53 protein-coding genes and 4 tRNA genes (2 of these 57 running past the window's edge) are annotated in these 57,428 nt (G+C 62.7%); 42 read left to right on the top strand and 15 right to left on the bottom strand.

Annotated elements, in window-relative coordinates:
- From JSO19_RS00755 to JSO19_RS00640, 24 genes are all read left to right on the top strand, one after another.
- A protein-coding gene (locus JSO19_RS00755; RefSeq protein ID WP_270912077.1) for a replication-associated recombination protein A crosses the window boundary here: on the top strand, window positions 1-289 show its 3' portion. It extends 989 nt beyond the left edge of the window; 289 of the gene's 1,278 nt are visible here — the last part of the coding sequence; its start codon lies beyond the left edge, outside the window; it ends in the stop codon at window positions 287-289.
- Window positions 290-491: 202 nt separating this feature from the next.
- Window positions 492-1,121, top strand: coding sequence for a 30S ribosomal protein S4 (rpsD, locus tag JSO19_RS00750; protein ID WP_270909139.1), 630 nt, complete (start codon window positions 492-494; stop codon window positions 1,119-1,121).
- 129 nt (window positions 1,122-1,250) lie between these two features.
- A complete protein-coding gene (locus JSO19_RS00745) occupies window positions 1,251-1,469 on the top strand; it encodes a hypothetical protein (RefSeq protein WP_270909138.1) in 219 nt (72 codons plus the stop codon).
- Between the two features lie 54 nt (window positions 1,470-1,523).
- Window positions 1,524-4,181, top strand: a complete 2,658-nt coding sequence (alaS, locus tag JSO19_RS00740; RefSeq protein WP_270912076.1) for an alanine--tRNA ligase — start codon at window positions 1,524-1,526, stop codon at window positions 4,179-4,181.
- Between the two features lie 5 nt (window positions 4,182-4,186).
- Entirely contained in the window at window positions 4,187-4,666 is a 480-nt protein-coding gene (ruvX, locus tag JSO19_RS00735; protein ID WP_270909137.1) for a Holliday junction resolvase RuvX, read from the top strand.
- Window positions 4,663-5,751, top strand: coding sequence for an endolytic transglycosylase MltG (gene mltG, locus JSO19_RS00730; RefSeq protein WP_270909136.1), 1,089 nt, complete (start codon window positions 4,663-4,665; stop codon window positions 5,749-5,751). The genes ruvX and mltG overlap by 4 nt, the downstream gene beginning before the upstream one ends.
- Window positions 5,751-6,563, top strand: a complete 813-nt coding sequence (locus JSO19_RS00725) for a shikimate dehydrogenase family protein (RefSeq protein WP_270909135.1) — start codon at window positions 5,751-5,753, stop codon at window positions 6,561-6,563. The genes mltG and JSO19_RS00725 overlap by 1 nt, the downstream gene beginning before the upstream one ends.
- Window positions 6,564-6,568: 5 nt before the next feature.
- Window positions 6,569-7,765, top strand: a complete 1,197-nt coding sequence (gene aroC / locus JSO19_RS00720; RefSeq protein ID WP_270909134.1) for a chorismate synthase — start codon at window positions 6,569-6,571, stop codon at window positions 7,763-7,765.
- Window positions 7,766-7,818: 53 nt separating this feature from the next.
- Window positions 7,819-8,421 carry a shikimate kinase gene (locus JSO19_RS00715; protein ID WP_270909133.1) on the top strand — a complete coding sequence of 201 codons (603 nt, stop codon included), beginning with the start codon at window positions 7,819-7,821 and terminating at the stop codon, window positions 8,419-8,421.
- Window positions 8,421-9,500, top strand: coding sequence for a 3-dehydroquinate synthase (gene aroB, locus JSO19_RS00710; RefSeq protein WP_270909132.1), 1,080 nt, complete (start codon window positions 8,421-8,423; stop codon window positions 9,498-9,500). Before JSO19_RS00715 ends, aroB begins: the two co-directional genes overlap by 1 nt.
- 8 nt (window positions 9,501-9,508) lie before the next feature.
- Window positions 9,509-9,937, top strand: coding sequence for a type II 3-dehydroquinate dehydratase (locus JSO19_RS00705; RefSeq protein WP_270909131.1), 429 nt, complete (start codon window positions 9,509-9,511; stop codon window positions 9,935-9,937).
- Between the two features lie 58 nt (window positions 9,938-9,995).
- On the top strand, window positions 9,996-10,559 hold the full coding sequence (gene efp, locus JSO19_RS00700; protein ID WP_270909130.1) for an elongation factor P: 564 nt from the start codon (window positions 9,996-9,998) through the stop codon (window positions 10,557-10,559).
- 10 nt (window positions 10,560-10,569) lie between these two features.
- Window positions 10,570-10,983, top strand: a complete 414-nt coding sequence (gene nusB / locus JSO19_RS00695; RefSeq protein WP_270909129.1) for a transcription antitermination factor NusB — start codon at window positions 10,570-10,572, stop codon at window positions 10,981-10,983.
- Between the two features lie 79 nt (window positions 10,984-11,062).
- Window positions 11,063-11,620, top strand: coding sequence for a bifunctional pyr operon transcriptional regulator/uracil phosphoribosyltransferase PyrR (gene pyrR / locus JSO19_RS00690; protein WP_270909128.1), 558 nt, complete (start codon window positions 11,063-11,065; stop codon window positions 11,618-11,620).
- Complete coding sequence (locus JSO19_RS00685; RefSeq protein ID WP_270909127.1) at window positions 11,617-12,576, top strand: aspartate carbamoyltransferase catalytic subunit; 960 nt, start codon at window positions 11,617-11,619, stop codon at window positions 12,574-12,576. The genes pyrR and JSO19_RS00685 overlap by 4 nt, the downstream gene beginning before the upstream one ends.
- Window positions 12,569-13,939: a dihydroorotase gene (locus tag JSO19_RS00680; RefSeq protein ID WP_270909126.1), complete on the top strand. Its 1,371-nt coding sequence runs from the start codon at window positions 12,569-12,571 to the stop codon at window positions 13,937-13,939. The genes JSO19_RS00685 and JSO19_RS00680 overlap by 8 nt, the downstream gene beginning before the upstream one ends.
- Window positions 13,936-14,460, top strand: a complete 525-nt coding sequence (locus tag JSO19_RS00675; RefSeq protein WP_270909125.1) for a PH-like domain-containing protein — start codon at window positions 13,936-13,938, stop codon at window positions 14,458-14,460. Before JSO19_RS00680 ends, JSO19_RS00675 begins: the two co-directional genes overlap by 4 nt.
- Window positions 14,461-14,937, top strand: a complete 477-nt coding sequence (locus tag JSO19_RS00670) for a carbamoyl-phosphate synthase domain-containing protein (protein WP_333734763.1) — start codon at window positions 14,461-14,463, stop codon at window positions 14,935-14,937.
- Between the two features lie 24 nt (window positions 14,938-14,961).
- Complete coding sequence (gene carB / locus JSO19_RS00665; RefSeq protein WP_270909124.1) at window positions 14,962-18,252, top strand: carbamoyl-phosphate synthase large subunit; 3,291 nt, start codon at window positions 14,962-14,964, stop codon at window positions 18,250-18,252.
- Window positions 18,252-19,100 (top strand): orotidine-5'-phosphate decarboxylase, encoded by an 849-nt coding sequence (gene pyrF, locus JSO19_RS00660; protein WP_270909123.1) that lies wholly within the window; start codon window positions 18,252-18,254, stop codon window positions 19,098-19,100. Before carB ends, pyrF begins: the two co-directional genes overlap by 1 nt.
- Window positions 19,097-19,999, top strand: coding sequence for a guanylate kinase (gene gmk, locus JSO19_RS00655; protein ID WP_270909122.1), 903 nt, complete (start codon window positions 19,097-19,099; stop codon window positions 19,997-19,999). Before pyrF ends, gmk begins: the two co-directional genes overlap by 4 nt.
- Window positions 20,000-20,002: 3 nt before the next feature.
- Window positions 20,003-21,037 carry a DMT family transporter gene (locus JSO19_RS00650; RefSeq protein ID WP_270909121.1) on the top strand — a complete coding sequence of 345 codons (1,035 nt, stop codon included), beginning with the start codon at window positions 20,003-20,005 and terminating at the stop codon, window positions 21,035-21,037.
- Complete coding sequence (locus JSO19_RS00645; RefSeq protein WP_270909120.1) at window positions 21,034-21,549, top strand: PadR family transcriptional regulator; 516 nt, start codon at window positions 21,034-21,036, stop codon at window positions 21,547-21,549. Before JSO19_RS00650 ends, JSO19_RS00645 begins: the two co-directional genes overlap by 4 nt.
- A 101-nt stretch (window positions 21,550-21,650) precedes the next feature.
- A complete protein-coding gene (locus JSO19_RS00640; protein WP_270909119.1) occupies window positions 21,651-22,544 on the top strand; it encodes an undecaprenyl-diphosphate phosphatase in 894 nt (297 codons plus the stop codon).
- A gap of 209 nt (window positions 22,545-22,753) precedes the next feature.
- On the opposite strand, the gene JSO19_RS00635 is transcribed toward JSO19_RS00640, so the two are convergent.
- The 7 genes from JSO19_RS00635 to aceE form a co-directional block, all read right to left on the bottom strand.
- Window positions 22,754-22,830, bottom strand: a tRNA-Ile gene (locus JSO19_RS00635).
- Between the two features lie 150 nt (window positions 22,831-22,980).
- Entirely contained in the window at window positions 22,981-24,219 is a 1,239-nt protein-coding gene (locus JSO19_RS00630) for a beta-ketoacyl-[acyl-carrier-protein] synthase family protein (RefSeq protein ID WP_270909118.1), read from the bottom strand.
- A gap of 98 nt (window positions 24,220-24,317) precedes the next feature.
- Window positions 24,318-24,566 carry an acyl carrier protein gene (locus tag JSO19_RS00625; RefSeq protein ID WP_217132095.1) on the bottom strand — a complete coding sequence of 83 codons (249 nt, stop codon included), beginning with the start codon at window positions 24,564-24,566 and terminating at the stop codon, window positions 24,318-24,320.
- 33 nt (window positions 24,567-24,599) lie between these two features.
- The gene (locus tag JSO19_RS00620) at window positions 24,600-25,604 is read right to left on the bottom strand and encodes a beta-ketoacyl-ACP synthase III (RefSeq protein ID WP_270909117.1); all 1,005 of its coding nucleotides are present in this window, start codon (window positions 25,602-25,604) and stop codon (window positions 24,600-24,602) included.
- Between the two features lie 8 nt (window positions 25,605-25,612).
- Window positions 25,613-26,533 carry an ACP S-malonyltransferase gene (locus JSO19_RS00615; protein ID WP_270909116.1) on the bottom strand — a complete coding sequence of 307 codons (921 nt, stop codon included), beginning with the start codon at window positions 26,531-26,533 and terminating at the stop codon, window positions 25,613-25,615.
- Window positions 26,534-26,608: 75 nt separating this feature from the next.
- Window positions 26,609-27,814, bottom strand: coding sequence for a PucR family transcriptional regulator (locus JSO19_RS00610; RefSeq protein WP_270909115.1), 1,206 nt, complete (start codon window positions 27,812-27,814; stop codon window positions 26,609-26,611).
- A gap of 13 nt (window positions 27,815-27,827) precedes the next feature.
- Entirely contained in the window at window positions 27,828-30,554 is a 2,727-nt protein-coding gene (aceE, locus tag JSO19_RS00605) for a pyruvate dehydrogenase (acetyl-transferring), homodimeric type (protein ID WP_270909114.1), read from the bottom strand.
- 266 nt (window positions 30,555-30,820) lie between these two features.
- Here aceE and JSO19_RS00600 point away from each other — a divergent pair, with 266 nt between their 5' ends.
- The 3 genes from JSO19_RS00600 (at window position 30,821) to JSO19_RS00590 (ending at window position 32,862) form a co-directional block, all read left to right on the top strand.
- Window positions 30,821-31,279, top strand: coding sequence for a peroxiredoxin (locus JSO19_RS00600; RefSeq protein WP_270909113.1), 459 nt, complete (start codon window positions 30,821-30,823; stop codon window positions 31,277-31,279).
- A gap of 82 nt (window positions 31,280-31,361) precedes the next feature.
- Window positions 31,362-31,435 (top strand) — tRNA-Val (locus tag JSO19_RS00595).
- Between the two features lie 248 nt (window positions 31,436-31,683).
- Window positions 31,684-32,862, top strand: coding sequence for a calcium:proton antiporter (locus JSO19_RS00590; RefSeq protein ID WP_270909112.1), 1,179 nt, complete (start codon window positions 31,684-31,686; stop codon window positions 32,860-32,862).
- On the opposite strand, the gene JSO19_RS00585 is transcribed toward JSO19_RS00590, so the two are convergent.
- Together JSO19_RS00585 and JSO19_RS00580 are read right to left on the bottom strand one after the other, a co-directional pair.
- On the bottom strand, window positions 32,863-33,633 hold the full coding sequence (locus tag JSO19_RS00585; RefSeq protein WP_270909111.1) for a DNA alkylation repair protein: 771 nt from the start codon (window positions 33,631-33,633) through the stop codon (window positions 32,863-32,865).
- Window positions 33,630-34,115 carry a MarR family winged helix-turn-helix transcriptional regulator gene (locus JSO19_RS00580; RefSeq protein ID WP_270909110.1) on the bottom strand — a complete coding sequence of 162 codons (486 nt, stop codon included), beginning with the start codon at window positions 34,113-34,115 and terminating at the stop codon, window positions 33,630-33,632. The genes JSO19_RS00585 and JSO19_RS00580 overlap by 4 nt, the downstream gene beginning before the upstream one ends.
- Window positions 34,116-34,273: 158 nt before the next feature.
- Between JSO19_RS00580 and JSO19_RS00575 the strand changes: the two genes are divergently transcribed.
- Together JSO19_RS00575 and JSO19_RS00570 are read left to right on the top strand one after the other, a co-directional pair.
- Window positions 34,274-35,848 carry an AMP-binding protein gene (locus JSO19_RS00575; protein WP_270909109.1) on the top strand — a complete coding sequence of 525 codons (1,575 nt, stop codon included), beginning with the start codon at window positions 34,274-34,276 and terminating at the stop codon, window positions 35,846-35,848.
- An 80-nt stretch (window positions 35,849-35,928) separates the two neighbouring features.
- Entirely contained in the window at window positions 35,929-36,429 is a 501-nt protein-coding gene (locus JSO19_RS00570) for a nucleoside deaminase (RefSeq protein ID WP_270909108.1), read from the top strand.
- Window positions 36,430-36,468: 39 nt separating this feature from the next.
- Here JSO19_RS00570 and JSO19_RS00565 read toward each other — a convergent pair whose 3' ends face one another.
- The gene (locus JSO19_RS00565; protein WP_270909107.1) at window positions 36,469-38,814 is read right to left on the bottom strand and encodes an excinuclease ABC subunit UvrA; all 2,346 of its coding nucleotides are present in this window, start codon (window positions 38,812-38,814) and stop codon (window positions 36,469-36,471) included.
- A gap of 46 nt (window positions 38,815-38,860) precedes the next feature.
- Between JSO19_RS00565 and gluQRS the strand changes: the two genes are divergently transcribed.
- Window positions 38,861-39,796 carry a tRNA glutamyl-Q(34) synthetase GluQRS gene (gene gluQRS, locus JSO19_RS00560; RefSeq protein ID WP_270909106.1) on the top strand — a complete coding sequence of 312 codons (936 nt, stop codon included), beginning with the start codon at window positions 38,861-38,863 and terminating at the stop codon, window positions 39,794-39,796.
- Here the strand turns inward: gluQRS and JSO19_RS00555 are convergent.
- Complete coding sequence (locus JSO19_RS00555) at window positions 39,783-40,607, bottom strand: GDSL-type esterase/lipase family protein (protein ID WP_270909105.1); 825 nt, start codon at window positions 40,605-40,607, stop codon at window positions 39,783-39,785. The genes gluQRS and JSO19_RS00555 overlap by 14 nt on opposite strands.
- A 45-nt stretch (window positions 40,608-40,652) precedes the next feature.
- Between JSO19_RS00555 and JSO19_RS00550 the strand changes: the two genes are divergently transcribed.
- Entirely contained in the window at window positions 40,653-42,458 is a 1,806-nt protein-coding gene (locus tag JSO19_RS00550; protein ID WP_270909104.1) for a DEAD/DEAH box helicase, read from the top strand.
- A gap of 75 nt (window positions 42,459-42,533) precedes the next feature.
- Here the strand turns inward: JSO19_RS00550 and JSO19_RS00545 are convergent, their stop codons facing one another.
- From JSO19_RS00545 to JSO19_RS00535, 3 genes are all read right to left on the bottom strand, one after another.
- Window positions 42,534-43,001, bottom strand: a complete 468-nt coding sequence (locus JSO19_RS00545) for a hypothetical protein (RefSeq protein ID WP_270909103.1) — start codon at window positions 42,999-43,001, stop codon at window positions 42,534-42,536.
- Between the two features lie 96 nt (window positions 43,002-43,097).
- Window positions 43,098-43,184, bottom strand: a tRNA-Leu gene (locus JSO19_RS00540).
- Between the two features lie 636 nt (window positions 43,185-43,820).
- Window positions 43,821-43,907, bottom strand: a tRNA-Leu gene (locus JSO19_RS00535).
- 105 nt (window positions 43,908-44,012) lie between these two features.
- On the opposite strand from JSO19_RS00535, the gene JSO19_RS00530 reads away from it, so the two are divergent.
- Both JSO19_RS00530 and mshC read left to right on the top strand, forming a co-directional pair.
- On the top strand, window positions 44,013-45,332 hold the full coding sequence (locus tag JSO19_RS00530; RefSeq protein WP_270909102.1) for a M20/M25/M40 family metallo-hydrolase: 1,320 nt from the start codon (window positions 44,013-44,015) through the stop codon (window positions 45,330-45,332).
- 77 nt (window positions 45,333-45,409) lie between these two features.
- A complete protein-coding gene (mshC, locus tag JSO19_RS00525) occupies window positions 45,410-46,678 on the top strand; it encodes a cysteine--1-D-myo-inosityl 2-amino-2-deoxy-alpha-D-glucopyranoside ligase (RefSeq protein WP_270909101.1) in 1,269 nt (422 codons plus the stop codon).
- On the opposite strand, the gene JSO19_RS00520 is transcribed toward mshC, so the two are convergent.
- Window positions 46,675-47,721: a proteasome assembly chaperone family protein gene (locus tag JSO19_RS00520; protein WP_270909100.1), complete on the bottom strand. Its 1,047-nt coding sequence runs from the start codon at window positions 47,719-47,721 to the stop codon at window positions 46,675-46,677. The two genes, mshC and JSO19_RS00520, sit on opposite strands and share 4 nt — an antisense overlap.
- A gap of 41 nt (window positions 47,722-47,762) precedes the next feature.
- On the opposite strand from JSO19_RS00520, the gene JSO19_RS00515 reads away from it, so the two are divergent.
- The 9 genes in view from JSO19_RS00515 to JSO19_RS00475 are tightly spaced (at most 60 nt apart) and all read left to right on the top strand, a layout consistent with a single transcriptional unit that may run on beyond the window.
- Complete coding sequence (locus tag JSO19_RS00515; protein WP_270909099.1) at window positions 47,763-48,434, top strand: HAD family hydrolase; 672 nt, start codon at window positions 47,763-47,765, stop codon at window positions 48,432-48,434.
- A gap of 20 nt (window positions 48,435-48,454) precedes the next feature.
- Window positions 48,455-49,435, top strand: coding sequence for a tRNA (adenine-N1)-methyltransferase (locus tag JSO19_RS00510; protein WP_270912075.1), 981 nt, complete (start codon window positions 48,455-48,457; stop codon window positions 49,433-49,435).
- Between the two features lie 60 nt (window positions 49,436-49,495).
- A complete protein-coding gene (locus tag JSO19_RS00505) occupies window positions 49,496-50,461 on the top strand; it encodes a peptidylprolyl isomerase (protein ID WP_270909098.1) in 966 nt (321 codons plus the stop codon).
- 17 nt (window positions 50,462-50,478) lie between these two features.
- Window positions 50,479-51,468, top strand: a complete 990-nt coding sequence (locus JSO19_RS00500) for a helix-turn-helix transcriptional regulator (RefSeq protein ID WP_270909097.1) — start codon at window positions 50,479-50,481, stop codon at window positions 51,466-51,468.
- Window positions 51,465-52,469: a helix-turn-helix transcriptional regulator gene (locus tag JSO19_RS00495; RefSeq protein ID WP_270909096.1), complete on the top strand. Its 1,005-nt coding sequence runs from the start codon at window positions 51,465-51,467 to the stop codon at window positions 52,467-52,469. Before JSO19_RS00500 ends, JSO19_RS00495 begins: the two co-directional genes overlap by 4 nt.
- 46 nt (window positions 52,470-52,515) lie before the next feature.
- Window positions 52,516-53,268 (top strand): twin-arginine translocase subunit TatC, encoded by a 753-nt coding sequence (tatC, locus tag JSO19_RS00490; protein ID WP_270909095.1) that lies wholly within the window; start codon window positions 52,516-52,518, stop codon window positions 53,266-53,268.
- Window positions 53,265-55,463 carry a DEAD/DEAH box helicase gene (locus tag JSO19_RS00485; protein ID WP_270909094.1) on the top strand — a complete coding sequence of 733 codons (2,199 nt, stop codon included), beginning with the start codon at window positions 53,265-53,267 and terminating at the stop codon, window positions 55,461-55,463. The genes tatC and JSO19_RS00485 overlap by 4 nt, the downstream gene beginning before the upstream one ends.
- On the top strand, window positions 55,460-57,007 hold the full coding sequence (lnt, locus tag JSO19_RS00480; RefSeq protein ID WP_270909093.1) for an apolipoprotein N-acyltransferase: 1,548 nt from the start codon (window positions 55,460-55,462) through the stop codon (window positions 57,005-57,007). Before JSO19_RS00485 ends, lnt begins: the two co-directional genes overlap by 4 nt.
- Window positions 57,008-57,022: 15 nt before the next feature.
- Window positions 57,023-57,428, top strand: partial view of an SDR family oxidoreductase gene (locus tag JSO19_RS00475; RefSeq protein ID WP_270909092.1) — the 5' portion only. It continues 365 nt past the right edge of the window; only the first 406 of its 771 coding nucleotides appear in the window; the start codon lies at window positions 57,023-57,025; the stop codon falls past the right edge of the window.

Below are 57,428 nucleotides of genomic sequence, written 5' to 3'. Positions count from 1 at the left end.
CGCGGCTTGCGTGGCAATTGATGATGCGCTGGCCGATGTGCGAAAAGGAAAGATCGGCACGGTTCCCAAGCATCTTCGCGACGCCCACTATAAAGGGGCAAAAGCTCTGGGGCATGGCAAAGGCTATCGGTACCCGCATGACGACCCCCGCGGTGTGCTCGAGCAGGAGTATCTACCTGAGCCGCTTCGCGGCAAACGTTACTACGACCCACGGGGGTTGGGGAACGAGCGTGAGATCACTGAGCGGCTCGACAAAATACGGCGAATCACCCGTGGAGAGCGTGCGTAACTCGGAATTCTGGTATGCTGATCTGTGGCCATTATTGACAGGCGCCCTTCAGGGTTACTGCGAACGGTCGTTCCCTCACCGAAATGGTTTGTCGTGTCGCGTGCATTTCTCGCAAATGCGGGCACGGCGTGGCCGAGGAGAACACGAAGCTGCAACCGCACGCTCCGTATTTACACAAAGCACTAACCCGAAAGGATGACACGTGTCAACCACTTCACGTACGCGTTCACAGACGCGTCTTTCACGCTCGCTGGGTATCCCCCTTACTCCTAAGGCGGCAAAGTACCTCGAGCGTCGCCCCTACGGTCCCGGCCAGCACGGCCGCACCAAGCGTAAGAGCGACAGTGACTACGCCGTTCGTCTGCGCGAGAAGCAGCGTCTTCGCGCACAGTACGGCATTCGTGAGAAGCAGCTCGTTATTGCCTTCAACGAAGCACGTCGCCAGGACGGCCTGACGGGTGAGAACCTCGTTGAGCTCCTCGAGATGCGCCTTGACGCACTCGTGCTTCGCGCAGGCTTCGCACGCACGACGGCACAGGCTCGTCAGTTCGTGACTCACCGCCACATTCTCGTTGACGGCAAGATCGTTGACCGCCCTTCATTCCGCGTGAAGCCAGGTCAGCTCATCCACGTCAAGGAGCGCTCAGAGGGCACCGAGCCTTTCCAGGTTGCTGCAGCCGGCGGTCACACCGACGTGCTTCCCGCAGTACCCGGCTACCTCGAGGTTGACCTCGACAAGCTCCAGGCACGCCTCGTGAGCCGTCCGAAGCGCGCAGAGGTTCCCGTGACCTGTGAAGTTCAGCTCGTGGTTGAGTTCTACTCAGGCCGCTAAGCATCACGCTTCAGCACAGGGGCATCACCCATTGGGTGGTGCCCCTGTGTGTTTACATACTTCACCTCGGGCATACCGCACCGCGTAGAGTGGGGTATGACCACGCATCGGTAGTGCAAAGGAATGAACATGCGTAAATTGACTTGGCTCATTACTGGGGTCGGTATTGGTTTTGTTGCCGCTCACTTTGTGAATCAGACGCCCGAGGGGCGAAAATTTTTCGACCGTATCGGCCAGGGCGCTCGTGAATTCAACGGCGCCATGCAAGACGGCTACCGCCAGGGCGGCGAAGCCCTGCTCGAAGATGTTGAAGAGGCTTTGAAGAAGCTCAGAGACAAGGCTGAATGAGGCACCCGGCTGTGGGATAATGGTCGAATGACTAAGAACTCTGCAGCAACGGGAATGAGCACCGCCGAAATTCGTCGACGGTGGCTTTCTTTTTTTGAGCAACGTGGGCACACGGTCGTGCCTTCGGCCTCACTTGTGAGTGAAGACCCGACGCTCATGTTTACCGTCGCGGGCATGGTGCCCTTCGTGCCCTACCTCTCGGGCATGGTTCCCTCGCCCTACGTTCGGGCGACAAGCGTGCAGAAGTGCATTCGCACGAACGATATCGAAGAGGTCGGCAAGACCCCTCGGCACGGAACCTTCTTCCAGATGTGCGGCAACTTCTCGTTTGGCGACTACTTCAAAGAGGGCGCGATCACTTTTGCCTGGGACCTGCTCACAACGAGTGAAGCAGAGGGCGGTCTCGGCTTCGACCCGGCCGACCTCTGGGTTACGGTTTACGAAGACGACGACGAGGCGTATCGTCTGTGGAGCGAGATCGCGGGTCTGCCCGACGAGCGCATCCAGCGCCTCGGCAAAGACACCAACTACTGGTCAACTGGCCAGCCTGGTCCGGCCGGTCCCTGCTCTGAGATTTTCTTCGACCTCGGCCCCGAGTACGGCATTGATGGCGGCCCGGCGACCGATGACGACCGCTACGTTGAGATCTGGAACCTCGTGTTCATGCAGTACTCGGTCACCGATGTGAAGTCGAAGACCGAGTTCACGATCGAGGGCGAGCTGCCCAAAAAGAACATCGACACCGGCATGGGCCTCGAACGCATCGCCTTCATTAAACAGGGCGTCGAGAATATGTATGAGATCGACCAGGTGCGCCCGGTGCTCGACCTCACCGCAGAGCTTTCGGGTAAGGCTTACGGCGATAATGACGTCGATGATGTGCGTATGCGCGTGATCGCCGACCACATTCGTTCGGGACTCATGCTTATTGGCGACGGGGTGACACCCTCAAACGAGGGTCGCGGCTACATTCTGCGCAGGCTTCTTCGCCGCGCGATCCTCTCGCTGCGTCTGCTCGGTGTTTCTGACCCCACGTTTAAAAAACTGTTTGCGGCCTCATATGAGGCAATGCGTGAGGCTTACCCAGAGCTCACCGAGAACTATTCGTTCATCGAGCGCGCGGCGCTGAACGAGGAGGCGACGTTCTTGCGTACGCTCTCGTCTGGCATTGCCATTCTCGATGACGCGGTTACCGAGGCGCGTTCAGCGAAAGAGACGCTCCCAGGCAACACCGCCTTCATGCTGCATGACACCCACGGTTTCCCAATCGAACTGACGCTCGAGATTGCCGAAGAGGCCGGCATCGAGGTCGACCAGGCTGGCTTTACGACCCTCATGCAGGTGCAGCGCGACCGTGCGAAGGCCGACGCGCTTGCGAAGAAGGGGCAGCGGGCCGACCTCGGGGTGTACAAGACACTCAGGGCGCTTGGTGAAACGACCTTCCTCGGTTACGACGAGTTTGAACACGAGTCGCGCGTGCTCGGCGTGCTCGTTGACGGGCAATCGGTTGCTGCCGCCTCAGAGGGCGACATCGCTGAGATTGTGCTCGCCGAAACGACGCTGTGGGCCGAATCGGGTGGTCAGGATTCTGATCAGGGCCTGATCGTTGGTGACGGCTTCGAGCTCGAGGTGCTCGACGTACAAAAGCCCGTGCAGGGACTCGTCGTGCACACCGTTCGGGTAAGCGTTGGCACCGTTGCCGTCGACCATCGTGCGGTGACGAAGGTTGACGCGGCTTACCGACGTGGGGCACAGCAGGCGCACTCGGCAACCCACATCATTCACGCCGCGCTACGCGATGTGCTGGGCGATGGCGCGCACCAGGCCGGTAGCTACAACAAGGCGGGGTACATGCGCCTCGACTTTACGCACGGTGAAGCGCTCTCGACGACCGCAAAGAGCGAGATTGAAGAGATCGCAAACCTTGCGATTCGTGCAAACCATGAGGTCGTTGCTCGCGAGATGCCGATCGATGATGCGAAACAGCTCGGGGCGATGGCGCTGTGCACCGAGAAATATGGTGATGTTGTGCGCGTTGTCGACATCGGAGGCCCGTGGTCACGCGAGCTGTGTGCAGGAACGCACGTGTCAAACTCGGCCGAGGTCGGCATGATCAACCTCATCTCAGAGAGCTCGGTTGGCGCGTCAAACCGCCGCGTCGAGTCGCTCGTTGGCTTCGAAGCGTTCCAGAACTTTGCCGCAGAGCGTGCGATCGTGCAAGAGCTCAGCAGCAACTTGAAGACGCCTCGCGCTGACCTCGTGCAACGTGTTGCAGAGCTCGGTGCGCAGCTGAAAACGGCCGAGAAGAAGATTGCGCAACTGCAGGCGGCACAGCTTGGTGAGCGTATTCCTGAGCTCATCGCGCAGGCAGAGCGCGTTGGTGACGTCAAACTCGTGAGCGCTTCGCTCGGTACGGTTGGCTCGGGTGACGATGTGCGTGGCCTTGCGACCGACATTCGTGATCGGGTTCAGGCTGAAGCGGCCGTCGTGGTGCTGGCGGCAGAGGTCGCTGACAAACCGGTGCTCATTGCGGCGACCACTCAGGGCGCGCGCGACGCGGGCGTTCGTGCCGGCGACCTCGTGAAGACGGGCGCACGCATTCTTGGCGGTGGTGGTGGCGGCAAGCCCGACCTCGCTCAAGGTGGTGGCACCGACGTGACGCAGATCGACGACGCACTGCTGGCGCTGCGCGAGCAGTTGCGCGGAGCCTAGCCTCGATGCGAGTGGGGGTTCGTCTCGGCATTGACGTCGGAAAAGCGCGCATTGGCGTTGCAAAATGCGATGCGCACGGCATGCTCGCGACCCCGGTTGAAACGGTGGCTCGCGATCTCGAAGGCTCGACCGATATCGAGCGTATTCGTGCGCTGATCGCCGAGTACGAGGCTATCGAGTGCGTCGTGGGGCTGCCCCTGAACATGCAGGGGCAGCACACCGCTTCAACTGATGATGCGCTCGGCTTTGCGCACCGTATTGCCGCTCTCGGTACCGCCGTCAGGCTTGTCGACGAGCGGCTTACGACCGTGACCGCCTGGGGGCAGTTACACGCGACCGGTAAAAACCATAAGAAAGGCCGCGGCGTCATCGACCAGGCCGCAGCCGTTGTGATCTTGCAACACGCTATTGATGCCGAGCGACTGCGCGGGGAGCCTACCGGCACCGTGCTTCCCGGCACCGAACAGGAGGAAACCACCTCATGACTCATCGTGCTGAAAAACCCCGAAAGGCAAAGCGGGGGTGGATCATTCTGCTCGTCGTTGTCGTCGTGCTCGGTGCCCTCGGCAGCGGTGTGGCCGTGCTCTGGGGAAGCTACGGCGATGCGGTGCTCAAACGCTTTGGCATGGTCGAGAACGATTACCCGGGACCAGGAACCGGCGAGGCCGTCATCACGATTTACGAGGGTGAGCTTGGCGGCGACATCGCCGAGACCCTGGCTGAGGCAGACGTGGTCAAGAGCTCAGAGGCCTTCTACGATCTGTTGATCGAGAAAGCCGACACGGTTTTGGTTCCCGGTAGTTACTCTCTCAAACAGCAGATGAGTGCCGAGGGAGCTCTTGAAGCGCTCCTCGACCCTGAGAACCGAATGCAGCGTTCGGTGGCGTTACGCGAGGGGCTCACGGTTGACCAGACGCTTGAACGCCTCGCAGCCGGCACCGGGGTGCCGCTTGAGGAGTTCGAAGAGGCGGCCAAGAACGTCGCTCCGTACGGGCTTCCGGCTGGCGTCACCTCGCTCGAAGGGTGGCTGTTTCCCGCCAACTATGAGTTTGGTCCAGACGATGACGCTTTTGTCATGATCAACACGCTCGTGCAAAAGCAGCGGTCGGTTCTTGCATCGTTTGATGTGAGCGATGAAGACGCTCAGCGGGTGCTCACGACCGCGTCGATTGTTGAGAAGGAAGCGGGAACGCCGAGCGACTTCGGCAAGGTCGCACGGGTCATCGCGAACCGCCTCGACACCGACATGCTCCTGCAAATGGATTCGACCGCGCAGTACGGTTACGGCGAGCACGCCGACGGCAACGTGTGGTCATCGAAAGAAGCCCTGAAAGACGATAACGACTGGAACACCTACGTGCACAAGGGGCTGCCGGTCGGGCCTATCGCCAACCCAGGCGCCAACGCGATCGAGGCAACCCTGAACCCAGAAGAGGGCGATTGGCTGTACTTTGTCGTGTCACCGGGCGGTACGGGAGAGTCGACTTTCACCTCAAACGTGAAAGACCACGAGGCGGCCGTCGACAAGTATCGCAAGTGGTGCAGCGAAACCCCCGATAGCGGGTGCTGATGCGCAGGCTCGCGGTGCTGGGTTCGCCCATTGCTCACTCAAAGTCGCCGCTCATTCACGCTGCTGCATACGCAGAGATGGGCCTCGAATGGCAGTACGAGCGCATTGAATGCACTGAATCCGAGCTCGCACCACTCTTGACTGGACTCAGCAACGATTGGCTTGGGTTTTCGTGCACGATGCCGCTCAAGACGCGCGCGCGCGAACTCGCCGATGTGCTTGACCCCGTGGCCCAGGCGAGCGGAGTCGTCAACACGCTCGCGAGGCACGAAGCGGGGTGGATCGGCGCCAACACCGACGTGGGAGGCCTGCGTATGGCGCTCGAGTCGCACGGGCTTGACCTCACACGCACGCTCGTCCTGGGCGCAGGAGCGACCGCGGTTTCTGCCGTGCTCGCTGCTCGCGCCGGTGGTGCCGCGGAGGTGCAGGTTATGGCGCGGCGGCCTGAGGCGGCAGAGGCTTTGGGTAGGGCCTATGCAGCGGTTCCCGGCACGCTGGGACACGAACCGGTGTGGCTACCGACGGCGGTCGTCAGCACGCTTCCGGGCCCCGCAGGCGCTGATCTCGTGCTACCAGAGACGGTAACTCAGGCGCCGCTCTTCGACGTCGCGTACGACCCGTGGCCGTCGCCGCTGAGCAAGGTGTGGGATGACCGGGGGAGCGACCGCTACCCGGGCATTGACATGCTCATTTTTCAGGCGGTGTTGCAGATTCGGCTCTTCGTCAGCGGTTCGACAGGCGCCAAGCTCGAGGGTGAAGAACGCGTGATTGCCACTATGCGCGAAGCGGTGGCAAGTTCTGTGGAAGAATAGAGAGCATGCTGCGTTGGCTTACTGCTGGAGAATCACACGGACCCGAACTGATTGCTGTTCTTGAGGGCATGCCCGCTGGGCTGCCCATCACGATGCAAGAGCTCAGAGATGACCTTGCGCGTCGCAAGCTCGGTTATGGCCGTGGCTCACGAATGAAATTTGAACAGGACGAACTCTCGCTCTCGGGCGGTGTTGTGCAGGGCCGAAGCATTGGCGGCCCGATCGCGATTCGCGTTGGCAACACCGAATGGGCGAAATGGGTCGAGGTGATGAGCGCCGAACCGACCGAGCTCTCTGAGAAGTCACGTGGCCGTGGTGCTGCGCTGACGCGCCCGCGCCCCGGCCACGCCGACCTCGTCGGTATGCAAAAGTACGGCTTTGACGAGGCTCGGCCGGTGCTTGAGCGCGCCAGCGCTCGAGAGACTGCCGCGAGGGTTGCCCTCGGCGCGGTAGCCAAAGCTTTCCTGCGAGAGCTCGGGATCGAGCTCGTGAGCCACACCGTTGCGATTGGGCCCGTGCAGGTTCCCACAGGCACACCGCTTCCTGTCCCGGGCGATGTTGATCGACTCGATGCCGATCCGCTTCGCTGCTTCGACGAAGCGACAAGCGCGTTGATGGTTACCGAAGTCGACGAGACGAAGAAGTCGGGCGACACCGTTGGCGGCATCGTCGAGGTGATCGCTTACGGCTTGCCGGCTGGGCTCGGCTCGTACGTGCACTGGGATCGCCGTATCGACAGCAAACTCGCCGCCGCGATCATGGGCATCCAGGCGATTAAGGGCGTTGAGTTTGGCGACGGCTTTGAGACGACGCGTCGCCGCGGTTCAGTCGCACACGATGAGCTGCACATGCGTGACGGCAAGATCGTTCGTGAGACCGATCGCGCCGGTGGTATCGAGGGTGGCATGACCACGGGTCAGCCCCTTCGGGTGCGCGCCGGCATGAAGCCTATCGCAACGGTTCCTCACGCGTTGCCGACCATCGATATCGCGACGGGTGAGCAGGCGAAGGCCCACCACCAGCGCAGCGACGTGTGTGCGGTTCCGGCCGCGGGCGTTGTGGCCGAGGCGATGGTTGCCCTGACGCTTGCCGACGCGATGGTCGAGAAGTTCGGCGGCGACAGCGTTGCCGAGACGAAGCGCAATCTCGACGCGTACCTCGCGAACATTCCCGAGACACTCAGCACGGCAGGGGAACAGTGAGCCCTTCCCGCAGACGTGCTTCACGCCCCGCGGGGCCCCCTCAGCAACGTCCGGTGCCGTCGCCGCCACCACTCGTGCAGGGCAACCCCGATGTGCTCGGGCTTGACCGCGCGGTCGTGCTCGTCGGCCCGATGGCTGCGGGTAAGACGAGTCTCGGCAAGAGACTCGCACGTGCGCTCAACATTCCTTTTGTTGACTCTGACGCTCGCATCGTGCAGCAGCACGGTGTGATCACCCAGATCTTCGAGCAGCAGGGTGAGAGTGCGTTTCGCGAGATGGAGGCAACCGTCATCGCGGCGGAGCTGGCGCGCAAGGGCCCGCGGGTGCTTGCGCTCGGCGGTGGAGCGGTGCTTACCGAGCGCACCAGGCAGCTGCTTCGCAACCACCCGGTGCTGCTGCTCATGACGACCGAGAAGGCCGTGCTCAAAACGGCGAACCTTTCGCGCAGGCCCCTGCTCAAAAACGACCCCGGGGCGTGGCAGCGCATTCTCGACCAGCGCAGGCCCCTCTACGAAGAGGTTGCCGACGTGACCTTTCGTACTGACCGCTTCTCGCAGAGTGCACTCACCGAGGTTGCGGCAAACTGGATTACGACGTGGGCGAGCGAGCACCTCGTCGACACCCTCCCGATGAACGACGAAGATAAAGAGGCATAGTGACTGACGCAACCCGTATTCAAGTGACCGGAGAAACCCGCTACGACGTGGTCGTCGGGCACGGGCTGCAGGACGAGGTCGTGAGCGCTCTCGGGCAGCAGGTTGCGAAGGTGCTCATCGTGCACACGGGCTCGGTGGGGCGCATCGCCGAAGAGCTGCGCGTCGCGCTCTCTGAGACATACCATCAGGTGCTTATTGCCGAGATTCCCGACGCCGAGAACTCGAAGCGTGTCGAAGTAGCAGCCTTCTGCTGGACGTTGCTCGGCCAGGCTGACTTCACGCGCAGCGACGCGATCATTGGTATTGGCGGGGGAGCGGCCACCGACCTTGCGGGCTTTGTTGCTGCGACCTGGCTTCGCGGCGTCAAGCTCGTGCAGATTCCCACGACCGTCATTGGCGCGGTTGATGCAGCGCTCGGCGGCAAGACCGGCATCAATACCTCTGAGGGCAAGAACCTCGTCGGTGTCTTCTACCCGCCGGCAAGAGTTATCTGTGACCTCGATCACCTGCAGACCCTGCCCGATAACGAGATTCGCGCGGGTTTCGCCGAGGTCGTGAAGTGCGGGTTCATCGAAGATCCACGTATCCTCGAGATCATCGAGGCCGACGTCGACGTTGCGACCAACCCCTCGAGTCCCGAGTTTCGCGAGCTCATCGAGCGCACCATCGCGGTCAAGGCCGCGGTCGTGAGTGAAGACTTCACCGAGACCGGAGTGCGCGAGAACCTCAACTACGGGCACACGCTCGGCCACGCGATTGAGCACGCCGAACGGTACCAGTGGCGCCACGGTGTTGCTGTCTCGATCGGTATGATGTTTGCCGCAGAGCTCGGCCGTCTCGCGGGTTCGCTCTCAGACGAGGTCGTCGACCGTCACAAGGCGATTCTCACCTCGCTCGGCCTACCGGTGACCTACGGTGCTGGCCGCTGGGAGGGCCTGCTCGCGACGATGCAGCGCGACAAGAAGGCGCGCGCAGGCATGCTGCGTTTCATCGTGCTCGATGACATCGGCAAGCCTCGCGTGCTCGCGGGCGTCGACCCCTCAATGCTGCAGTTCGCATACCAGGCAATCGGGAGCTAGGGGCGACCATGCAAGAGATTCTCGTTCTCAACGGCCCAAACCTGGGCATGCTCGGCGCACGCGAACCCGAGGTGTACGGCCACGCGACCCTCGACGATCTGCGTGAGTTGCTTGAAGCACGCAAGACCGCAGAGCAACGCATTGAGGTGCGCCAAACTGGTGACGAGGCAGAGCTCATCGGGTGGATCCACGAGGCTTTTCACCGTGGTTGCGACGTGATTCTCAACCCGGCGGCATTTACCCACTACTCGTACGGCCTGCGCGACGCAGCCGCGATGCTGCAGGGCACCTCGCGGCTCATCGAGGTGCATATCTCGAACCCGCATACTCGCGAGGCTTTTCGGCATATGAGCACCATTAGCGGCGTGGCAACCGGCGTGATCGCTGGCTTTGGGTTTCAATCGTATGTGCTCGCTCTCAGCGCGCTCACCGACTGAGCCGCTACGATAGGGTGTCGCATTTTTTCAATCGAACACATGATCTTGGAGACGAAACATGGCAACCTCGAACGATATTAAGAACGGTACCGTCATTAAAGACAGCGGCCAGCTCTGGAGCGTTGTTGAGTTTCAACACGTAAAGCCGGGCAAGGGCGGCGCGTTCGTGCGCACCAAGCAGAAGAACATCGTCTCGGGCAAGATCATCGATAAGACCTACAACGCCGGTGCAAAGATCGAGACGGCCACCGTTGACCGCCGCGATTTCCAGTACCTGTACAAAGATGGCGCTGACTTCGTGTTCATGGACCTCTCTGACTACGATCAGCTCACGGTTCCCGCCGTTGTCGTCGGCGACGGCGAGAACTACATGCTCGAAAACCTCAACGTGCAGATCGGCATGCACGAGGGCGAGCCCCTCTACATCGAGCTGCCAGCATCGGTCATTCTTGAGGTCACCTACACCGAGCCAGGCCTGCAGGGCGACCGCTCGACCGGTGGCACGAAGCCCGCAAAGGTCGAGACCGGCTACGAGATTCAGGTTCCCCTCTTCCTCGAGACCGGTACCAAGGTCAAGATCGATACGCGCACGGGCGACTACCTCGGTCGCGTCAACGATTAATCGCTAACCGTTGAGCGCACGAACGAAAGCGCGCAAGCGCGCACTAGATATGTTGTTTCAGGCCGACCTGCGAGAAATCGAGATTCCACAGGTCATTGAGGCTGAAGCCCAACGTGCAGCGCAGGAGCCCGATCGCATGGGCTCCTGGCTGTACGCCCGAGAGATCACCGACGGTGTTCACGACCACGGCGAAGAGATCGACGCCCTCATCGTGAAGTACGCCGAGGGCTGGTCACTCGAACGAATGCCTCACGTTGACCGGGCGCTCTTGCGGCTCGCCAGCTGGGAGATCTTACATAACGACGAGGTTCCCGCCGCAGTGGCCATCACCGAGGCGGTTCTTCTCGCACAGGAGTACTCGACCGACGATTCAAGCCGTTTTATTAACGGTGTGCTGGGAAATATCGCGACACACGCTGAATGATCGGCGCGCTTCGGCTATAGTTTTTACGGTAAGCACTTCTTTAAACCCGTCCTGTGAGGCGGAGAAGGGGGCTCTGGTTGTGTATACGCGAACGGTGCTCGAAGGTGCCGAGATTACTCGCGCACTTCGCAGAATCTCACACGAGATCATAGAAGCAAACAAGGGCCCTCATGGGCTCCTGTTGGTTGGCATACCCACGCGCGGGGTCGCTCTCGCGCATCGTATTGCCCAGCACATCGAACAGATCGAGGGAGTGACGGTGCCCGTCGGGTCGCTCGACGTCACGATGTACCGTGACGACCTCGACCGCCACCCCACGAGGGTCACGGGCCCGACCGACATGCCGGCCGAGGGCGTTGATGGCATCACCGTCGTGCTCGTCGACGATGTCCTCTTCTCAGGCCGCACGGTGCGTGCTGCGCTCGACGCACTCGGCGATCACGGTCGCCCCGTTGCGGTGCGGCTCGCCTCGCTCATCGACCGGGGTCACCGGGAGCTCCCGATTCGGGCCGACTACATCGGCAAGAATCTTCCGAGTGCTAAGAGTGAGCGCATTCAGGTGCATCTCGTCGAGCACGACGGCATTGACCAGGTCACGATTTCATCGACCGAGGCAGCGGGGGAGGCCGGGGCATGAAGCACCTACTCGACACAAGAACGCTTGGTCGCGATGCCGCCCTGCGCATTCTCGACACCGCCGAAGACATGGCTGCGACCCAGCACCGCGAGGTCAAGAAGCTGCCCACGCTTCGTGGCAAGTCGGTCGTGAACCTCTTCTTCGAAGACTCGACGCGCACCCGCATCTCATTCGAGGCCGCCGCGAAGCGCCTGAGCGCCGACGTGATCAACTTCAGCGCCAAGGGTTCGTCGGTGTCTAAGGGCGAGTCGCTCAAAGACACCGCGCAAACGTTGCAGGCCATTGGCGCCGACGGCGTCGTCATTCGTCACCACGCCTCGGGCGCTCCGCAGCGCCTCGCAGAGTCGGGGTGGATCGAGGCCGGCGTCCTGAACGCCGGCGACGGAACGCACGAACACCCGACCCAGGCACTGCTTGACGCTTTCACGCTGCGCAAACGCCTCTTTGGTGCTGAGAGCCGCGGGCGTGATCTCGACGGCATCTCTGTCGCGATCGTTGGCGACATTGCCCACTCGCGGGTCGCGAGGTCGAACCTCTGGCTCCTCACGACGCTTGGCGCCCATGTGACGCTCGTCGCTCCAGAAACGCTGCAACCCTACGGCGTTCGAGCCTGGCCTGCGACGATTCGGCACTCGCTCGATGAGGCAATTCGCGAAGATACCCCAGACGTCGTCATGATGCTGCGCATTCAGGGCGAGCGCATGCACCACGCGTTCTTCCCGAACGAGCGCGAATACGCCCGCAACTGGGGCCTCGATGACCGCAGATTCGCGGCGCTCCCAGAGCACTCACTCATCATGCACCCGGGGCCCATGAACCGTGGCCTTGAAATTTCATCTGCCGCAGCCGACTCTGATCGATCGACCGTGCTCGATCAGGTGTCGAGTGGCGTATCGGTTCGTATGGCGGCACTGTACCTGCTGCTTTCAGGAGACAAGGAGCAAACGCATGCCTAACGCGGGCCAGATACTGATTACCAACGTCACGAGGGCGCAAGACCTCACCGAGGCTGGCAAGGGCGTCGGCGAAGCCAAGACCGTCGACATCCTGGTCGATGGGGGCCGCATCGTTCGCGTGGGTCAGGGCATCGAGAACACCGAGGCGCGAGTCATCGACGCAACGGGACTCATCGCGATGACGGGGCTCGTTGACCTGCACACGCACCTTCGCGAGCCGGGCTTCGAGCAGTCTGAGACCGTGTTGACGGGCACCAGGGCAGCCGCCGCCGGCGGCTTCACGACCGTCTACGCCATGGCCAACACCATGCCCGTCTCTGACACCGCGGGCGTCGTTGAGCAGGTACAAGCACTCGGCCAGGCCGCAGGGTATGCCACGGTTCGCCCGATCGGCGCGGTCACGGCGGGGCTTGAAGGCGAGCGCCTCAGCGAAATCGGCGCGATGGCGCAGTCACGCGCGGGCGTGACCGTCTTCTCTGACGACGGAAAGTGCGTTCACGACTCACTGCTCATGCGACGCGCCCTTGAGTACGTGAAAACGTTCGACGGGGTCATCGCGCAACACGCGCAGGATCCGCGTCTCACCGAGAATGCCCAGATGAACGAGGGCGAGCTCTCGAGTCAGCTCGGACTCGCCGGCTGGCCCGCGGTTGCCGAGGAATGGATTATCGCGCGCGACGTGCTGCTCGCAGAGCACATCGGGGCGCGACTGCACATCTGCCACCTCTCAACCGCAGGCTCGGTCGAGGTCGTGCGCTGGGCCAAGGAGCGCGGCGTGAACGTCACCGCTGAGGTAACGCCTCACCACCTCATTCTTACCGAAGACAAGGCCGTGAGCTACGACCCGATCTTCAAGGTCAACCCACCGCTTCGTCGCGATGCCGACGTGAAAGCGCTGAGGCAAGCGGTTGCCGATGGCATCATCGACATCATTGCCACTGACCACGCACCGCACCCCAGTGAAACCAAGGAGTGCGAGTGGGACTCGGCGGCGTTTGGCATGGTTGGCCTCGAATCGGCTCTGCCCATCGCGATGCTCACGCTGATTGAAGAAGGCACCGTGAGTTGGCAGCGGCTCGAGCACCTGCTCTCACACACCCCGGCCTCCATCGGCAAACTCGAGGGGCACCCAGCGTCGCTCGACGAGGGAGAGGTCGCTGACCTCGTGCTCGTCGACCCGAGCGCCTCGAGCACCTTTAGTGTTGCTGACCTCAAGGGGCTCAGCCTGAACTCGCCGTTTCTCGGCATGCAACTTCCCGGGCGGGTGCACACCACCATTCGCCACGGGTACCTCACCCTCGATCAAGGTGTGCTCGTTGACGAAGCAACGGTCGCCCAGGCAGCAAAGGAGAACCTCTCATGAATTTTCTCACCTCGACGCTCGTACTGGTGGCTCTGACCGCGCTGCTCTTCTGGCTCATGTGGCGAAGCTGGCGACGACGTGGCAAACGCGACGCCGATCTCGCCCCGATCGAGACCGCGCTCACGGGCGACACCATCGCCTCGTTTGATCGCGTCTTCTACGTAGCAACCACCCCGCAAGGTGCGCCGCTCGAACGCGTCGCTGTTCCCGGTCTCGCCTTTCGCGGCTGGGCTCAGGTCACCGTTCGTACCGACGGACTCGAAGTGCAGGTCACGGGCGAAGCCCCCGTGGTCATCGCACGCGAGGCGATCACGGGCGAGACGCTCGCGCAACTCACCATCGACAAAGTCGTAGAGCACGACGGGCTCTCAAACCTCGAGTGGGTCTCACCACGAGGCACCCTCGCGACGAGCTTTCGTTTCAGCACGCCGAACCAACAACACGAATTTGCTGAGAGCATCGCACGGATGCTTAACCAGCACCCCAACTCAACAACCGCTCGCTCACTAGAGGAGGCTTAAATGACCGCCACGACCACATCAAGCGCCGTACTCGTACTCGCCGATGGCACCCGTTTCGAGGGCCGAGCATACGGCTCAGTCGGACGAAGCGTTGGCACCCTGCGGCTCGATGTAGCCCCCACCGGATACCTCGAGACGCTCACTGACCCGAAGGTTGCCGGAGAGATTGTTGTCTTCGCGACGCCGCACATCGGCGCGACCGGTGTGAATGACGAAGACGCCGGTTCGTCACGCATCGAGGCCGCTGGGCTCGTTGTGCGTGACCCAGCTCGCCGCGTTTCGAACTTCCGCGCAACGCGCAGCCTCGACGATGACCTTGCTCGCGACGAAATCGTCGGGATCTCAGGCATCGACACCCGCGCGCTGACGCGCCGCATCGCGGCAGCAGACAGCCCGCTTCGCGCAGGCATCTTCTCGGGAGCTGACGCACAGCTCTCAGGCGCCGAGCTCGCAACCATCGTCAACACCGCCGCGTAGAACCAGCAGCACAGGAGCACTTTTATGCCAAAACGTACAGACATTCACTCAGTACTCGTCATTGGTTCTGGCCCGATCGTTATCGGCCAGGCGTGCGAGTTCGACTACTCAGGTACCCAGGCCTGCCGCGTGCTGCGCCAGGAGGGCGTGCGAGTCATTCTCGTGAACTCGAACCCCGCGACGATCATGACCGACCCCGATTTCGCCGATGCGACCTACGTTGAGCCGATCACGGCCGAGGTCATCGAGCAGATCATCGCGAAAGAGAAGCCAGACGCGCTCCTGCCAACCCTCGGTGGGCAGACCGCGCTGAACGCCGCCATCGAGCTCGACGAGCTCGGCATTCTCGACAAGTACAACGTTGAGCTCATCGGCGCGAACATCGCCGCTATCCAGCGAGGCGAAGACCGCCAGCTCTTCAAAGACATCGTGCTTGAAGCAGGCGCCGATGTGGCGAAGTCATACATCGCCACGACGGTCGAGCAGGCCAAGGAACAGGCGAAAGACCTCGGTTACCCGCTCGTCGTGCGTCCCTCGTTCACCATGGGTGGCCTCGGCTCAGGCTTCGCGTACACCGAAGCAGAGCTCGTGCGCATCGTTACCGACGGCATTCACTCGAGCCCCACGGGCGAGGTTCTGCTCGAAGAATCAATTCTCGGGTGGAAAGAATATGAGCTTGAGCTCATGCAAGACCCCACCGGCGCCTCGGTGATCGTGTGCTCGATTGAAAACGTTGACCCCGTCGGCGTGCACACGGGTGACGCGATCACGATCGCCCCGGCGATCACGCTGACCGATCCCGAGTACCAGAACATGTGCCGCATCGGTGAAGAGATCATTCGCCGCGTCGGCGTGAACACCGGCGGCTGCAACATTCAGTTTGCCATCGATCCCGCAGACGGCCGCGTCATCGTCATCGAGATGAACCCCCGTGTTTCGCGCTCATCGGCTCTCGCCTCGAAGGCGACCGGTTACCCGATCGCCAAGATTGCGGCCAAGCTCGCACTCGGTTACACGCTCGCAGAGCTCACGAACGACATGACGGGCATTCAAGACGTTGCCGCCGACCCCACGATCGACTACGTCGCCGTGAAGGTTCCGCGCTTCGCCTTTGAGAAGTTCCCAGCAGCCGACGACACGCTCACGACGACCATGAAGTCGGTCGGCGAGGCCATGGCCATTGGCCGTAACTTCGCGACCGGCCTCCAGAAGGCGCTGCGCTCGCTCGAGAAGAAGGGCTCGTCGTTCCACTGGGGCGAAGACGAGCGCTCGGTCGACGATCTGCTCACGACCATGGTGCGCCCGACCGACGGCCGCCTCGTCGACATTCAGCAGGCACTGCGCAAGGGCGCCACGATCGAGCAGGTTTTCGAAGCCACGAAGATCGACCCCTGGTTCCTCGACCAGATCGTGCTCATCAACGAGATCGCCCACGAGGTGCGCGAGGCTGCAGAGCTCACGAGCGAGCTGCTGAAGCACGCCAAGAACCACGGCTTCTCAGACGCCCAGATTGGCGAGCTGCGCGGTATGCGCGAGTCAGAGGTGCGCGGCTGGCGCCACGCCCACGGCCTGCGCCCCGTGTTCAAGAAGGTTGACACCTGCTCGGCCGAGCACGAGGGGCTGCAGCAGTACCTCTACTCATCGTACGACCAGGAGACCGAGGCGATCGCGACCGATCGCAAGAAGATCATCATCCTGGGTGCTGGCCCCAACCGTATTGGTCAGGGTATCGAGTTTGACTACTCGTGCGTGCACGCCTCATTCTCGCTCTCAGAGGCGGGCTACGAGACGATCATGATCAACTGCAACCCTGAAACGGTCTCGACCGACTACGACACCTCAGACCGTCTGTACTTCGAGCCGCTCACGCTCGAAGACGTGCTCGAGGTGATTCACGCAGAGCAAGCCTCGGGTGAGCTCGTCGGCGTCATCGTGCAGCTCGGCGGCCAGACGGCCCTCGGCCTTGCGCAGCTGCTCAAAGACAACGGTGTGCCGATTCTCGGCACGACCCCCGAGGCAATCGACCTCGCTGAAGAGCGCGGCGCATTCTCGCAGATTCTTGACCGGGCAGGCCTGCACGCGCCGCGCAACGGCACGGCCATCGATGAGGCTGGCGCGATCCGCGTCGCCGAAGAGATCGGGTACCCCGTACTCGTGCGCCCGTCGTTCGTTCTCGGCGGCCGCGGTATGGAGATCGTGTACGACACCGACTCGCTGCGCGACTACTTCGTGCGCATCGAGGGCTCGGCGCTCGTTGGTCCCGGCAACCCGCTGCTCGTCGATCGCTTTCTCGACGATGCAATCGAGATTGACATCGACGCGCTCTACGACGGCGAGCAGCTGTACGTTGGCGGCGTCATGGAACACATCGAAGAGGCTGGCGTGCACTCGGGCGACTCAAGCTGCACCCTGCCTCCCATCACGCTCGGCTTCGAGCAGATCGGCGAGATTCGCGAGGCAACCCGCGCGATCGCCGAGGGCGTTGGCGTGCGCGGCCTCTTGAACGTTCAGTTTGCCATCGGCCAGGGCGTGCTCTACGTGCTCGAGGCAAACCCTCGCGCATCGCGTACCGTGCCGTTTGTCTCGAAGGCACTCGGGATTCCACTGGCAAAGGCCGCGGCACGTGTCATGGCTGGCGAGAAGATTCAAGACCTCATCGACGCCGGTGTGCTCGATGAGCGTGACGGTTCACGCGCGCCCATCGATTCGCCCATCGCGGTGAAAGAGGCGGTTCTGCCGTTCAAGCGGTTCCGCACCACCGAGGGCCTCGTGGTCGACTCACTGCTCGGCCCCGAGATGCGTTCGACGGGTGAGGTCATGGGCATGGACCGCGACTTCCCGACGGCGTTTGCCAAGAGCCAGTCGGCCGCTGGCAGCGAGCTGCCAAAGCCCGGCGACACCGTGTTTATCTCGGTCTCAGACCGTGACAAGCGTGGCATCGTGCTCCCGGCCCTGCGCCTCAAAGAGCTTGGTTACCGCCTCATTGCGACGAAGGGCACGCAGGTCGTGCTCGGCCGCAACGGTATCGAGGCAGAGGTGGTGAAGAAGCACTCAGAGATGAACGGGGGAGAGAGCGTGGTTGACCTCATCGATCGCGGTGAGGTCGGCATGATCGTCAACACCCCGAGTGGCGGCACGACGCGCGCCGACGGCTACCGCATTCGTGCGGCGGCCATCGCCGCTGGCATGCCCATCTTCACGACCGTCTCTGAGCTCGACGCGGCCGTCGCCGCGATCTCGCGCCTTTCAGAGGGCGTGACGGTGAAACCGCTTCAGGAGTACGAGGCCGACCGCCTCGCTCGAAAGACGAAGTAATGACAGACACCTTTGGTGGGCGGCTCGCAGCACAGTTTGTTGCGGGCCGCCGCTTATGCGTCGGCATTGATCCGCACGCGAGTACGCTCGCTGCATGGCAACTCGACGATACCGCCGCGAACGCCGAGCGCCTAGGGCGCGAAGTGGTTGCCGCGGCGGCTGGCGAGGTCGCCTGCATCAAGCCTCAAATCGCGTTTTTTGAGCGCTTCGGATCGGCCGGCTACGTCGCCCTCGAGCGTGTCTTTGCCGATGCGCGCGAGGCGGGGCTCATCGTGATCGCCGATGTGAAGCGCGGCGATATCGGTTCAACGTTTGCGGCCTACGCCGACGCGTGGCTGAAGCCAGGAAGCCCGCTCGAGGCCGACGCGATGACGGTGCACGCATACCAGGGCCTCGGCACGCTCGCTGGTGCCAGTGAATACACGAGCGAACACGGCAAGGGGCTCTTCGTGCTGTCGGCGACCTCGAACCCCGAGGCCAAGGCCGTGCAGCTTGCCCACGTTGAAACTGGCGAGACGCTTGCGCAATATGTGCTCTCTGGTGCGCGCGACATGAATACTGCCAAGGGTGGGGAAGTCGGCTCGGTCGGCGTCGTGTTGGGTGCAACCGTGAACCTCGATGACTTCGCGATTGATCGCACTGCGACGCACGGTGGGCCCGTGGTGCCCGTGCTCGCACCGGGCTTCGGCTTTCAGGGGGCAAGCGTTGGCGAGGTGCGCGAACTCTTCGGGTCGCTGGCTGCCGGTGTGCTCGTGAGCGAATCACGCAGCATCGTCAACGGGGGAGCCGCTCAGCTCGGCAACAACATTGCGCTGAGCAACGAACGCATCATGGAGGCATACGCGTGAAACACCCGGTTCCAGACACCGATAGGGTCGCTGCAAGTCGCGCGGCGGTGGAAGCTCGCAGGGCAAGGGCTGAGCTTAAGCAACGGGTGCGTGACGGCGAACTGTCGCCGGTCACGGTGCTCGAACTCTCGAAGAAACCCGACACTCCAGCGGCAACATTACGGATAACCGACTTTTTATTACTGATGCCCGCCATTGGCGCGGTCAAGATGCCCGGTATCCTGGAGACACTGGATATTTCTGAGCGGAAGCGCCTCGGCGGGCTCGGAATTCGACAACGAACACGACTGGAGGCCTTTGTGCGGCAGCGACTCGGCTTAGATGAGGCGACGACAGTGCCACCCCTGACCGTTCTTGCGGGCCCCACCGCGGTGGGCAAGGGCACCGTTGCGGCATACATTCGCGAGCACTACCCAGAGGTGAGCCTCTCAGTCTCGGCTACGACCCGTGCCCCGCGCCCAGGAGAGATCGACGGGGTGCACTACTTCTTCGTGACCGACGAGGAGTTCGATCGCATGCTCGCCGAGTCTGAGTTTCTTGAGTGGGCGACCGTGCACAACGCCTACCGCTATGGCACACCCCGCACGCCTGTGCTCGAGGCATCTGCACAGGGGCAACTCGTGTTGCTCGAAATTGATCTGCAGGGCGCACGCCAGGTGAGCGTCGCAATGCCCGACGCGAGACTCGTGTTTCTCGCACCACCGACATGGGATGAGCTCGTGCGCCGACTCATCGGCCGCGGCACTGAATCGGCTGAAGAGCAGGAGCGCAGGCTGACGACGGCGAAGGGTGAACTCGCCGCTGCTGAAGAGTTCGACGAGACCATCGTGAACGACGAGGTAGCCCTCGCGGCCGAACGCCTCGTAGCGATTATGCGCGGCGAGAAGCCGGAGGCCTAAGCGATGTTGCCAGCTGGTGATGCGGTACACATTGTTGTGCTCGGGAACGAGATCATGCTCGACTCGCATGCGTTTTGGGGCATACCGCTCGCGCTGCTCGGCGCCGCGTTTCTCTCGTTCGGTGCGCAGTACCAGTCGCGCGGCCTCAATAAGGTCGAGCGCATCACCGGCAGCAGTGCCTCGCAGGGCATCTCAGCGAAGCACACGCTCAACCTCTTAAAGCGGCCCTCGTGGCTCGTCGGAACGATTCTGCTCGGCCTCGCGACCGTGTTGCAAATCGGTTCGCTGAGCTTCTCGCCGTTGATTCTCGTGCAACCGATTGGCGTTGTTGCCCTCGTCATCACCGCCTTTCTCAACATGCACTATTCGAAGGTGAGGCTCGGTGCGAAAGCCTTCACCGCCGTCGCGATGTGCGTCGTCGGCGTTGGCATCTTCGTGACCGTTGCGGCGTTTAACGCGGTCGATGCGAAGGTTTCAGACACGAAGCTTCGCATCATTCTCATCATCTTCGCCATCGTTTTCGTGCTCGCTCTCGTGCTCTTCGCCCTCATGCGGCACCGGGCGATCGCGCTCGCCTACATTATTGGGGCCGGCGTGCTGTACGGCTTCGTGGCGACACTCGCGAAGACGGTCATCAGCAGACTGCAGCAGCAAGAGTTCGACGCGTATCTGTGGCTCAGCCTCGCCGCGCTTATTCTCGGGGCCGTACTCGGCATGTTCTTCGTACAGAACGCCTACTCATCGGGCCCACCCGACCTGGTCGTTGCAGGACTCACCGTCGTCGATCCGCTCATTGCAGTGCTCATCGGCATCGTCGTTCTCGGCGAGGCAGAACATGCCAGCGCCGCGGCGGTCATCATCTTCGCGCTCTCGGGGCTCGTCGCGATTCTCGGAGTATTCGGCCTCGCACGCTACCACCCGCAGGCAGGCATGAAACAGATGATGCAGACGAGCACGGGCAACATCAAGATTCCCGAGGGAACGCTCGAAGAGCCTCCCGCGAGCGATGAGGCGGGGCACCGAGGCCAGCGGCCGTGAAGCACGCCATCCTTGCCATCTTGACCGAGGGGCCGGCCTACGGGCTGCAGCTGCGTGGCGAACTCATGCGCCGGCTCCCACGGGAGCGCCCCATCAACGTCGGCCAAGTCTATTCAACCCTCGACCGTCTCGTGCGTGACGGCTTTGCCGAGCAGCGCGCCCAGACCGACGACGGGCTGCCGCTCTACGCGGTGACCGATGTCGGTCGCGAGCTCGCAGATTCCTGGCTGACAACCCCCATGCCAGACGAGCAGCACCCCTGGGAGACCATGCTCGCCCAGATCGCGATGGCCGTGAGCTTGCCCGGACGAGACGCCGATGCCTTGCTCAGCGCATACGAGACGCTCTGGCGGGACCGTCTCGACGATGTGCGCGATGACAGCCCCGGCCAACTCGCGCAGAGGCACCTTGCCCGAGCAGCACTCGCCTGGCTCGCCGAGCTGCGCGAAGTCGCGCCAAAGCCATTCGCCGTCTCTCACAAACGCCCACCCCGGGGTAGGCCGCGGCAGTAGAGGCGGCCGACGCGTTTTCTCTGCAAACGCACACGGGTGAGTGCCGCAGGGCAATTAAACTATTGCAGGTCGGAGCGACCGACACCCAACGAAAGGAACTCATGGGTATTTTCGAGGCGATCATACTCGGGCTCGTGCAGGGACTCACTGAGTTTCTCCCGGTCTCATCGAGCGCTCACCTGCGCGTCACGAGCGAACTGCTCGGCATCGGCGACGCCGGCGCAGCCTTTACCGCAATCACCCAGTTGGGCACCGAGCTCGCCGTCATCGTCTTCTTCTGGAAAGACATCGTGCGCATCATCGGCAACTGGTTCCGCTCGCTCACGGGCAAGATCGCGCGCAACGACCCTGACGCCCTCATGGGCTGGTGGATCATCGTCGGCACCATTCCCATTGTCGTGCTCGGCCTCGTCTTCCAAGACCAGATCGAGACGACCCTTCGCTCACTGTGGTTCGTTGCCTTCACCCTTATCTTCTTCGGGCTCTTGCTCGGCGTCGCCGACTGGGCCGGGAAGAAAACCCGCCCCCTCGAGAAGCTGACCTGGAAGCACGGCCTCATCTACGGCTTCGCCCAGGCGCTTGCCCTCATTCCCGGCGTTTCACGCTCTGGCGGCACGATCACCGCTGGCCTCTTCATGGGCTACAAGCGCGAGGCGGCGGCCCGCTATTCGTTCCTGCTCGCGATTCCTGCCGTATTCGGTTCGGGCTTCTACCAGCTCTATAAAGCGATCAAGGCGCCCGACTCGACGCCCATGGGCATGACCGCGCTCGCGACCGTCATCGCATTTGTCGTGGCGCTCTTCGTTATTGGCTTCTTCATGAACTACATCTCGAAGCGTAGCTTCACCCCGTTCGTGATCTACCGCGTCGTGATTGGCTTCGTCATCATCGCGCTGCTCATGACCGGCGTGCTGACGCCGAACGGTGGCGCGAACGTGGCGCTCGGCGTAGGCGCGACCGAGGCGCTTGGCGCGCTGGCGGGTGTGACGGCGTAACGCCGACCGGCTAGAGCCGCGGCGTGCGCGGCGTGTGCGGCGCGGTCTCGTCGCTGCACGCCCCCGCGCGGTTCACTTGACGAAAAGCAGGGTGTTTCTCGAAATACACCCTGCTTTTCGTCAAGCAGACGCGAAATTGGCGTGCAACGAGGATCCCGCCGCATTTGGGCGCTCACGGAGCAGCCCAAGCGACATGAGTACCGATGTATTGGTGGGGCATGCGGGGCTTGAACCCGCGACCGACGGATTATGAGTCCGGTGCTCTAACCAGCTGAGCTAATGCCCCGTGAGTGGGTGGTCTTTGTTCGCGACGCTTTATTCTATCCTGACGCACGACGGGCCGAAGACCGGATGCTCGTTAGGGAAGAGAATGACCGCTTCTTCGTGACAGTGCGGCGGCATCCCAGAAAGGAGTACCGCCGCACTGGCGCAGAAGTTAGTCGACCGAGCGGATCACGACGACGGCGTTGTGTCCGCCAAAGCCGAACGAGTTCGAGATCGCGACCTGCGGCCCGTCGCCGAGAGGCTGCGCCTCTGACGAAACCGAGAGCGGAATCTCGGGGTCTTGTTCGACGAGGTTGATCGTCGGGGGAGCGAGACGATTCTGCACCGCGAGCGTGGTGAAGACTGCCTCGAGCGCTCCCGTGCCTCCGAGGAGGTGGCCGGTCGCAGCCTTCGTGGCCGAAACAGCAATCTCGTCGACGCGATCGCCGAACACGAGCCTGAGTGCTGCGTACTCGGCCGGGTCGCCGACCGGGGTAGAGGTTGCGTGAGCGTTGATGTGGGTGACATCGGCCGCGGTAACGCCGGCCTGTTCGAGCGCCATCTCGACGGCACGGCTTGCGCCACGGCCCTCTGGGTCGTTTGCCGTGATGTGGTACGAGTCGGCGGTCACGCCGCCGCCTGCGAGCTCAGCGTAAATCTTCGCGCCGCGGGCGAGCGCGTGCTCTTCAGTCTCGAGCACGAGCGCGGCAGCGCCCTCGCCCATGACGAAGCCGTCGCGGTCGGTGTTGTACGGGCGCGATGCGGTCTCGGGCGAATCGTTGCGCGTCGAGAGGGCCTGCATCGCAGCGAAGGAGGCAATGGTGACCGGGTGAATGGCTGCTTCCGATCCGCCGGCAATGACGACGTCGGCGAGACCAGCCTGCAGGTGCTCGTAAGCGTTTGCGAGCGACTCGGTGCTTGAGGCGCAGGCCGAGGCGACGGTGCGAGCGTAGGCGCGGGCCTCGAAGTGCATTGAAACGGCGGCCGATGGTGCGTTGGGCATGAGCATGGGCACCGTGAGGGGCATGACGCGGCGGGGGCCCTTTTCGCGCAGGGTGTCCCACGCGTTGAGGAGCGACCACACGCCACCAATGCCGGTAGCCCAGTCAACGCCGAGACGCTCTGAGGCGACCTCTGGCGCGCCTGCGTCGGCGAACGCTTCTTTTGCTGCGATCAGTGCGAACTGGCTTGAGGGGTCGAGACGCTTCCAGACGGGTCGCTCGAGCACCTCTTCAGGGTTCACCTTTGCTTTGCCAGCGAACGTGACGGGAATGTCGTATTGCTCGACCCAGTCAAATTCGAGGCTATGAATGCCCGACTCTCCAGCGAGTAGGGCGTCCCAAGATTCTTGCGCGGTGCCACCGATGGGTGACGAGGCGCCAATGCCGGTAATGACGATTTTCTTAGTCAATGGTGTTCTCCCGAGGGGTGATGATTTCGCATCATTGATCGTAAAGATGAGGGGGAGGGGCGAGGAGGTTCTCCTCAGCCCCTCTCAGGTGGCGTAGGTTACGCCTGAGCTGCAACGATGAAGTTGACCGCGTCGCCCACGGTAACGAGGTTCTTGACTTCCTCGTTCGGGATCTTGACGTCGAACTGCTCTTCAGCGTTCACGACGATGGTCATCATCGAGATCGAGTCAATGTCGAGGTCATCGGTGAATGACTTCTCAAGGGTGACAACGTCGGCCGCAATGCCGGTCTCGTCTGCAACGAGCTCTGCAAGACCTGCAAGTACCTCTTCTTGAGTAGCTGCCATGGTTTTTCTCCTTATGTGTTTTGGTTGGAAGTATTAGGGCAGAGTGACGATCTGCGCGCCGTATACCAGGCCGGCCCCAAAGCCGATCTGCAGCGCGAGGCCGCCTGAGAGTTCTGGCTGTTCTTCGAGAAGCTGGTGCATCGCGAGCGGAATCGAGGCGGCAGAGGTGTTGCCCTGCATCTCGATATCGCGCGCAACGGCAACGGTTTCGGGAAGTTTCAGCTGTTTAGCGAACTCGTCAATGATACGCATATTTGCCTGGTGGGGGATAAACGCGGCGAGGTCAGAAACCTCAATTCCCGAGGCAGCGATCGTCTTTTTCGCGACCTTCGCCATCTCCCAGACTGCCCAGCGGAAGACGGTTTGGCCGTCTTGACGGAGCGTCGGCCAGGCGACCTCGCCCGGGTTTGCGCGGTAGTCGCTGAAGGTCGTGGTCATGTGGATCGTGTCCCAGTGACCGCCGTCAGAACCCCAGATGGTGGGCCCGATGCCCGGCGTGTCGCTCGCGCCAACGATAACGGCGCCTGCGCCATCACCGAGCAAGAACGAGATCGATCGGTCGGTCGGGTCGACAAGGTCAGAGAGTTTCTCTGAGCCGATGACGAGAACGTTCTTGCACACGCCAGAGCGTACGAGCGCGTCGGCCTGGCCAACGCCGTAGACGTAGCCAGCACACGCCGCCGAAATGTCGAAAGCAGCTGCGGGGGTGAGCCCGAGTCGGTGCGCGGCGAGAGCCGCCATCGACGGGGTGACTGCGACGTTCGAAATCGTTGAGATGATCACGCCATCGATTTCTGAGCGGTCGAGGCCTGAGCGTACGATCGCTTCCTCGCCAGCCTCAACCGAAAGGTCAACCGCGAGAACGTCTTCGCTCGCGCGGCGACGCTGAATGATGCCGGTACGTTGGCGGATCCACTCGTCAGAAGAGTCGATCGCCTCGACGAGATCATCGTTGGGCACGTCAATATTGCCGCGGGAAGCGCCCACCGAAAGGATGCGGGTGTGCGCGGGGCCAGTAATTTGTGTGAGCACTGCCATGATTGTTCCTACTCGTTCGCTGACGTAATGAGTTCGACGGCGGCGTCGAGATCTGCCGGGGTTTTGATCGCGACACTGGGTACGCCGCGCATGCCGCGCTTCGCGATACCCGAGAGCGCGCCACCAGGAAGAAGTTCGATGAAGGCCGTGATGCCTGCTTCGGTGAACGACTGCATGCACGAATCCCATCGCACAGGGTTTGAAACCTGGGTGATGAGCAGGTCACGAAACTCGGTGCCGCGCTCAACACGCGAACCGTCGGCGTTGGTCCAGAGCACCCGAGAGGGATCGTTGACCGTCACGCTTGAAGCGGCTTCCTGGAGCGTGGGAATCGCTGACGCCATGTACTCGGTGTGGAAAGCGCCGGCGACCTGAAGCTGAATGACGCGGGCCCCGCGAGGCGGTTCGGCGACGAGCTTCGCGATGGCCTCTTCAGCGCCGGCTGCGACGATCTGGCCACCGCCGTTGCGGTTCGCGGGGGTGAGGCCAAACGACTCGATCGCTTCGAGCACCTGATCTTCAACGCCGCCAATCACCGCGGCCATTGATGTAGCCGCCTCGGTTGCGGCCTGAGCCATCGCGGCGCCGCGTGTTGCCACGAGCGAGAGGGCGTCGTGCTCTGAGAAGACACCCGCGATCGCCGCGGCGCCAAACTCGCCGACCGAGTGGCCAGCGACGGCAGCAGCCGAGAGGTCGGTGCGACGCTCGAGCGCGCGCCAGGCGAGCAGGCTCGCAGCGACGATGAGGGGCTGAGCGATTGCGGTGTCACGAATCGTCTCAGCGTCGCTGACGGTACCGTGCTCGATGAGGTCGACGCCAATGTTTTGCGACACCTCTTCGAGGAAGGCACGGTCAGCTGGGTCGCTGAGCCATTCGGTCAGAAAACCGGGGGTTTGAGAGCCCTGGCCTGGGCAAGCTATAACAATCACGCTTCTAGTCTTCCAGATTGAGGGGGTTCAGAGTGCATATAAACTATCGAGATTCGCCAAAAACGTTGTAGGTTGTCACGCTTTTGGGCGACGCAACGGGCGTTTCGCGGGCACAGGAGCAATCGATCCGATAATGAGGGCCGACTGCAAGATGAGTGCCTCGCGGGCACCGGTTGCGTTCCAGCCAATAACCTCAGAGACCTTCTTCAGGCGATACCGTACGGTGTTCGGGTGCACGAAGAGCTCACGTGCCGTTGCTTCCAGTGAACGGCCATTGTCGAGGTAGCACCACAGCGTTTCGAGCAACTCGGGTGAGTGGCTCTTCAGTGGCTGGTAGATCTGCTCGATCAGGGTCGCCCGTGCGAGTGAGTCGCCAGCGAGTGCCCGCTCTGGCAAGAGATCGTCGGCTGCGACAGGGCGGGGGGCCGCCCTCCACGCTCTCGCGACCGCAACGCCAGCGAGGGCCGCGTGGGCCGACTTTGACGCCTCGACGAGGTTTGGCACCGTCGGGCCAACAACAATCGGGCCGTCGACGAAGAACTCCGAGAGCCGCTCGGCGATCTCGTGGAATGACGGAGTGTTGTCGTCTGCTGGGTGCTCGCCGTCTTGCGAGCCGGCCTCGGCGCGACCGATCACGAGTACGAGACGCTTGCCCTGCAACCCGATGAGCACGTCGGCTCCGCGGTGACGCGTGGTACGACGAATCTGATCGATATCGACGTTGCGGTCGGCGGTGCCAACAATGACCGCGGCTTCGCCGTGGCCGTGCCAGCCGAGGGCCGCAATGCGGCTCGGAAGCTCTTCGTCGGCCTCGCCAGTCAAAATGGCGTCGACGACGAGGGCCTCGAGGCGCGCGTCCCACAGGCCACGTGCCTCGGCAGCTCTCGCATAGACGTCGGCCGAAGCGAACGCGACGTCACGCGAGTAGTGCATGACGGCTTCGCGCAACTGCTCGCTCTTTGGGGCAACCCTCGCCTCGACGACGGTCACCACCACACGAATGAGCTGCAACGTTTCTTGCAGGCTGATCGAACGGAGCAACTCCCGGGGTGCCGCGTCAAAGACGTCGGCGGCAACCCACGGGGTGCTCGTCGGGTCTTCGTACCACGCAATGAACGAGCTAATGCCCGACTGCGCGACGAGCCCGATCGAAGAGCGCCGGCTTGGCGGCATTGCGCCGTACCAGGGCAGGGTCTCTTCGAGCGTTGCGATCGTTTGGGTAGCGAGCTCGCCTGAAATCTTTCGAAGCCAGGCGAGCTCCTGTTGTTTAGATTGTTGCATTGAATGCTCTCGCTTACGCGTCGCCGCCCGCACCGCCGGTTGAACCGGCGTTGACGTCATCGAGGCGGTAGCGCTCGGCTGCTTGTACTGGAATCGATGAGTCAATCTTGCCCTGGAGCGCCAGCTGCTGCAGCACCTTCACGACGACCGACTCGCGGTCGATCTTGAAGTCGCGTCGTGCAGCCGCACGGGTGTCTGAGTAACCGAAACCATCGGCACCGAGAACCGTGTAGGTCGCGGGCACGTACGGGCGAATCTGCTCGGGAATCTGGGTTGCCCAGTCGCTTACCGCGACAACGGGGCCAGTGATGCCCTGGAGCTTCGAGGTGAGGTAGGGAACCCGTGGCGTTGCCGAGAAGTTCGCAAAGTTCTGCTTCTCAGCCGCGAGGCCATCGCGCTGCAGCTCGCCCCAGCTCGTGACGCTCCAGACGCTCGCGTCGACGCCCCACTCTGATTTGAGTACCTCTGCGGCCTCGATGGCCCATGGCACAGCAACACCCGAGGCAAGAATCTCGGCGTTCAGGTCGCTCTTCGCGGCCTCGTGCACGCGGTGAATACCGCGCACGATGCCTTCGACATCAACGTTCTCTGGCTCGGCAGGCTGAACGTACGGCTCGTTGTATACCGTGAGGTAGTACATGACGTTCGGGTCTTCGTGCTGACCGCCATACATGCGTTCGATGCCTGAGCGGAAGATGTGCCCGATCTCGTAGCCGTAAGCCGCGTCATACGAGATGACGGCAGGGTTCGTGGCTGCGAGGAGCAACGAGTGGCCGTCAGCGTGCTGCAGGCCCTCGCCGGTGAGCGTGGTGCGGCCGGCGGTTGCGCCGATGATAAAGCCCCTGGCCATCTGGTCGCCAGCAGCCCAGAACGCATCGCCCGTGCGCTGGAACCCAAACATCGAGTAGAAGATGTAGACGGGCACAAGCAGCTCGCCCTGCGTCGAGTACGAGGTGCCGACTGCGGTAAACGCGGCTGCGGCGCCTGCTTCGTTAATACCGACGTGGAGCAGTACGCCCTGCGGGCTCTCCTTGTATGCCAGCAGCAGCTCGCGGTCGACCGAGAGATAGTTCTGGCCGTGCGGGTTGTAAATCTTTGAGGTCGGGAAGTACGAATCCATACCGAAGGTACGGGCCTCATCGGGAATGATCGGCACAATACGTGAACCGAACTCCTTGTCGCGCATGACGTCGCGCAGCATGCGCACGAATGCCATCGTTGTCGCGGCTTCCTGCGTGCCCGATCCCTTAGCCGCTACCGAGTAGACCTTGTTGTCTGGCAGTGCCAGCTCGGTGTGCTTCGTGCGACGCTCGGGTACGTAACCGCCGAGGCGCGAGCGCTGATCCTTCATATAGCGGATCGTCGGGTGGTGTGAACCCGGGTTGTAGTACGGCGGCAAATCTGGATTCGCCTCGAGCTCCTCGTCGGTGATCGGGATGCGCATCGTGTCGCGGAAACGCTTGAGATCTTCGAGGCGCATCGTCTTCATCTGGTGGGTCGCGTTGCGGCCCTCGAAGTACGAGCCGAGCCCGTAGCCCTTAATCGTCTTCGCAAGAATAACGGTGGGGCGACCCTTGTGCTCGGTTGCAGCCTTGTATGCGGCGTACACCTTGCGGTAGTCGTGACCGCCGCGGCGCAGGCCCCAAACCTCGTCGTCGGTGTAGTCCTTGACCATCTCAAGCGTGCGCTCATCACGGCCAAAGAAGTACTCACGCACGAAGGCGCCGTTCTCAGCCTTGTAGGTCTGGTAGTCACCGTCGGGCGTCGTGTTCATGAGGTTGAGCAGGGCACCCTCATCGTCTTTGTCGAGCAGAGCATCCCACTCGCGACCCCAGACAACCTTGATGACGTTCCAGCCGGCACCGCGGAAGAAGCTTTCGAGCTCCTGAATGATCTTGCCATTGCCGCGAACGGGGCCGTCGAGGCGCTGCAGGTTGCAGTTCACGACGAAGGTGAGGTTATCGAGCCCCTCGTTCGCTGCGACCTGGAGCTGGCCGCGGCTTTCGACCTCGTCAAGCTCGCCGTCACCGAGGAACGCCCAGACGTGCTGGTCTGAAGCGTCTTTGATGCCACGGTTGGTGAGGTACTTGTTGACCTGCGCCTGGTAGATCGCGTTGATGGGGCCGAGGCCCATCGAAACGGTGGGGAACTGCCAGAAGTCGGGCTGGCTGCGTGGATGAGGGTAGCTCGGGATAGCGTGGGGAGCCTGCGACTTCTCTTGACGGAAGCCGTTCAGCTGCTCCTCGGTGAGGCGGCCCTCAAGGAATGCGCGCGCGTAGATGCCGGGTGAGGCGTGGCCCTGCACGAAGATCTGGTCGCCGCCGCCCGGGTGGTCTTGCCCGCGGAAGAAGTGGTTGAACCCGACCTCGTACAGCGATGCTGCTGAAGCGTAGGTTGAAATGTGGCCGCCAACGCCCACTCCGGGGCGCTGTGCACGGTGAACCGTGACGGCGGCATTCCAGCGAAGCCACCGGCGGTACTCACGCTCAAGCTCTTCATCGCCCGGAAACTCGGGCTCGTTCTGTGAGGCAATCGTGTTGACGTAGTCAGTCGTTGGCACCTGGGGAACACTGAGGTGCAGTTCGCGTGAGCGCTGCAAAAGGCTCGTCATGATTTCACGACCACGGCCGGGGCCGGAAGTATCGACGACACCGTCGAGGGACTCTACCCACTCGGCCGTTTCTTGAGGGTCTTGATCATCGAGGTCGGGTGCGTACGGATCTTGACTGTTCACTGCCACTGGGGTACTCCTTTGAGTTTCAAAAGAATGAAGTTGGCGCTGTTTTGTCAACAACGCACAATCGTTTCACGCAGATATGCGTTCAGTCTCCACATTACTACCAAATTGGCGAAGAATGCCAAGGGGCGTCACTCGTCGCTTTGACGGGGCTTATCAGGCGCAAGTGCGGCGTGTCGCAGCACCCGTTTGACCCTCGCGCGCTGTCAGTGGCGCCACGTAGACTGAGGGTGCGAACGACGCGTAGAAATGATTCAGAAGGAGTACCGATGGTTCTTGAAGCTGGCACACTTGCCCCCGACTTCACCCTTGTTGACCACCTCGGCGAAGAGGTGACCCTGTCAGAAACGCTCGAAGATCAGCCGGTTGTGCTCGTGTTCTTCCCGCTCGCATTCTCGGGCATTTGCACCGGAGAGCTTTGCGAGCTGCGTGACAACCTCGCAATGTTTAACAACCAGAAGGTTCGTCTCTTCGGTGTTTCGGTTGACTCGAAGTTCACGCTTGCCGCCTGGGCTAAGGAAGAGGGCTACGAATTCTCGCTGCTCTCTGACTTCTGGCCGCACGGTGGTGTCGCGAAAGACTACGGTGTTTTCGCCGAAGACGGTGGCATTGCAACCCGCGCCACGGTCGTCATCGGCCAGGACCGTAAGATCGTTGCGTCGTTCGAGACCTCACCGTCAGAGCCACGCAATTTCGCCGATTACGAGGCGGCTCTCGCGAAGCTCTAGAGCATGCGACACGCGGTTGGCACCCCGTTTTGCGGTGGGGTGCCAACTGTGTATATGCTTACAGAGTTGCAAATGCGCATTCGGGCGATTAGCTCAGTTGGTTAGAGCATCTCGTTTACACCGAGAGGGTCGGGGGTTCGAGTCCCTCATCGCCCACCGAATCACCAAACGGGAACACGTTACACACTCATGTGGCGGGTTCCCGTTTGGTGTTTATGTCGTCATTTCCGCTTGGTGCTCAGGTGGACACCGAGTGGGCATCGAAACCAGGCGGTCGACAAAGCCCACTCCCGCCCAGAGACATCGGCTACGATTGTCGTAGCCGCGCGAGATGCCGGCCAGGCGGGACGACCCGACTGATGACGCTCTTCTTCGAGGACGACCTCGAGGGAAAGATTTCGATCATGCAACACACTCTTCGAAATTCGTGGGTTCGCCCCATTGACCTGGTCCGTATTGGCGTTGGCTGGGGTTCATTCGTCGTGCTCACGCTCTGCGCATCGGCTCTTGGAAGTTCGGTTTCGAGCCCGGTGCTTTGGGTCACCCTGGCCGCAATCGTGGCCGTGATTCTCCTGTGTTCGTTCGGCGTTGTCGAGCAGGCCGAGGCGCTTGCGCACCGGCTCGGCGACCCCTACGGCTCGCTCGTGCTCACCCTCTCGATCGTCATGATCGAGGTGATCCTTATTACCGCGGTCATGCTCGGCCCTGGCGAGCACGAGACGATCGCGCGTGACTCGGTCATGGCGGTCTCGATGATCATCACCAACCTCGTGGTTGGGCTCTCGCTGCTTGTCGGTGGGCTGAAGCGAGGGGCGATGCGGGTCAATCACACCGGTGTCTCCGCCTACCTCGCAATGCTCGTCGTGCTCATCGGGCTCGCCTTCGCGCTGCCCGCGGTTATCGGCGTCGACGGGGCGTACACGACGGGGCAAGAGATTCCCATCATCGTGCTCACGATTGGCCTGTACGCATTCTTTCTGGTGCGCCAGATGGGTGCGCAGGCAGATGATTTCCGTGACCCAGCCGACCTCGTGACGCTCTCGAGCCAAGCGGAGACTGATCGGCCCGCGGTGTCGCAAGCCACGGGTGAAGCCGGGCGCGATCCGCTGCGGGTCGTCTTTGCGCAGCACCGAGGTGAGATCATCACGCGATTCGTGCTTCTAGTCGTAACCGTGTTGCCGATCGTGTTACTTTCGCACGACATGGCCTCGCTGCTCGATGACGGGCTCGACCGCATCGGGGCGCCGATTGCGCTCGCGGGAGTGATCATCGCGATGATCGTGTTTCTGCCGGAGTCGCTCACCTCGGTGCGGGCGGCACTCGGCGGCGAGGCGCAACGGGTGAGCAACCTGTGCCACGGGGCGCTCGTCTCGACGGTGGGGCTGACGATTCCTGCGGTGCTCGTGGTCGGCATGCTCACCGGGCAGCGAGTGGTGCTTGCCGAGTCGCCAGCCAACCTCGTGATGCTTGGGCTGACGCTTCTGCTGACGCTCTCGACGTTCTCGGCGCGCAAGATGACCGCGATGCACGGCGCGACACACCTCGTACTGTTTGCCGTCTACGGCATCGTCTTGCTGAGCTGATTAGGCCTGGGGGAGTGACCTGAGACCCCGTTTCGCGATTCGCTCTGTCGCGGGCGTGGGGCTCTCGGTCAGCCAGCGTGCGCAGAGTTCGCGGGCCCAATCGGGCTGAGTTTTGGCGGCATCGTTGATCCAGTTACTCACCGAATCTTGCACGTACTTCTCGGGGTCTGAGCGTAACGGCTCAAGGAGCGGCAGGCCCAGATCTGGTTCGCGCTTGAGGGCAGCAATGTGCGACGCCCACACCCCGCGGGGGCGAAGTGCCTCGCTCGCAAAACGGCGCATGCGAGGTGAGGGGTGCGAGGTGTACCGGGCGAGCAGGGCGATGCTCGCCTCGAGCTCCTCAACGAAGGTGGGGCGCGCCGCCATCCACACCCACTCGCGCACGGTGAAGTGCTCGTCGTCGGCGAACGGCTCGAGTGCGCGCAAGAGGGTGTCCGGGGTCGCCTCATCGTTCGCGGCGAGCGCGAAGCAGACCCACCCGCGCACCGTGTCAGACGGGTGCCGAGAGAAGGAACCGAGCTGATCGGGGGTAGCGAATGCCGCGAGTGCGGTTCCAATGTGTCGCATGCGCTGCAGAATCCCGAGCGGATCGGCCTCGGTGACCGCCCGGTGCAGCGCGTCTGGCGCGTCGGGCCAGACCGTGCGCATGAGAAGAGGCTGATCGATCACGAGTGCTTCGCTGAGGGTGCGCGCCTGCGCGGCGCCCGTGTTGAGTAGGGACCGGTGGTCATTGGTGACCTTCGCCAGTGATGATGCGCCTGCGGCGTTCATGAGCGCTCTCCGCTCTTGAACGCGTCGTGCAACTCGCCGAGGGCCCCGGTGGCAACGTCGCGAGTTTCGGCGTTCACGTTCGCGGCGAGTGCTTCGAACCAGGTCTTGTACACCGGCATGAGTTCATCGAGCAGGGCTGCGCCCTTACTGCTGAGCGTGAGCTGCGAGCGACGACGATCGCTTCCTGGTGTGTGCCGAACTACGTATCCTGCCCGGTCAAGCCCGTCAACGAGCCCCGTCACGGTTGCGCGGGTCACGTCGAGATGATCGGCGAGCTCAGCAGCGGTGATGAGCGGGCGGCGCTCGATCGCGAGCATTGCCGCGAGCCGTGACTCTGAGAGCCCGTATGGGGCGAGCATATCGGCGCAGGCGCGGTCGATGTCTCTGGCAAGGGAGAGGAGCGAGAGCACGAGCTCGGCATTGGGCGGCGTGCCAAGTCGTTCGTTGAGTAATGCGTGTTTCGTTGAGATGCGTGAAGTCATTAGGTGCCATACTATCAGGCACCAAACTGGATTCGTGCTGAAAAGAACATTCGGTAACGAAACGCGAACAGCTGTGCCCAAAGCCGAAAGATGTATGACACACTGGGCAATGTCGACGACTTGTTGTACGAATACGCCAAATGATCAAAGGAGATCACATGGTCCACAGCCAATACGCTGACATTACTATTCCCGAGGTTTCGATCTTTGAATACCTCTTTGCCGACATAGACGCGGCCGATCTTGATAGGGCGGCCATCATCGATGGCATGAGCGGGGCAGAGACCAGCTACCGCTCCCTCGTCGCCCAGATCGAGGGCTTCGCGGGCGCCCTTGCGGTGCGCGGTGTCGAGGTGGGCACGGTGATGGGGCTCCTGTGCCCGAACGTTCCAGCCTTCGCGACGGTCTTTCACGGAATGCTGAGGGCGGGCGCAACGGCTACGACTCTGAACTCGCTCTACACCCCCGCCGAGATCGCGAATCAGCTCCGTGATGCCGGCGCAACCTGGCTCGTCACGGTGTCACCGCTCCTCGAGGGGGCAAAGGTTGCCGCTGCTGAGGTCGGTATTCCCGACGAACGGCTCATCGTGCTTGACGGGGCCGAAGGGCATCCGAACCTCATGCAGCTGCTGCAAGAGGGTAACCCTGCGCCGCACGTCGAGTTCGATCCGCTCACTCATCTCGCTGTGCTGCCGTATTCGTCTGGCACGACCGGCAAGCCGAAGGGCGTGCAGCTTACCCATCACAATCTCGTGGCCAACGTTCACCAGACGAGCCTGTTGATCGGGCTTTCCTCAAGCGACCGCGTGCTCGCCGTGTTGCCCTTCTTCCACATCTACGGCATGACCGTACTACTCAACCTCGCGGTCAAGCAGCGCGCAGGCCTCGTGACGATGCCGAAGTTCGATCTGCCAGAATTTTTGCGGATCATCGCCGAGCACCGCACCTCGTGGGTATTCATCGCGCCTCCCATTGCCGTCGCGCTCGCGAAGCACCCGCTCGTCGACCAGTTCGATATGTCGCCCGTTAAGGTCATCTTCTCTGGCGCGGCTCCGCTCGACGGCCACCTCGCCGAGGCTGTGGCGAAACGCCTCGATTGCGTCGTCGCTCAGGGCTTTGGCATGACCGAGACGAGCCCCGTGGTCTGCGCCATTCCTGAGGAACGGACCGATATCGATCGCTCGAGCATCGGCTTACTCGTGCCGAACACCGAGGGGCGTGTCGTCGACAGCGAGACGGGCAAGGACGTCGAAATTCCCGAGAGCGGTCAGAGCGAACCGGGCGAGTTCTGGGTGCGGGGGCCCCAGGTCATGAAGGGATACCTGAACCGGCCAGAAGACACCGCTGAGATGCTCGACTCCGATGGCTGGCTGCGCACCGGCGACATCGCGACGATGACCGCGGAGGGAGAGTTCTATATCGTCGATCGGCTCAAAGAACTCATCAAGTACAAGGGGTATCAGGTTGCTCCTGCGGTGCTCGAGGCGGTTCTGCTTGAGAATCCTGTGGTCGCCGACGCGGCAGTGGTCGGTTCGCTCGACGCCGACGGGCAAGAGGTGCCAAAGGCCTTCGTCGTGTTGCAGCCGGGGGCTGAAGCCGACGAGCAGACGATTATCGATCACGTCGCCGAGCGAGTTGCTCCGCACGAGAAGGTGCGCGTCGTTGAGTTCATCGAAGCAATTCCAAAATCAAGTTCGGGCAAGATTCTGCGCAAGGATCTTCGCGCCCTCTAAGGAAGGGCAGGCAGGGGAGCCTCGACGCTTGGCGTGAGGCTCCCCTGGAAACTTTCACGCGGGTGTGATGGAGTGAGGGTATGACTGCTTCACGAACACTGACCGAAGAAGACACCCGTTTCTTGACCCGCTGCGTCGATCTCGCTGAAGAGGCACTCGACCTGGGCGATGAGCCATTCGGCTCGATTCTCGTTGACGCCGAGGGCGTCGTACGCTTCGAAGATCGCAACCGCGTGGCGGGCGGCGACCATACGAGGCACCCAGAGTTTGAGATCGCGCGCTGGGCGGCCGAGAACATGAGCCCTGAGGAGCGTGCCACCGCCACGGTCTATACCTCCGGTGAGCACTGCCCGATGTGCTCTGCTGCGCACGCGTGGGTTGGGCTCGGCCCGATCGTTTACGCGACGAGCACCGACCAGCTGAGCGGTTGGTATCTCGAGTGGGGCATTGCGGCGGGACCGGTGTTGCCGCTGCCGGTGCAGTCGGTTGCCCCAGGCATTCCTGTGGCGGGCCCCTCGCCCGAGCTCAGCGACCGGGTGCGTGCGCTGCACGCCCGCCTCCGCGGGGTTGCTGAGGCGTAGGCCGAGCGAAGGCTCTGAGGCTCTTCGACGAGGCGAGCCTTACGCGACGTAGCGAGCCAGGTGCTCTCCTGTAAGGGTCGAGCGCGCCTTCACGAGCTGTTCGGGGCTTCCCTCGAACACGATGCGGCCACCCTCGTGGCCTGCGCCAGGCCCGAGGTCGATGATCCAGTCGGCGTGCGCCATGACCGCCTGGTGGTGCTCGACAACGATGACTGACTTGCCGCTCTCGACGAGCCGGTCGAGCAGCTCGAGCAGGCGTTCGACGTCGGCAAGGTGCAGCCCCGTTGTTGGCTCGTCGAGCACGTAGATCGAGGCATCTTCGGCCATGGTCATTGCGAGCTTGAGGCGTTGACGTTCACCTCCCGAGAGCGTTGAGAGCGGCTGACCGAGGGTCAGGTAGCCGAGGCCGACATCGACGAGCCTCGCGAGCACGGCCTTTGCCTTGGGAACGCTGACCCCGGGCTGCTGCACGAAGGCGAGCGCGTCGTTCATGCTCATGGCGAGCACCTCGACGATGTTGCGCCCCTCGAGGTGGTACTGCAGCACCTCATCTGAGTAACGCCGCCCCTCGCACACGGGGCAGGGAACCGAGGCCTCGGCGAGTACGCCGAGGTCGAGAGATACTTCACCAACGCCCTTGCACTCGGGGCAGGCGCCCGCAGAGTTCGAACTGAAGAGTGCTGGCTTCACCCCGTTTGCCTTCGCGAACGCGCTCCGAATGCCGTCGAACATGCCCGTGTACGTTGCCGGGTTGCTTCGGCGAGAACCACGAATGGGGGTCTGGTCAATCACCGCGACACCGGGCTGAGTCGAGATCGAACCGTGCACGAGAGAACTCTTGCCCGAGCCCGCGACACCCGTGACGACGGTGAGCACCCCGAGGGGAACATCGACGTCGACGTTTTCAAGGTTGTGCATCGCCGCGCCGCGAATGGGCAGCGACCCTGTGCGCTCACGCACGGTTTGCTTCGTGCTTGAGCGGTCATCGAGGTGTTTGCCGGTCAACGTGCCGCTCGCTCTGAGCCCAGCAACGTCACCCTCGTAGCAGAGCTCGCCGCCGAGCGCCCCCGCTGCCGGGCCGAGGTCAATGACGTGATCGGCGATCGCGATGGTCTCTGGCTTGTGCTCGACAACGAGCACCGTGTTGCCCTTATCGCGCAGGTCAAGCAGGAGCCGGTTCATGCGCTCAATGTCGTGCGGGTGCAGGCCGATTGTCGGCTCGTCAAACACATAGGTCACGTCGGTGAGACTGGACCCGAGGTGGCGAATCATCTTTGTGCGCTGTGCCTCGCCTCCCGAGAGGGAACCTGCAGGCCGGTCGAGCGAGAGGTACCCGAGACCGATGTCGACGAACGACTGCAGGGTTGCCGTGAGCGAGGCGAGCAGCGGCTCGACGCGCTCGTCGCTGACCGTCGGGAGCCACTCGAGCAGGTCGCTGATTTGCATACGGCAGAGGTCGGCGATGTTCTTGCCCTCGATGCGCGACGATCGGGTGAGCTCGCTGAGGCGCGTGCCCTCGCACTCCGGGCACTCGGTAAAGGTGATGGCCCGGTCGACAAACGCCCGCACGTGCGCCTGCATGGCCTCGCGATCTTTTTGCAACATTGACTTTTCGATACGTGGAATGAGGCCCTCGTAGGTGACATTGATGCCCTCAACGCTGAGCTTCGTCGGCTCAGCGTTGAGCAGAAGGTCGAGCTCGTCGGTGGTAAAGTCGCGAAGTGGCTTATCGAGCGCGAAGAGCGCGCCGAAGATGCGGCCCCACCACCCACTCATCGAGTAACCGGGAACGAGAATCGCGCCCTCTTCGAGCGTTTTCGACGCGTCAAACAGTGCCTCGTGGTTATAGCCAGAGACGAGGCCCCGGCCCTCGCAACGGGGGCACATGCCGCCCGTGACTGAGAACGAGCGGCGCTCTTTGATCGTTTTGCCATCTTTCTCAAAGCTGACAGCGCCCGCCCCCGAAACCGAAGCAACGTTAAACGAGTAGGCCTGCGGGTTGCCGATGTGCGGGCTCGCGATGCGGCTGAAGAGAATGCGCAACAGTGCGTTCACGTCGCTCGCGGTGCCCACTGTCGAACGCGGGTCTTGGCCGAGTGGCTTCTGGTCGACGATGATGGCGGTTGTCACGCCTTCGAGCACATCGACGTTGGGGCGGGGCAGCGTCGGCATGAACCCCTGTACAAAGGCACTGTAGGTCTCGTTGATGAGCCTTTGCGACTCGGCAGCGATGGTGTGAAATACGAGTGAGCTCTTGCCTGAACCTGAAACCCCCGTAAAGACGGTGAGTCGGCGCTTCGGAATCGTGACAGAGACACCCTTGAGGTTGTGCTCGCGGGCACCGAGAACCGTGATGTTGGTGTGCTGATCAGCTGCGTGGGTCATGAGCAAAAGAATACGGCGTACCACCGACATTCGGTACTCTAAGAAGGTGCATCACGAGAAACATTCAGGGGCGGGCCGTTACGCACCGAGCCCCTCTGGCGACCTGCACCTGGGCAACCTGCGCACCGCCCTTCTCGCTTGGCTCTTCGCTCGCTCGACGGGGCGCTCCTTTGTCATGCGCGTTGAAGATCTCGACAGGGCACGCGATCAGGGTTCGGCGGCGACACAGCTTGAGCACCTAGCGTCGCTCGGGCTCGACTGGGACGGCCCGGTCGTGTGGCAAACCGAGCGCCTCGACGCCTATGCCGACATCGTTCGCGAACTCGACGAAGCGGGACGGCTCTACGAGTGCTACTGCACGCGCCGTGAAATTCTCGAGGCACCCGTTGCCCCTCACCAGCCACCCGGCAATTACCCGGGCACCTGCCGCGATCTCAGCGAGAGCGAGCGACGGGAGGCGAGGCGGCGTATTGCGCCGCGATCCGCCGCCCTTCGCCTGCGCTTCGACGAACCGCACCGCGAGATCAGCTTCACCGACGGTGTGCGCGGTGAAACGACGGGCGCGATTGACGACTTTGTGATCATGCGGGGCGACGGGGCCTACGCCTATAACTTCGTCGCGGTCGTCGACGACGCGTGGCAGGGGGTCGACCAGGTGGTGCGCGGTGACGACCTGCTCGCATCGACTCCGCGGCACATCGCACTGCAGCGGCTGCTCGGGTACGCGCAGCCTGAGTACCATCACGTTCCGCTCGTGTTGGGGCCGGACCAGAAGCGGCTCGCGAAGCGCGACGGGGCCGTGACGCTGCCCGAACTCATCGAGCAGGGCGAGACGGCACAATCGGTGCTGTCGTTGCTCGGCTCATCGCTCGGCCTCAACGAACAGGGAGCCCGGGTGACGACCCAGCAACTCCTCGAACGATTCGACGAGGCTCGACTACCGCGCGAGCCCTGGGTGTGGCACCCCGCTAGCCGCCGATAAGATCGTCGGGAAGCGGCTTCGCCTCGGGCCACTTCGGCGCGACGTGATCGCCCGATGACTCGCGCTTCAGCCGGCGAATCACCCACGGCACGAGGTGCGTGCGGGCCCACACCACGTCTTCGGCGCGCGCCTCACGCCAGCTGTGCGGTGCGACGGGAGGCGGATCGAGCGGGGTGAGGTTGTGCGGAACCCCGAGCGCGTCGAGCACCCGAAGCGCGACCGTGTGGTGGCCGAGCGCGTTCATGTGCAGTCGATCATCAGCCCAGTAGCGCGGATCCTTGAGTTCGGTGAGTCCCCACTGATCGGCGACAATGCAGTCGTGCCGGGCAGCGATCGCGCGAACGTTCTCGTTATAGATCGCGGCTTTTCCGCGAATGCTCTTAAACACGGGCGTGAAGCTCACGTCGACCGCCGTGAAGATGACGATCGTCGCGCCGCCAGAGGCGAGTCTCGTGACGATTCGCTCGAGTTTCGCGGTGATCTCGTCGGGGTCAGAACCCGGGCGCAAGACGTCGTTGCCGCCCGCGCAAATCGTGATGAGGTCTGGCTGCAGCGCGAGAGCCGCGTCGACCTGCTCACTCGCGATCTGATCGACGAGCTTGCCGCGCACCGCGAGGTTCGCGTACGAGAAATCGCCGTCGGGGTGCATAGCGCTCAGCACCTCAGCGACACGGTCTGCCCAGCCGCGCAGGCCGTTCGGGCGTGTCGGAGCGGGATCGCCCACTCCCTCAGTGAAGGAGTCACCGACCGCGACGTACCGCGACCAGGGTAATTCAAGCGAGGCATTCATGTCAGGATTCAGCGGTGTCATATCTCTACGATAATGTAGATCGTCGTGGACGAACGGGATGATGAGATGACAGGGCAGCTGGATGACGGCTCGCCGACCCCCGGCACCCACGCTGCTGAGCATCTTTCGCCCGCGTTTCCGGGCCGTGCTCCGTGGGGAACGGCAGGGTCGCTGCGTGCCTGGCAGCAGGAGGCGCTCGAGCGCTACTTCGAGACCGAACCCCGCGACTTTCTAGCCTCGGCAACGCCCGGAGCAGGTAAGACGACCTTCGCGCTGAGGCTCGCCGCCGAGCTTCGCGGGCGCCGAACCGTCAGCCAGATCATCGTTGTCGCCCCGACCGAGCACCTTAAAGAGCAGTGGGCCGCTGCCGCTGCCCGCGTTGGCATCAGGCTCAACCCGCAGTACTCGAACGCCGACGGCCAGAGTTACGGCCGCCACTTTCACGGCGTCGTCGTGACCTACGCGCAGGTCGCGATGAAGCCAATTCAGCACCGCCTGCTCACCGACCGCGAACCGACGCTCGTGATCATGGACGAGGTGCACCACGGCGGTGACGCCCTGAGCTGGGGTGACGCGATTCGCGAGGCGTACAGCACCGCGACGAGGCGCCTGTCGCTCACGGGAACCCCCTTTCGGAGTGACGACGCCGAAATTCCCTTTACCCTGTATCAGCCCCAGTCAGACGGCACGAGGGTGTCGATCACCGACTATGACTACGGCTACGGCAGAGCCCTCGCCGACGGCGTCGTGCGCCCGGTCGTGTTCATGGTCTACGCGGGCAAGATGCAGTGGCGCACCTCAGCTGGCGAGGTCATGGAGGCCCGGCTCGGCGAGGGCAACACGAAAGACATCACCTCGCAGGCATGGCGCACCGCGCTCGACCCCGCTGGCGAGTGGGTCTCGCAGGTGCTACGCGCCGCCGATGTGCGTCTCACCGAGACCCGACTACAGGTTCCCGACGCGGGGGGCCTCGTTATTGCGACCGACCACGCCTCGGCGAGGGCCTACGCGCAAATCCTCAAGAGCATCACGGGCGAAGACGTCGCGCTCATTCTCTCTGACGACGACACCGCGAGCGCGAAGATCGACGAGTTCTCAGAAGGCGAGTCACGCTGGATGGTCGCGGTGCGCATGGTGTCTGAGGGCGTCGACGTGCCGAGGCTCATGGTCGGCGTCTACGCCACGAGCTCGGCGACCCCGCTTTTCTTCGCGCAGGCCATCGGCCGTTTCGTGCGTTCACGCCGCCGCGGCGAGGTTGCCTCGGTGTTTGTGCCAAACGTTCCCACGCTCATGCAGCTCTCGGCCGAGCTCGAGAAAGAGCGCAGCCACGTGCTCGACATGGTCGCGAAGGGCGACACCTGGGATCTTGAGGCGTCAATGCTCGACGCCGCCAACCAAGAGGATCGCGCGTCAGACGAACTCACGAACGAGTTCGTCTACGAAGCGCTCTCGTCAGACGCCCACTTCGACCGCGCCCTGTTCGACGGAGCCGAGTTTGGCGGCTACGCCGAGGTCGGAAGCGAAGAAGAGCTCGACTTCCTGGGGCTACCCGGCCTGCTCGACGTGCACGAGGTGCAGGCACTCCTGCAACAGCGCCAGGCGCGCCAGGCGAAGCGCAGCGCAAACCGGCAGGGCATCGTCGAGCACGCCCCCGAAAAGGCCGAGGCCCCGCAAGCCCTGCACCGCACGCTCGGCGAGCAGCGCAAACTGCTCAACAGCCTCGTCGGCCTCTACGCCAAGACCACGGGCGAGCAGCACGGTCAGATCCACAACGAGCTGCGCCGCATCTGTGGCGGGCCGCTCGTCGCGAGCGCCTCGGTGACGCAGCTGCAGGCACGTATCGACGTACTGCGCAAGCGCTTGCGCCGGTAGCGGGCCTCGCTTCGTCGCCGGCAGAATCTCGCGGCGGATCGTGCCGCGTGATCCGCTGCGCAAGTGATCGCCGGGCTATGCTCGGTCGTTGGCGTCGTTGGCGTCGTTGGCGTCGTTGGCGTCGTTGGTCGCGTTTGCCTCGCGCTCGGCGAGCGAGACGAGGAAGATGGTCACAACGAGTGCGGCGACCGAACTGCCGACGCCGAACGCGATTGCGAGGATGGCCGCCCAGCCTGAAACGAGCGCCAGGGCAAGCCACGGAGCGAACACTCCGAGGGCTGCTCCAAGCGAGGCGATGCGCACCCGGTCATCGGAGGAGAGGGCGAGGTGTCTGTCGCGTGAGTACAGCGCGATGAAGGCTCCCGCCGTTGCGCATGCCCACAGGACGACAGATATGAAGAAAGCGGTCGTTACGAGCGGAACCCAGCCGTTGCTCTCGAGGACCACTAGGTCGGCGAAACAGAGTTGGATGATGAGGCCGAGGGTAAGGGCAATGGTGAAGCCTGCGATGACGGTGTTCCAGTATCTCGCCCAGAGCTTCATGGTTGTGACCCTAGCAGCGGTGTGTGGAGCTGCGGGAGCAGTGCCAATAGAAACAGAACAGCCCCTGATCCGAAGACCAGGGGCTGTTCACTCGCGTGCGCGAAGGGGGACTTGAACCCCCACGCCCTATATATGGGCACTAGCACCTCAAGCTAGCGCGTCTACCAATTCCGCCACCCGCGCGAGTAATGTGTGTTGCCAGATCATCCGGGCAACAGGTATTTATCTTACACGCAAATCGCCCGCGAAAAAACAACACACCGTGTCGCGCGAAAAGAAAGTGTGCTCGTTGCGCGTGGGAGTGCGTGGTTTTCGGCCGGTCAGAGTGTTTCGGTGGGGCGCTGACCTGGGCGTTTCGTCGTTTCGCCGTGCTGAGTGTTCGCGCGCGTCGGGGCGTGTGGTGTGGTGTCGCTTTCGTCATCTGCGGAACCGGCGTCGTGCATGTGGCTTGTGGCTTGTGCAGGCACCTTCGCCATCCGTGTCACCACTGTCGCCTCTGTTGCACCGCGTTATCGCCGCGATTCCGGTTCGATGTGACGCGATTCCGGTTCGACGACGCCCTACACGTCGCTGTGTGGTCAAAAAGTGTCGATTTGGGGTGGTGGTTTCGACACTTTTTGACCACACGATGACGGAAAGTGACCACACGGTGGGTGCGCGGGGTGCGCGGGGGCCGGAAAGCGCGAGAAATGCGTCGGGGCACGCGAAACGAGGGCAGCCGCGCGTTTCAGAGGGGCAGGGACTGGGCACGGAGCGCAAAGCGCGCGGCCACACAATAAAATAACCCCCGGTCCGAAGACCGAGGGTTATTGACTCACGTGCGCGAAGGGGGACTTGAACCCCCACGCCCTATATATGGGCACTAGCACCTCAAGCTAGCGCGTCTACCAATTCCGCCACCCGCGCGAGTAATGTTCGCTGCCTGGCCGTTCAGGCAACAGAGAATAAGTTAACACAGATTTGAGCGCCGCGCTAATCGAGAAGCACATCGATTTCAGCTAGCCTGGTTTTATGACTGAAACGCTCACCGATGTGCCGCTTGATTCTCTCTCAGAAACGGTGCGTATCGCCCGTGATCTCATCATGATAGACACCTCGAATAGGGGTGGGGGAGACGCCGAGCCCGAGGCCCCGGCAGCCGAATACGTCAGTGCCTACCTGCGCGATCTGGGGCTCGACCCCGTAACGATCGAGTCGGCGCCAGGGCGTGCGAGCGTCGTGGCGCGAGTCGAGGGCGAGAACCCCGAGCTGCCGGCGCTCGTGTTGCACGGTCACCTCGACGTGGTTCCGGCCGACGCGGCGAACTGGAGCGTTGATCCTTTTGCCGGGGTTATTCGTGACGGCATGCTGTGGGGGCGCGGTGCGGTCGACATGAAGAACATGGATGCGATGATCATGACCGCGATCGCCGAGCTCTTGCGGGCTGGCGAGCGGCCACACCGCACCATCATCTTGGCGTTCTTCGCCGACGAAGAGAACGGTGGCATTTTTGGCGCGCACTACCTCGTCTCAAAGCACCCCGAGCTCTTTGAGGGAGCGGGCACCGCGATTAGCGAGGTCGGAGGTTACTCGGTTCACTTCGGCGACACGCGCGCGTACCTCGTGCAAACGGGTGAGAAGTCACTCGACTGGATCAAGTTGCGCGCCCGTGGGCTGGCACAGCACGGCTCAAGCATTCCAGCCGATAACCCTCTCACCAAGCTTGCCGAGGGGCTCGTTCGCCTCGGCCGACACGAGTGGCCGATCGCGCTCTGCGATACGACGAGCGATCTGCTCGAGCGCATCGCCGACCTCGTGGGCGCGCCAGCCGACACCGATCCGCGCGAGCTCGTGGCCCGGGCGGGGCTCGGCTCGGGCTTCTTGCGTTCGAGCATCACGACGACCGCGAACGCGACGGTGCTCGACGCCGGCTACAAGCACAACGTCATTCCCGACACGGCTGAGGCGCTCGTTGATGTGCGCTCACTGCCGAAGGATCAGCCGACGATTCTCGCGAAGATTCAAGAGATTGTCGGGCCCGACATCGAGATTGAGACGGTGCACAGCGATGTTGGCCTCGAGGTTCCGTTCGAGGGCGAGCTCGTTGACGCGATGATCGCGAGCCTGAAAAAGTATGACCCCGAAGCGAGGGTGCTCCCGTACCTGCTCTCTGGCGGCACCGATAATAAGGCGCTCAGCAGGCTCGGCATTCGCGGCTTTGGGTTTGCCCCGTTGAAGCTCCCCGCTGACCTCGATTTTCCCGGTATGTTCCACGGTGTTGACGAGCGAGTGCCGCTCGAGGCCATCGACTTTGGGCACAGCGTGCTCGTCGACTTGCTCAAGACTTATTAAGCAGCGCCTGCGGTAGGGTAAAGGTTTGCCGCCCGCGCCTCCGCGGGCTTACGTGTGTGAAGGGAAGCTAGGACGAAATGAGAACGTGGACGCCCCCCGAGATTCCAGAGGTTCTGGGCAACGCCCCAACCCTGAAACTGTTCAACACGGCCACGAATAAACAACAGTTCGTCTCGGTCGAAGAGGGAGTCGCGACGCTGTACGTATGCGGCATCACCCCGTACGACGCGACGCACATTGGTCATGCTTTCACCTACCTCGCGTTCGACCTCATGCAGCGAGCATGGCTCGACGGCGGCGTGCGTACCGAGTACGCGCAAAACATTACTGACGTCGACGATCCGCTGCTTGAGCGCGCAAACGCGACCGGGGTCGACTGGCGCGACCTCGCGGCAAACCAGATTGCGCTGTACCGCTCTGACATGCACCGTCTCGGCATGATTCCGCCCGAGCACTTCGTCGCGGTCACCGAGCGCATCGACGAGATCGCCGAAGCCGTGCACAAGCTGCACCAGCTGGGCTTCGCGTACAAGGTGCCCTCGCCCGACGGCGCGGCCGACATCTACTTCGACACGCAAAAGGCCTCTGGCTCGTCTGAGTGGCAGCTCGGCGACATCTCGCAGTACGACCGCGACCTTATGCTTTTGCTCTCGAAGGAGCGAGGCGGCGATCCAGAGCGCGCGGGCAAGCGCGATCCGCTCGATCCGCTGCTCTGGCGCGGCAAGCGCGAGGGCGAGCCGAGCTGGGAGACCGTCGTGGGCGAGGGGCGACCCGGTTGGCACGTCGAATGCTCTGAGATCGCGGTTTCGGCGCTCGGTTCGGCGTTCACCGTGCAGGGCGGTGGCGAAGACCTGAGGTTCCCGCACCACGAGTTCAGCGCAGCGCACGCGACCGCGCTCACGAACATGCCCATGGCGCACCACTACTGTCACGTCGCCCTCGTCTCATACCAGGGCCACAAGATGTCGAAGTCGCGTGGCAACCTCGTCTTCGTTTCTGAGTTGCTCGACTCGGGAGTCGCCCCCGGTGTGCTGCGCCTCGCCTTGCTTGCCCATCACTACCGCACCGAGTGGGAGTGGTTTGACGCCGATCTCGATCTCGCGAAGCGCCGCATCGCTGCATGGCAGACGGGCTTTAGCAGGCAGAGCGACGATCCGGTTTCGGCGAAGACCGTCGTCAACCAGCTGCGCCAGGAGATCGCGAACGACCTCAACACGCCCGTCATGCTCGCGACGCTCGACGCTGCGTGGGATCGCGGTGTCGATGAGCCGCAGTTGCTCGCCGACGCGACCGAAGCGTTGCTCGGGGTCACGGTGCGCCCGCTCGAAGCGAGCCAGGGCCGCTAGCGGTCTGAGTCGTCGCCTTCGCTGCCCTCGTCGGGCTTGTCGCGGTGATCGGCTGAACGCTGGTCATCGCCTGGCTCGTCGTGGGGCAGCTGCAAAAACTTTTCGAACTCGTGCGCGATCGCTTCACCGGTCGATCCGGGGCCTTCGACACTGTCGCGTGCCTCTTCGAGCCGCTCAATGTACCGGGTCATCTCGTCGTCTTGGCTCGCGAGATGGTTAATGCTGTCTTCCCAGGTGCTGGCCTCGTCGAGCAGTTCGCCGCGAGGCACGACGATGTCGAGGAGCTCTTCGCAACGGTCGATAATTGCGAGCGTCGCCTTGGGTGAAGGCGCGCTGTGCACGTAATGCGGCACCTGGGCCCAGAGCGAAACGCTCGGAATGTCTGCCGCCGTGAGGTGGTGATTGAGCACCCCGGTAATGCCGATGGGCCCCTCGTAGTTGTTGTCTTCGGCTTCGAATTCTGAGCGGATCTCGGGATCTTCGCTGGTCACGCGAACCTGAATCGGGCGCGTGTGCGGCGCATCAGAGAACATCGAGCCGAGGAAGACAACGAGGTCGATTTGCCACACATCGATGAGCTCAAGCACTTCGTCAGCGTAGCTGAGCCAGTGGTGCGCGGGTTCGGTCGCGTCGAGCAAGAAAATGTTGTTGACGGGAACACCCTGCAGATTCGTGACTGTCGCTGGGACGGAGTTCGCGTCGTCGGCCTCGGTGGGCGAGACAGGCTCGGTCGCGGGATCCGCCAAGGGTTGCTCGGTTTCTGGCAGCTGCGGGTTCTTCTCGGGCTGTACGAGCGGAGCAAAAAGCTGCGCATCGGGCCACTCAATCATGCGCTCTCCCGTGGGGAGCTTCGTGACGGTGGGGCGGTACATTTGCAGGTCAATATAGCCCTCGGCACTAATGGTGTGCACGGGCTCAAGCTTGAGATAGGACTGGAGATGCTTCAGCGCGTGGGTCGCGGCATTACCAGCATCGCTCCACCCATTGAACGCGACGACGAGAATGCGAGGGTCGTCGCTTGCCGAGTTCTCAGAAATGTCCATCATTCAAGACTACCCCCTCGGTTGGCGGTATCATCTGAGCAATGACTCTTGACGCACCCGCCGCGATTCTTTGGGATATGGACGGCACGATAGTGAACACCGAGCCCGCCTGGGTTCGTGCCGAGCACGAACTCCTGAACGCCTGGGGTGCGAAGAAGCATCCGAGCGATGACGATGACTGGGTCGGCATTGGGCTCTGGAAGCTGGCCGCGATTTTCCAAGAGCGCGGGGTCGATCTCGATGCTGACACCATCGTGCGCACGCTCACCGCGGCGGTGAACGCCGAACTCTTCGCCGGTGAGCTCGACTGGATGCCCGGCGCCCGGGAACTCGCCGCCGACGCCGCGCGTGAGGGCATTCCGAACGTGCTCGTCACCATGGCGACCCGCGAGCAGGCGACCCAGGTGATTGCTCGGCTGCCAGAGGGCACCTTCTCGGGCATCATCGCGGGTGATGACGTTACCGAGCCGAAGCCTCACCCTGAGCCCTACGAACGTGGCGCGGCGCTTCTGGGGCTCGAGCCTTCGCAGTGCGTTGCGATCGAAGACTCAGTGACCGGAGCGATGTCGGCGAGCAGGGCAGGGGCTTTTGTGATCGGCGTTCCCAACCTGGTTGATCTCAGCGACGCACCGGTTCACCACACCGTGAAGTCGCTCGAAGCGCTCGATGCCTGCAAGGTCGTTACACTGTTTCAGACGAAGGGAACGAATTGACTGAGCAGGCGACAACCGCAATGCCGCAGATGAGCGGGCCGTTTACCGAGGGCGACAGAGTGCAACTCACCGGCCCGAAGGGGCGCATGAACACCGTGACGCTTGAGGCAGGGGGCGCGTTTCACAGCCACCACGGCATGCTGAGTCACGACGAGATCATAGGCTTGCCAGACGGATCGGTCATCACGAACTCTGCTGGCGAAGAGTATCTCGCGTTGCGGCCACTGCTGAGCGACTTCGTCATGTCAATGCCGCGTGGTGCCGCGATCGTGTACCCGAAAGACGCTGCTCAAATCGTTTCGCTCTGCGATATCTTTCCCGGCGCAACCGTTGTTGAGGCTGGCGTTGGTTCGGGCGCGCTGTCGCTGCATCTGTTGCGCGCGATTGGCGATGAAGGGTCGTTGTTCTCGTTCGAGCGGCGTGAAGAGTTCGCAGACATTGCGACCGCAAACGTGGCGGCCTTTCACGGCAAAGACCCCGAGAACTGGACCGTCACGGTCGGCGACCTACAGGCGGCGCTGCCCGCGACCTGCGCCGCAGGAAGCGTCGATCGCGTCGTGCTCGACATGCTCGCCCCCTGGGAGTGCATCGACATGGCGGCCGACGCGCTGAAGCCCGGCGGGGTCATCATTTGCTACGTGGCGACTGTGACGCAGCTCTCGCGGGTCGTTGAAGAGATTCGCGCGACGGGCCGATTCACGCACCCGAAGCCCTCAGAAACCCTCGTGCGCGGTTGGCACGTCGAGGGACTCGCGGTGCGCCCCGACCACCGCATGGTCGGTCACACTGGTTTTCTGGTCACCGCGCGGCGCCTCGCCGACGGCGCGGTTCTGCCAGATCTCAAGCGTCGCGCCTCGAAGAGCGACTTCAGTGATGAAGACGTTGAGGCCTGGACCCCGGGGCACATTGGGCAGCGCGAGAAAAGCGACAAGATTCTTCGCAAAAAGGCCCGTGAGGCGGGACGCATTCGCGATGCCAAGCTCAGCAATCTACCTGAATGAGTGACATAGAATATGAAGCGGTTCACCACTGACGCGCGAGTCGCGGCTCGAAAGGATTTCATGCGTACCACCAAGGCTCAGATCGCCCTCGCAGGGGCCGCCCTTCTCGGGGCTGGCTTGCTTACCGGCTGCTCGCAGCAGGCCTCGGCCGCCGAAACCTGTGAGGCCCCGTATGCCTCGGGCGCTCTGTCGAAGAACGTTTCGGTGCTTGGCGATTTCGGCTCTGACCCGGTGGTGAACGTTCCCGAGGGCTTCACCTACAGTTCGGCACAGTCGTACACAGTGCAGAAGGCTGCGAACCGCGAGAATGCGATCACCGAGCCGTCGTTCGTATCGATTAATTACGCCGTGTTCGAGGCGGGCAACCCCGAACCACTCATGAAGAGCCAGTCATTTACCGATGACCGCGGGTATGAACTCATGGCGGTTGTGCCCGACGCCGAGCAGGCGGTACTGCCCGGCGGCCTCATCTGTGCCGCCCCTGGCGATCGTGTCGTGCTGACGCTCTCGCCCGAAGAGGCCGAGATGCTCTCGGGAGGCCAGCCTGGCCAGTCAGGCAACCCCGACGCGGCGTACGCCGTGGTCGTTGACGTGCACGACGTTCAGCCCATCGCGCTCGATGGCAAGGCGAAAGACCTACCGGCTGGATTCCCCGGGGTCGTCTCGAACGAAGACGGTCAGCCCGGCGTTATCGCGACCCCAGCAGAAGCGCCGACCGAGGTGCGCAAGGCGACTCGCATCGAGGGTGACGGTGACGAGATCACCGCAGAGACCTCGGCCGTCGTCAACATGATGCAGGTGACGTGGGACGGCTGGCGTGATGAGGGCGGATCGCGCACTCGTACCCCGCTCATCAACACCTTCGCCGAGCAGGGGCCGGTTGAGATCGGCTCGGAAGCGCAAAACCAGGAGCCCGTTCGCGCGGCGTTGACCGGTGCAAAGGTTGGCTCACAGGTGGTCGTTATCGTTCCCGATGACGAGTACGGCGCAACCATTTACGTCGTCGATATTCTCTCAGGGGTCTAGTCAAGGAGTGCGTTTTCGTGGCTGAGGCAAGCGCTGAACAGCGTGTGTTGAGTCTGATTCTCGCCCTCTTAACCACGGGCGATCGCGGATCGACGAAACAGGCGTTACTCTCGACGGTGTACGGCTACGCTGAGAGCTACCGGCGGGGTGGCGGCAACGCTTCGCTTGAACGAAAGTTCGAGCGAGACAAAGATCAGCTTCGCGAACTCGGGATTCCGCTCGAAACGTTCACACCCTACGACTCGAGCGGTAATAACCAAGAAACGCACTATCGCATACGCAAACAGGTGCTGCAGGTTCCTGAGACGCTCACCTTCAGCGATGATGAGCTTCGCATGCTCAACGCTGCTGCCCTCGTGTGGCAGGAGGGCAGCCTGAGCGTTGAGTCTCGCAGGGCGATCATGAAGCTGGGCTCACTCTCGGGCCCGCTCGTGAACGAACCGGTAACGGTTGGCCCGGTGCTCACGATCGCCGAGCCCTCGGTTGCAGGCGTTCGTGAGGCGATGGTCGCCGGGCGAGACATCGCCTTCGAGTACCGCAAGCCCGGCGAAGCAGGGAAGCGGAGAACCGTGGCACCGCTGCGGCTGCACCGCGCCGACCGCCGATGGCACCTCATCGCTTACGACCACGATCGTGATGACTACCGTACCTTCCTCCTTTCGCGGATCGTGGGCGAGATCACCATACTGCCGAGCTCCTTTGACGAGGCGCTCGGCGAGGGCGCTTCCGCCGTTGAGCGCGAACTCGCAGAGCTCGAGGCGTCACGAGAAGCAACGCTCGTCGTGACGCCAGGGTCACGGGCCGACCATGCGCTGAGTGCCCGTGCCGTGCGGCGCGACGACGCTACCGGCTCGCTCACCCTCACCACGCTCGACTACGTCGCTCTCGCCGAAGAACTCATCGGTTATGGAGCCGACGTGACCGTTCTCGAACCGAGCGCACTCATCGACCATGTGCGCCGGCTCGCGGCAGCGGTCGCCACGCTCCACGAGGGGAGCGCATCGTGACGACCACCGCCTGGACGACTCCAGAGAAGGTTTCGCTGTTGCTGAACCTCATCGCATACCTCAGGGCGAACGGTCCGACCGAGCTCGGCGACCTCGCGCAGCACTTCGGCGTATCCGAAAAGCAGGTACGGAGACTCGTCGAGTTCATCGGCACCGCCGGGATACCCGGTGAATCGGCGACCTACCAGCACCAGGACCTCTATGACCTTGACTGGGACGCTCTTGAACTCGACGGTATTGTGCATCTGAAGCACGTCGTCGGTGTTGATGGAACGCCACGGTTTACCTCGACTCAGGCGTCTGCGATTCTTGCCGGCTTGCACTCGATGAAAGCACTGCTGACGCCTGAGCAACGAGAAATCGCCAAATCTGCCGAGGAGAAACTGCGGCTCGCAACCACCGCAGAGCCGACGACGCTCTCGGTGAGCACCGGCGATGATCCGCTTGCTGATCGACTCGCGGTCGCCGACGAAGCGATCGTGGCTGGTAAGCAGCTCGCGTTTTCGTACCGCGGCGCAAACGATGTCGCTTCTGAACGCATCATCGACGTGCACCGACTGTTTCAGCTGCAGGGCGCCTGGTGCTTCGAGGGTTGGTGTCACGACCGAGAAGCCATGCGCACATTCCGGGTCGACCTCGCGATGGGGCTTGAAGTGCTCGAGGCGCCGCAGACACACCCGATCGAGCACGAAGGCCTCACACGCGAGGCGACCGAGGCTGGAATCGAGGCCGAGGTGCTCGTCGATGAAACCGTGCTGTATCGACTGACCCCGTGGGATCCCGAGATGCTCGGCACCGAAGCCGACGGCAGGGCACGCGTACGAGTGTCACTCATGCACGAAGCAAGGGCGATTACGCTTGTGAGCCTTGCTCCAGGCCTCATTGAACTCACGCAGCCTCCGCAGCTGCGCAGACTCGTCGCCGACTGGGCCACCCAGGTTGCTCGTGCCGCAGGCGGAGCGTGGCCTCAGGCTGGCACGGCAAAAGATTCGGTACACTAAACCGGTGGCCAAAACGAAACGAAAAAGGGGGCGCGGGGAAGCCCGCATGAGCCTTGCCGAGCACTTTTTAGAGCTTCGCAAACGGCTGCTCATTTCGGCGATCGCGATCATGGTGGGCCTGATCGCTGGCTGGTTCCTCAAGATGTATGTCTGGGACGTGCTGCGCCGGCCGATCAAAGATATTGAGGAATCGACCGGAAGGCTCGCCGCGATCAACTACGGCGATGTGACGAGCGCCTTTGATCTGCAGGTGCAGATCGCGCTCTTCATCGCGGTCATCATTGCCTCGCCCGTATGGCTCTACCAGATCTGGGCCTTCTTTGCTCCAGGCCTTACGAAGCGCGAGAAGCTCTACACCGTGGGTTTCTTCGGCTCGGCCATTCCGCTCTTTCTCGCCGGCATTTACGCGGGCTGGCTCGTGTTCCCGAACATTGTGCGCCTGCTCATCAGCTTCGCACCCGCCGAAGACCCTGCACTGCTGACGGCGCGCTCGTACCTTGACCTCGCCTTCAAACTCATGCTCGCGGTGGGTATCGGCTTCGTTATGCCCGTGTTTATCGTGCTTCTCAACTTCATCGGCGTGTTTTCGGCCAAGTCGATCATTAAATCCTGGCGAGTCGCCATTCTCGCGATCATTCTCTTCGCTGGTATCACGACGCCAGCTGCTGACCTCGTGAGCATGTTCTTGCTCGCGGTTCCCATGATCTTGCTGTACTTCATTGCAGCGTTGATCGCGTACATTCACGATCGAAGGCACGAGAAACGCATGACCGAAGAGTTTGCCGAGTACGACCTATGACTGAGCCACTGAGCCACGACCTCACCGAGTTCCAAGAACGACTGAAGTACCCGCTCGATGCGTTTCAGCTCGCCGCCTGCGAGTCACTCGACCGCGGCAAGAGCGTGCTCGTCGCAGCACCGACCGGCGCCGGGAAGACGACCATCGCCGAGTTCGCGATCTGGCTCGCTCGGGGCAGGGAACAGGGGCGCGTGTTCTACACGGCCCCAATTAAGGCGCTCTCGAACCAGAAGTTTCATGAGCTTCGCGCCGAGTACGGCGACGACGAGGTAGGCCTGCTCACGGGAGACACGAACCTTCGTGGCAACGCGCCCATCACGGTCATGACGACCGAGGTGCTGCGCAACATGATTTACGAGGGCTCGAAAGACCTCGACGATCTCGCATACGTGATTCTCGATGAGGTGCACTACCTCGCCGACCGTTTTCGTGGCGCGGTTTGGGAAGAGGTCATTTTGCACCTGCCCCCGCACGTGAAGCTCGTCTCACTCTCGGCGACGGTCTCGAACGCCGAGGAGTTTGGTGACTGGCTGCACACCGTGCGCGGCAACACCGAGGTCATCGTTTCTGAGCACCGGCCCGTTCCGCTCTTTCAGCACGTCATGGTCAAAGACACGATGTACCCGCTCTTTGTCGACCGCGATGGCGAGCTCGCACAGCGCGGCAAACTCAACCGTGAGCTCGTGCGCATGGAGCGTGGCAGCGAAAGCGATCGACGTGGGGGAGGCCGGGGTAGCTTCACGAGACGCAACCGCATTCAGCACGGCAGACTCGCCCACATGCTCGACGAGGCAAAACTCTTGCCGGGCATCGTCTTCATCTTCAGCCGCAAAGGTTGCGACATGGCGGTCATGCGCTGCCTGCAAGACGGCGTGAGGCTCACGACGAAGGAGGAGCGCGACGCGATCCGCCGCATCGTCAAGCATGAGCTACGTGGCTTTTCGCGCGACGACCTCTCGGTTCTCGGATACAACGCCTGGCTCTCGGGCCTTGAGCGTGGCGTCGCGGCGCACCACGCCGGGCTCATCCCGCAGTTTAAGTCGATCGTCGAAACGCTTTTCCAGTCGCGGCTCGTGAAGCTCGTCTTTGCGACCGAGACCCTCGCGCTCGGTATCAACATGCCGGCGAAGAGCGTCACGATCGAGCAGCTCGATAAGTTCAACGGCGAGACGCGTGTTCCGCTCACGCCGGGTGAGTACACGCAGCTCACGGGCCGCGCTGGCCGACGTGGCATCGATACCGAGGGCCACGCGATCATCTCGTGGGAGAGCAGGCAAGACCTCGACGTCATCGCGGGCCTCGCGTCGAAGCGCCTCTACCCGCTGAAGTCGAGCTTTCGGCCCACCTACAACATGGCCGTCAACCTGCTCGAACGCGACACCGTCGAACAGGTACGCGAGACGCTCGAGCGATCGTTCGCGCAGTTCCAGGCCGACAAAGACATGGTGACGCTCGCGCAAGAGGCGCAGGACCAGCAGAAGTCGCTCGCGGGCTACGAGCGGGCGATGCAACGGGCCAAGGGAGCCGATCGCGAACGGTGGAAGCGCCGCTACGCGAAGCTCAAGCGCGAGACCGACCGCAAGGTGCGCCAGGTCAGCCGTCGAACGAGCACGATTGCGCGGGTATTCGACCGCGTGACCCTCGTGCTCGAGAGTCTCGGCTATCTCGACGACACGGGCGAAACACTGAAGCCGACGCAGCACGGCGAGCTGCTGCGTCGGCTCTATGGCGAGCGCGACCTGCTCGTTGCCGAGTGCCTGCGCTATGGCGTGTGGAACGCACTCACACCGCCACAGCTTGCCTCACTCGCCGCGGGCGTCGTGTACGAGCCGCGACGCGAAGACGAGGGGTGGGAGCCGCGCATTCCCGGCGAGGCCCTGCGCAATGCCTATGCCGACACGCTCGATCACTGGGCGAGGCTCGACGGGCTCGAAGAACAGCATCACCTGCCCCTCAAAGAGCGGCCACACCCAGGCCTCATGCAGGCCATGCACGTGTGGGCCTCAGGCCGCACGATGGAAGAAACGCTCGAGCGCACCCACCTGATCCCTGGTGACATGGTTCGCGTGACGAAACAGACCATCGACCTGCTCGATCAGATTGCAGGCCTCGACCACCCGCTCGCAGAGCGCGCACGCGAAGCCAGAAACCTCATCGATAGGGGCATCATCGCTTCGTCAAAGGCCACGGCGTGACCGAAAAGCCCACCCTTCGCCGGGTACCGCTCATCTTTGCCGCGCCGCTCGCGGCTGCGGGAGGGCTGCTCATCATGCTCTCTTACCCGGGCCATTCGCTGTGGATCAGCGCCTTCGCCGGGGTACTCGCGACTCTTGCCGCCCTCTGGAACCAGAAGGGTCGCCATGGGCTCTGGCTCGGTCTTATTGCTGGGGCGGCCCTGTGGCTGCCGCTCATCGATTGGCTCACACTGTACTTGGGGCTTATTCCCTGGGCGGCGCTGAGCGGTGCGATGGTGCTCTGGTTCGTGCTCATGGGCGGAGCGATCTCGCGGGTCACGAGTAGTCTTTCGCAACGTGGCTTTAGCGTGCTCATGACGGTGACGCTGCAGGTGGTGAGCGTTGCCGGTCTTTGGGTCGCTCGCGAAGGCGTTCAGTCGACGTTCCCGTACGGCGGCTTCGCCTGGGGTCGACTCGCACACACCCAGGCTGAGGGGCCGTTGCTCTCACTCGTCTCATACGTAGGCTTTGCCGGGCTCACGGGGCTCATCGTGATGTTCATGGCGGTTCCCGTTGCCGTCTTTTTTGCGCGTCCGCGCGTGTTCCATGCTCCCGTGGCTCTCGTGGCCGTGGCGGCTACCATTGGTGCGGCATCGTTCGTGCCGCCAGCCGCGCTTGAGGTGACCGATACCGCCCGCATCGTGGGCATTCAGGGCAATTCTCGCTCTGGCGTGTTCGACGACCGTGAGAACGGCGACGTCATCGCCGACCACATTCGTGAGACACAGCGTTGGCTCGAGACCTCGAACACGCCGGTTGACGCGGTTGTATGGCCAGAAAACAGCGCCGAATACGGGCTCATCGACAACCCGCGCAACCTCCAGCGCGTGCGCGCTCTTGCTCGCCTTGCCGATGCGCCTATTGTTGCTGGAACAATTCTCGGTGAGGGGCCGCAAAGCGAGCGCACCTACACGAACTCGTCGCTCGTCGTTGAACCCGATTCGAGAGCGATGCCGCGCTTTGACAAGCGTCACCCCGTTCCCTTCGCCGAGTACATGCCCAACCGTGCGTTTTATCACGCGATCGTTCCCGACCTCGTCGATATGGTGCAGCTCGAGTACCAGCACGGCGCAACCGAAACGGTACTGCCAGTGGGCTCATTGCAGGCGGGCATCGCAATCTGCTTTGACATTGTTTTTGACGACATGGCGCGCATGATGGTGGGCGAGGGGGCCCAGGTCATCTTCGCGCAAACGAACAACGCCGATTTCGGCACGACTGATCAGAGCGAGCAACAGGTATTTATTGCACGGTTGCGTGCCGTAGAGACGGGACGCGCCGTCGTGAATATCTCGACCGTTGCAACGAGCGAGATCATCGCGCCCGACGGCAGCGTTCTGGCATCGGTTGAGCCTTGGCAACCCGGTGCCATGGAAGCCGCAGTGCCTCTCGTGACTGGCACGACCCCCGCCGTGCGGCTCGGCACACCCATCGCTGGCCTGTTCATCACCCTTGGCATGCTCTCGCTGGCATGCACGCTGATACGATTGAAGAATTCGAAATAACCTCAGGAGACAACTGTGACTAACCCTCTCGCGCCTGGCCAGCTCGCCGGTAAAAACGTTCTTGTAACCGGTTCATCGCGTGGCATCGGCGCCGACACGACCACATACTTTGCCGAGGCTGGCGCGAACGTCGTTATCAACTACCGCAACAAGGCTGCGCGCGCCGAGAAGCTCGCGAGCAGCCTTCGTGAGAAAGGCGTCGAGGCACTCGTGATCGGTGCCGACCTCACTGACCCTGAATCGGTTGGCGGCATGATGGCCGAGGTCAAGGCCCAGTACGGCCAGCTCGATGTGCTCGTGCTCAACGCCTCCGGAGGCATGGAGGGCGGCATGGCTGAAGACTACGCGCTCAAGCTCAACCGTGATGCACAGCTCGCCATGCTCGACGCGGCGCTACCGCTCATGCACGAGGGCTCACGCG

Origin of the sequence: Leucobacter sp. UCMA 4100 (assembly GCF_027853335.1) — a bacterium.
In the GTDB taxonomy this organism is placed as follows: domain Bacteria; phylum Actinomycetota; class Actinomycetes; order Actinomycetales; family Microbacteriaceae; genus Leucobacter_A.
Note: the sequence above shows the minus strand (reverse complement) of the source record. Positions and strands in the feature narration are given on the sequence as shown.

Excerpts from the sequence above, each read along its gene's own strand:
- JSO19_RS00520 (WP_270909100.1), bottom strand. The coding sequence starts at position 47,721 with ATGGACATTTCTGAGAACTCGGCAAGCGACGACCCTCGCATTCTCGTC.
- ruvX (WP_270909137.1), top strand. The coding sequence starts at position 4,187 with ATGCGAGTGGGGGTTCGTCTCGGCATTGACGTCGGAAAAGCGCGCATT.
- mltG (WP_270909136.1), top strand. The coding sequence starts at position 4,663 with ATGACTCATCGTGCTGAAAAACCCCGAAAGGCAAAGCGGGGGTGGATC.
- JSO19_RS00705 (WP_270909131.1), top strand. The coding sequence starts at position 9,509 with ATGCAAGAGATTCTCGTTCTCAACGGCCCAAACCTGGGCATGCTCGGC.
- JSO19_RS00570 (WP_270909108.1), top strand. The coding sequence starts at position 35,929 with ATGACTGCTTCACGAACACTGACCGAAGAAGACACCCGTTTCTTGACC.
- JSO19_RS00680 (WP_270909126.1), top strand. The coding sequence starts at position 12,569 with ATGCCTAACGCGGGCCAGATACTGATTACCAACGTCACGAGGGCGCAA.
- JSO19_RS00530 (WP_270909102.1), top strand. The coding sequence starts at position 44,013 with ATGACTGAAACGCTCACCGATGTGCCGCTTGATTCTCTCTCAGAAACG.
- JSO19_RS00610 (WP_270909115.1), bottom strand. The coding sequence starts at position 27,814 with ATGCAACAATCTAAACAACAGGAGCTCGCCTGGCTTCGAAAGATTTCA.
- efp (WP_270909130.1), top strand. The coding sequence starts at position 9,996 with ATGGCAACCTCGAACGATATTAAGAACGGTACCGTCATTAAAGACAGC.
- pyrF (WP_270909123.1), top strand. The coding sequence starts at position 18,252 with ATGACAGACACCTTTGGTGGGCGGCTCGCAGCACAGTTTGTTGCGGGC.
- JSO19_RS00620 (WP_270909117.1), bottom strand. The coding sequence starts at position 25,604 with ATGGCAGTGCTCACACAAATTACTGGCCCCGCGCACACCCGCATCCTT.
- JSO19_RS00650 (WP_270909121.1), top strand. The coding sequence starts at position 20,003 with ATGTTGCCAGCTGGTGATGCGGTACACATTGTTGTGCTCGGGAACGAG.
- JSO19_RS00685 (WP_270909127.1), top strand. The coding sequence starts at position 11,617 with ATGAAGCACCTACTCGACACAAGAACGCTTGGTCGCGATGCCGCCCTG.
- JSO19_RS00545 (WP_270909103.1), bottom strand. The coding sequence starts at position 43,001 with ATGAAGCTCTGGGCGAGATACTGGAACACCGTCATCGCAGGCTTCACC.
- JSO19_RS00565 (WP_270909107.1), bottom strand. The coding sequence starts at position 38,814 with ATGACCCACGCAGCTGATCAGCACACCAACATCACGGTTCTCGGTGCC.
- JSO19_RS00485 (WP_270909094.1), top strand. The coding sequence starts at position 53,265 with ATGACTGAGCCACTGAGCCACGACCTCACCGAGTTCCAAGAACGACTG.
- JSO19_RS00585 (WP_270909111.1), bottom strand. The coding sequence starts at position 33,633 with ATGAACGCCGCAGGCGCATCATCACTGGCGAAGGTCACCAATGACCAC.
- carB (WP_270909124.1), top strand. The coding sequence starts at position 14,962 with ATGCCAAAACGTACAGACATTCACTCAGTACTCGTCATTGGTTCTGGC.
- JSO19_RS00600 (WP_270909113.1), top strand. The coding sequence starts at position 30,821 with ATGGTTCTTGAAGCTGGCACACTTGCCCCCGACTTCACCCTTGTTGAC.
- JSO19_RS00555 (WP_270909105.1), bottom strand. The coding sequence starts at position 40,607 with ATGACACCGCTGAATCCTGACATGAATGCCTCGCTTGAATTACCCTGG.
- aroC (WP_270909134.1), top strand. The coding sequence starts at position 6,569 with ATGCTGCGTTGGCTTACTGCTGGAGAATCACACGGACCCGAACTGATT.
- JSO19_RS00675 (WP_270909125.1), top strand. The coding sequence starts at position 13,936 with ATGAATTTTCTCACCTCGACGCTCGTACTGGTGGCTCTGACCGCGCTG.
- mshC (WP_270909101.1), top strand. The coding sequence starts at position 45,410 with ATGAGAACGTGGACGCCCCCCGAGATTCCAGAGGTTCTGGGCAACGCC.
- JSO19_RS00580 (WP_270909110.1), bottom strand. The coding sequence starts at position 34,115 with ATGACTTCACGCATCTCAACGAAACACGCATTACTCAACGAACGACTT.
- JSO19_RS00590 (WP_270909112.1), top strand. The coding sequence starts at position 31,684 with ATGCAACACACTCTTCGAAATTCGTGGGTTCGCCCCATTGACCTGGTC.
- JSO19_RS00725 (WP_270909135.1), top strand. The coding sequence starts at position 5,751 with ATGCGCAGGCTCGCGGTGCTGGGTTCGCCCATTGCTCACTCAAAGTCG.
- JSO19_RS00510 (WP_270912075.1), top strand. The coding sequence starts at position 48,455 with ATGCCGCAGATGAGCGGGCCGTTTACCGAGGGCGACAGAGTGCAACTC.
- JSO19_RS00745 (WP_270909138.1), top strand. The coding sequence starts at position 1,251 with ATGCGTAAATTGACTTGGCTCATTACTGGGGTCGGTATTGGTTTTGTT.
- tatC (WP_270909095.1), top strand. The coding sequence starts at position 52,516 with ATGAGCCTTGCCGAGCACTTTTTAGAGCTTCGCAAACGGCTGCTCATT.
- JSO19_RS00515 (WP_270909099.1), top strand. The coding sequence starts at position 47,763 with ATGACTCTTGACGCACCCGCCGCGATTCTTTGGGATATGGACGGCACG.
- JSO19_RS00670 (WP_333734763.1), top strand. The coding sequence starts at position 14,461 with ATGACCGCCACGACCACATCAAGCGCCGTACTCGTACTCGCCGATGGC.
- JSO19_RS00625 (WP_217132095.1), bottom strand. The coding sequence starts at position 24,566 with ATGGCAGCTACTCAAGAAGAGGTACTTGCAGGTCTTGCAGAGCTCGTT.
- JSO19_RS00505 (WP_270909098.1), top strand. The coding sequence starts at position 49,496 with ATGCGTACCACCAAGGCTCAGATCGCCCTCGCAGGGGCCGCCCTTCTC.
- JSO19_RS00640 (WP_270909119.1), top strand. The coding sequence starts at position 21,651 with ATGGGTATTTTCGAGGCGATCATACTCGGGCTCGTGCAGGGACTCACT.
- JSO19_RS00575 (WP_270909109.1), top strand. The coding sequence starts at position 34,274 with ATGGTCCACAGCCAATACGCTGACATTACTATTCCCGAGGTTTCGATC.
- JSO19_RS00550 (WP_270909104.1), top strand. The coding sequence starts at position 40,653 with ATGACAGGGCAGCTGGATGACGGCTCGCCGACCCCCGGCACCCACGCT.
- alaS (WP_270912076.1), top strand. The coding sequence starts at position 1,524 with ATGAGCACCGCCGAAATTCGTCGACGGTGGCTTTCTTTTTTTGAGCAA.